Below are 55,305 nucleotides of genomic sequence, written 5' to 3' on the forward strand. Positions count from 1 at the left end.
CAGGAGACTGATGCCGCCGCCGAGGTTGGAATTGCCGATGCCAACGGAGGCCAGCAACTTGACCCGCGTCTGCGCGGTGCGCACCACGGCGCCTTTCTCGCCGATCGTCAGCCACGGCGAGAATTGCATGGGTTCGCCGATGGCGATGGCAAGGGTGGTGGAGGTAAGTCCGGGGATGGTGGCTCCGAGATTGACCTGAACCTGGTTCGAGCCGTTGGCCAGCGCCGCGGCGGCGCTCAGCATTCCCATGGCGCTTGCATCGACCGAAAGGCCGGCCGGCTTTTGCCCGAGACCCAACTGACCGACTGAGCCGAGATCAACGAGATGGTTGAGGGGGATCTTGACGGTGCTGGTGGCCTTCGACGCGATCGTCTGCAAGGCGAACTTGCTGGTGCCGCCAAGCCCCGGAACATTGGCCATGGCGGTGGCGATCTGGCCCACAGTCGCTTTCGACGCCAATACGTCGGAATAGCTGACACCTGTCAGGTTCAACTGCACCGCCAGGGCGTCGACAAACGACAGCACATTGACGTCGGCCGAGATCAGCGCGTTGTAGTCCATCACGCTGAGCGAAATGTTGCCGCCCAGGAGTCCACTGAGAAGTGCGTTCAGGATGCCGCCATTGACGCTGAGAAGCCGGGACCCGATCGAGAACATGGCCTGCGGCGTCAAGCTGGCAATGGCCTCGGTGCCGATGACCGGGGTCGGAATAAGCGAACTCGCGAAGTAGCGGGCTGGAACCTTGTTGAGAACGACGCGGACCGCGTTGTAGGGCGTCTTGCCGGCCTCGAAACGTTGTCCAACGCTGAGCGACGATGCCGCCGAATATCGGCCGGGGGTGACCGATACGATGGTCTTTCCGAGAGTAGGAACGACAGTCTGGCCCGCTTTCTTGACAATTATACCCGGCATGCCGTTGTCGCTGAGAGTGGTCACCACCGCAGCCTCGAGATTGTCCATGTTCGAGGCAGCCGTGATTGCCGCCAGGTCGGTCATTGCCTGGGCTTCGCGGCGCTCCACATAGATCGAGCCTTCGTCGACGGCGAAAGCCGCCAGCGCCAGCGCCACCGGCGCGCTTAGCGCCGTCATGACTGCGAAGTTCCCTCTGCGATCGCCGAGCATCGATCGCAGGGTCACGCCGATTCTTCGATGCAAGGACTTCGACATTCAGATGCCTCCGATCCTTATTGTCGACTTGCGTGAAATCGTGGTTCCCGGCATCGGCAGGGCAGGCAACAGGTTCCAGATCGGCAGGTTGCGCGCATCGTATTGGATGGACACGACGAACTGGTTTCCATCCGCGGTGCTGTCCTTGGCCTGGTAGGTCAGCTTGGCGGAATCGACGAACGGATATCCGCCGGCATTGTTGGCGACGAAACTGGCAACCAGCGTCTGACGCTCGGTTTCGTTAAGGCCGGCAATCGCGGTGCGGGCGGCGTCCGCCGCGATTTGCTGGACGGAGTGGCTTGCGCCGAAATAAATCCCATATGCAACCATTCCGAGCAAAAGCAGGATAAAAATTGGCGAAAGCAACGCAAATTCGACCGCCGTGGTCCCGGATCGTTCTCCAAGTTGAAGTAGTTTTTCACTAGATACCCGTATATTTAGCTTAATTTTGAATTTTTTTTTATTATAAATCTTATCCATTTCCTTCGCCCATAAGGATGTGAGAGAAGCGCGCAGACGCCTGTTAGAAATGTGACCCATGGTTGCTTAAAGACGCATTAAGGTTTTGGCGGACTGCAAACAAATAGGGGCCTTGCCCGAAGCGAGGGCTTCGCTGTGAGAAGAACAGGTGCGGGGCTCATGGTTTTCGGTCGGCGTTTGGCCGCCGCCCGCAGGCCTTACTTTGGGTGACCCCGAGAGTCTGTTGAAATAAAAAATCTCCGCGTTACTGTCTGGGCACCAAGCCTCCGGAAAGGGAACCGGCGGCGCGCTCAAAGAGGCCATCGATCGGTTTCAGGGCGACCACACTCAAGAGGCGTGACTGCGAGGCCGCCTCCACAGGGAGAACTCCATGCTGAAAAATATGCTGAAGGCGACGGTATTCGCCACAACCATGGCCTTGGCCGCCGGCACGTTCTACACGCCGGCTTTCGCCGAGACCGTCTATAACAGAGGCAGCGCCGCCGAAGCGGAGACGGTCGATCCGCACAAGACCTCGACCGTCTACGAAGCCGATATCATACGCGACCTGTTCCAGGGACTGGTCATGCACGATCAGAAGACGAACCTCATTCCGGGCGCCGCCGAAAGCTGGACCGTATCCGACGACGGCACCGTCTACACCTTCAAGCTGCGCAAGGACGGCTTGTGGTCGGATGGCAGCCCTGTGACTGCGGACGACTTCGTCTACTCCTTCCGTCGGCTGGAGGATCCGGCGACCGCCGCCGAATACGCTTCCATGCTCTATCCCGTGAAGAACGCGGAGGAAGTCAACACCAAGAAAGGCAAGCCCGAGGATATGGGCGTCAAGGCAATCGATGCCAACACGCTGGAAGTGACGCTGAAGGCGCCGACGCCATACTTCCTGGAGATGCTGACCCATCAGGCAACCTATCCGGTCAACAAGGCCTCGATCGAAAAGCTCGGCGCCGACTGGATCAAGGCGGGCAATCTCGTTTCGAACGGCGCCTATACGCTGGCCGAGTGGATTCCCAACGACCACATGAAGCTGGTCAAGAATCCGAAATTCTGGGACGCCGCGAGCGTCAAGATGGACGTCGTGAACTATATCCCGACCGAAGACCGCTCATCGGCGATGAAGCGCTTCGAGGCAGGCGAACTCGATAGCTACGGCGACTTGCCGACCGAACAGCTCGCGGACCTCAAGACCAAGTTCGGCGATCAGGTCCGCGTCGGACCGTATCTCGGCACCTACTACTATGCGATCAAGACCGACAAGGCGCCGTGGGATAATGTCGAGCTGCGCAACGCGATCTCGATGGCGATCGACCGCGACTTCCTGGCGGAGAAAGTCTGGCAGAACTCGATGCTGCCTGGCTATTCGATGGTGCCTCCGGGCATCGAGGGCTACACACCGGCAATGGCCAAGTACGCCGACATGCCGCAGATCGACCGCGAGGACGAAGCCAAGAAAATCCTCGAGAAACTCGGCTATACGCCCGAGCATCCGCTGAAGATGGAGATCCGCTACAACACCTCGGAGAACCACAAGAACACCGCGGTCGCCATCCAGGAGCAGTTGAAGCCGCTTGGCGTCGAGGTCACGCTGCTCAACACCGACACCAAGACCCACTATTCCTTCCTTGAGCAGAAGGGCAACTACGACGTGGCGCGTGCCGCCTGGATCGCCGACTACAAGGATCCCGAGACCTTCCTCGGCATCACTCGCAAGGCCAGCGGCAATAACTATTCGAACTATGTCAGCCCGGCATATGAAGCGGCCATGGACAAGGCCGCGGCTGCCGGTGGCAAGCCAGAAGAGCGCATGAAGGACCTCACTGCGGCCGAGCGCATCCTTGTCGATGACGTCGGCAACATTCCGCTTCTCTACTACAGCTTCCACGATATCGTTTCCTCGAAGCTGCATGGCTTCGATGACAATGTGATGGACATCCATCCGTCCCGCTTCGTCTCCAAGGACTAAAATCATCCTTGACTGGACCGCCGCGCCTTATCTGGGCGCGGCGGCTGGTCGGTCATCGCATCGGTCCGAAAGTCGTGCTCGATTTTCGGCAAGCCCGGTGCGAAGATTTGGCGCTGGAGCATGGCAATGCGTTCGTATGAACGCATGTCGCTCTGGCCGAAGCGGGGCGCCGATGCTGCGTTATATATTCCGGCGGCTTCTGACCGCCATTCCGACGCTATTCGTCATCGTGACCATGGCGTTCTTCCTGATACGAGTCGCACCGGGCGGCCCGTTTAATCAGGAGCGGGGCCTGAGCCCCGAAATCAAAGCAAATCTGGAAGCCCAGTTCGGCCTCAGCGATCCGCTCTGGCTGCAATATGTCCATTATCTCGGCAACCTTCTGCGCGGCAATTTCGGTCCGAGCTACAACATGCCGGATTTCACCGTCACTGAACTGTTTGCCAAGGGCCTGCCCATATCGGTTCAACTCGGCGCCTCGGCGCTGCTGCTCGCCTTGCTGGTCGGCAGCATGCTCGGCACTGTTGCCGCGCTCAACCAGAACAAGCTTGGCGACTATACGGTGATCGCGCTGGCGACCGCCGGCAGCACCATTCCAACTTTCGTCATCGCGCCCGTGATCCAGCTCCTGTTCGGGCTGACCTGGAAGCTGCTGCCGATCGGTGGCTGGGGCGACGGCGCCTTCATCAACAAGGTCGGCCCGGTACTGACGCTTGCCTTGCCGCAGATCGCCATCGTCGCCCGCCTGATGCGCGGCTCCATGATCGAATCGCTGCGGTCCCATCATATCCGCACGGCCCGCGCGCTCGGCCTCTCCGACTGGTCGGTGGTGATCAAGCACGCGTTGCGCGGCGCCATACTGCCGATCGTCTCTTTCACCGGCCCCGCAGCCGCGGCACTGTTGACCGGCTCGGTCATCGTCGAGACGATCTTCTCCATTCCGGGCGTCGGCCGCTATTTCGTCGATGCCGCGCTCAACCGCGACTACACGCTGGTCATGGGAACGGTGGTGGTGATCGCTCTCTTCACCATCGTCTTCAACCTGATCGTCGACGTTATGTATGCGGTCGTCGATCCAAGGGTGCGCTATGACTGATATCGCAGCGGTCGCTCCGGCCGTCGTCGGCCGCTCGCTCTGGGGCGACGCATGGGCGCGCCTCAAGGCCAATCGCGCCGCCATGTTCAGCCTCTACTATCTTGCGTTCATCGCGGCCATCAGCGTCTTCGGCCCCTGGTTCGTGCCGCATCAGTACACCACCATCTACGCCGACTATGTGCGCACGCCGCCGAGCTTCAGTGCCTATCCAAAGGCCGACATGATCGAGACGGCGCTCACGGACGCGATCAAGCGCATGCGCGTCGACATCAAGGAGTGGAAGCAGGACGGCAGCCGCGTCGTCGTCACCGTTATGTCGACCAAGCCGATCGACGACCGCAACATCCGCTATCTCGACCGCTCCGATGCCTTCGACGACACCAAGATCGAGAGCAAGTCGTCCAGCGGTCTCGAAGTGACGATGAGCGCTTCGATCAAACAGCAGTATTTCCTGTTCGGTACGGACAACACCGGCCGCGATCTGCTCTCGCGTACGCTGATGGCCGGGCGTATCTCGCTGGCCATCGGCTTGCTCGCCGGCGTCGTGGCGGTTGTCATAGGCGTCGTGTATGGCGCTGCGGCGGGCTTTGCGGGCGGCAGGGTCGACGAGGTGATGATGCGCATCGTCGACGTGCTCTATTCGCTGCCCTTCATCTTCTTCGTCATCATGCTGGTGGTGTTCTTTGGCAGGAACTTCGTGCTGATGTTTTTGGCCGTCGGTGCGGTGCTGTGGCTCGACATGGCTCGCATCGTGCGTGGCCAGGCGCTCTCGATCCGGCGCCAGGAATATGTCCAGGCGGCCGAAGCCCTGGGCGTCGGCCAGCGCGGCATCCTGATCCGCCACGTCATACCCAACCTGCTCGGGCCGGTAGTGATCTACATGACGCTGCTGGTGCCTCAGGTCATCATCCTGGAAAGCTTCCTGTCCTTCCTCGGGCTCGGCATTCAGGAGCCGATGACCAGCTGGGGTGTGCTGATCTCGGTCGGCGCCAAGAACATCGGCAGCGCCAACTGGTTGCTTCTATTCCCGGCCTTCTTCCTTGTCTCGACGCTGTTCGCGCTGAACTTCGTCGGCGACGGCCTGCGCGACGCGCTCGACCCAAAGGACCGCTGAGATGGCTGCTTCCGAAACGATCCTCAGCGTCAAGGACCTTCGCGTCCGCTTCCGCACGCTCGACGGCGCGGTCGAGGCTGTCAAGGGTATCAACATCCACGTCAAGTCAGGCGAAACCGTTGCCGTGGTCGGCGAATCCGGTTCAGGCAAGAGCCAGACGATGATGGCGGCGATGAGCCTGCTGGCCTCGAACGGCGAGGCTTCAGGCTCTGTCGACTATCGCGGCCGCAACCTTTTGACCCTGAGCAAAGCCGAATTGAACAAGGTCCGCGGCCGCAAGATCAGCATGATCTTCCAGGAGCCGATGACTTCGCTCGATCCGCTCTATTCGATCGGCAATCAGCTAATCGAGCCGATCCGCCGGCACCGCGGGCTGAATGCGGCCGAGGCGCGCGAAGAGGCGCTCAAGCTGTTGCGGCTGGTCCATATTCCCGATCCCGAGCGGCGGATGAAATCTTACCCGCACGAAATGTCGGGCGGCCAGCGCCAGCGCGTCATGATCGCCATGGCCTTGGCCAACGACCCGGATATCCTGATCGCTGACGAGCCGACGACGGCGCTGGATGTGACGATCCAGGCGCAGATTCTGATGCTTCTGGCCGAACTGCAGCGCAAGCTCGGCATGGCGATCGTCTTCATCACTCATGATCTCGGCATCGTCCGCCGTTTTGCCGACCGGGTCTATGTCATGCGTTACGGCGAGGTCGTCGAGGAGGGCGAGGCCGAAGCGATCTTCGCCAATCCTCAGCACGCCTATACCAAGATGCTGCTGGCCGCCGAGCCGACCGGCACCAAGGCGCCGCCGCCGCCAAACGCGCCTGTCCTGCTCGAAGGCAGGAATGTCGAAGTGACCTTCAAGATCGGCGGCGGATTCCTTGCCGGAGAGCCGCTGCTGCTGCGCGCGGTCGACCGCATTTCGATCCGGCTGAAGCGGAACCAGACCATCGGCATCGTCGGCGAATCCGGTTCGGGAAAATCGACGCTCGGCCGGGCCTTGCTGCGGCTCCTGCCGAGCGACGGCGTGATCCGCCTCGGAGACCGCGACATTTCCAGCGCCGACCGCCAGGCTATGCGGCCGCTGCGGCGCGAATTGCAGCTCGTCTTCCAGGATCCGTTCGGCTCATTGTCGCCGCGCATGACCGTGGGCCAGGTCATCACCGAAGGGCTTCTAGTGCACGAGCCGGCACTGTCGGGCAAGCAGCGCGATCAGCGTGCGGTCGAGGCCTTGCGCGAGGTCGGGCTCGATCCGAATGCGCGCAATCGCTATCCGCACGAATTCTCCGGCGGCCAGCGCCAGCGCATCGCCATCGCGCGTGCCATGATCCTCAAGCCCAAGGTGGTGGTGCTGGACGAGCCGACGTCGGCGCTCGACCGCTCGGTGCAGAAGCAGATCGTCGAGCTGCTGCGCAAGCTGCAGGCCGACCACGAATTGTCCTATCTCTTCATCAGCCACGATCTCGCCGTCGTGCGCGCCATGGCCGACTACATTATCGTCATGAAACAGGGCAAGATCGTCGAGGAAGGGCCAACCGAGGCGATCTTCAGCGATCCGCAGGCCGCCTACACGCAGACGCTGATGGCTGCGGCCATCGACGTCACGCGCTTTCGCCTGAGCGCGTAGCGCTGCCCTGAGCGCTGCGGCAAAGGATTGATTCATTTCGGGAACAAACACAGCCAAGCCGCTGTTTTTTCTGGTCGGAGTGGCAGGATTTGAACCTGCGACCCCCTCGTCCCGAACGAGGTGCGCTACCAGGCTGCGCTACACTCCGTGACCAGACCGCGGGCTTATAGCCGCCGCACTTCGTTCCTGCAAGCGCCAATGCCGACACCGCCGTCGCATTTCGTCGGCTTTTGCGGCAACGTCATACAGGTTTCAGTTTCCTGCTGGATAAACACGGCTTAAACGCTTGCCTTGTAGGCGATCCGCCCATACTGCCTCCGTGATTTCCAGCCACTTGGAGTTTTGCCGTCTTGCCCCTGAAGATTGTTAGTGAATCCCGTCCCAACACCTTCGAGTTCGAAACATCGGCGCTGATCAAGCCGTCCGGCTTTCGCGAGTACGATGCGCGCTGGTGGTTCGGCCATCCGGCCTCGGCGGAGCCGCCGGAGCTCAACCTGATCGGTGTCCAGGCGCTCGGCATGGGGCTCGGCACGCTGATCCGGCGCCTGGGCGCGGGACCCGATATCGTCACCGGGCATGATTTCCGCTCCTATTCGCTCGCCATCAAGCTGGCGCTGGTTTCCGGCCTGATGGCCGCCGGCGCCCGCGTCAAGGATATCGGTCTGGCGCTGTCGCCGATGGCCTATTTCGCCCAGTTCGCGCTCGACACGCCGTCCGTCGCCATGGTCACCGCCTCGCACAACGAGAATGGCTGGACCGGCGTCAAGATGGGCGCTGCGCGCCCCTTGACCTTCGGTCCGGAAGAGATGAGCGCATTGAAGGCGATCGTGCTTGCCGGCGACTTCGACCTTGTCGGCGGCGGCTCCTACGACTTCGTTCCCGATTTCCGCAAGACCTATCTCGACGATCTGACCCGGGACAAGCGCATCTCGCGGAAGCTCAAGGTCGTCGCCGCCTGCGGCAATGGCACCGCCGGCGCCTTTGCGCCCGAGGCGCTGGCGCGGATCGGCTGCGAGGTGATCCCGCTCGACGTTGAGCTCGATCACACGTTTCCACATTACAATCCCAACCCCGAAGACATGAAGATGCTGCACGCGATCCGCGACAAGGTCCTGGAGACGGGAGCCGATGTCGGGCTTGGCTTCGACGGCGATGGCGACCGTTGCGGCGTGGTCGACAATGAAGGCAACGAAATCTTCGCCGACAAGGTTGGCGTCATGCTCGCGCGTGACATTGCGCGGTTGCATCCGGGCTCGACCTTCGTCGTCGACGTCAAATCGACCGGCCTGTTCAACACCGACGCCGCCTTGCGCGCCGAGGGCGCCGTCACCGATTACTGGAAAACCGGCCACTCCTACATCAAGCGGCGCGTGGCCGAGCTCGGCGCCATCGCCGGCTTCGAGAAATCCGGCCATTTCTTCTTCAACCCGCCGATCGGGCGCGGTTATGACGATGGCCTCATCACCGCCATCGCCATATGCGAGATGCTCGACCGCAGCCCGACAAGCAGCATGGCCAACCTCTATCGCGATCTGCCGCTGACCTTCGGCACGCCGACCATGTCGCCGCATTGCGCCGACGCGGTGAAATATGGCGTCGTCGAGCGGGTCGTTTCCGACTTCCAGGCGATGAAACAGGATGGCCAAGCGTTTGCCGGGCAGAAGATCGCCGACCTGATCACCGTCAACGGCGTGCGCGTCGTTGCCGAGGATGGCACCTGGGGCCTGGTGCGAGCGTCGTCAAACAAGCCGGAGCTCGTCGTCGTGGTCGAGAGCCCGGTGTCGTCGGAGCGGCGACGGCAGATGTTCGAGGCCGTCGACGCCGTATTGCGCCGCAGCCCGGAGGTCGGCGCCTACAACCAGACCTTCTGAGCCGCCTGGCTTCAGTAAGGGCTCGCCACGTCGCCGGTCTCGACATAGACCGACTTCAACTGCGAATAGAGCGCCAGTGCCGCCAGCGAGTTCTCGCGCCCGATCCCGGACTGCTTGAAGCCGCCGAAGGGGATCTCGACTGGCGTCAGATTGTAGGCGTTGATCCAGCAGGTGCCGGCCTGCAGCTCGGCGATGATGCGGTGGGCGCGCTGCAGGTCGCGCGTGAAGACGCCAGCGGCGAGGCCGAACTCGGTGTCGTTGGCGCGCTCTATCACTTCGTCCTCGCCGTCGAATTTCAGCACGCTCATGACAGGCCCGAAAATCTCCTCGCGCGCGATGCGCATGATGTCGGTGACGCCGGTGAAGACCGTCGGCTCGACGAAGAAGCCCCCCTGGAAACCTTGCAGCGACGGCACGTTGCCGCCGCAGGCGAGCGTGGCTCCATCCTGCTTGCCCGCCGCGATATAGCCGACGACCTTCTCGTGCTGCGCCTTGTTGACCAGTGGCCCCATCTGCGTTTCCGGGTCGAGCGGATCGCCGATGCGGATCTTCTTCGTCCGCTCGATGAGCCGTTCGACGAAGCGGTCGTGGATGCCTTTTTGCACGAAGACCCGCGTGCCGTTGGAGCAGATCTGGCCGGTCGAATAGAAATTGCCGAGCATGGCGCCGCCAATAGCGTTTTCGAGATCGGCGTCGTCGAAGACGATCAGCGGCGACTTGCCGCCGAGTTCCATGGTGGCGTGCTTCATCTTCGAGCCGGCGAGCGACAGCACCTTGCGGCCGGTCGGCACCGAGCCGGTCACCGAGACCTTGGCAACGACATCGTGCTCGACCAGCCCGGCGCCGACATCGCCATAGCCTTGCACCACGTTGAACAGCCCATCGGGCAGACCGGCCTCGCTGTAGATTTCGGCTAGCGCTAGCACCGACAGCGGCGTGTTCTCCGACGGCTTGAACACCATGGCGTTGCCCATGGCGAGTGCGGGTGCGGATTTCCAGCCGGCGATCTGGATCGGGTAGTTCCAGGCGCCGATGCCGACGCAGACGCCAAGCGCCTCGCGTCTGGTATAAGCAAAGGGTCCGCCGAGATCGACGGCCTCGCCATTATAGGACGCGACGGCGCCGCCGAAATATTCGAGGCAATCGGCCGCCGAAGGCGCGTCCGCCACCAGCGTCTCCTGGATCGCCTTGCCGGTATCGAGCGTCTCGATACGGGCGAGATCGGCATTGCGCGCCCGCAAGATATCGGCTGCGCGCCGCAGGATGCGCCCGCGCTCGACCGGCTTCAGCCGCGCCCAGGCCGGTTGCGCGGCACGCGCGGCCTCGATGGCGAGCTCCAGCACGTTTGGCGTCGCCGAATGCAGCACCGCGATGGTCTCGCCCGTCGCCGGATAGATGACCGGCAGCCGCGCGCCGCCTTCGTCTTCGATGTAGCGGCCGTTGACATAGTGCGATGCCGTTGGCTGGGCGCGCATGGGAGTTCTCCAATCGTCTCGGGCGGGGCAGCCCGCCCGACAATGGCCTATCTGTCCGACGCCTGCCAGCGTGGATTGATCCATGGCTCCTGGTTGGACGGCGCCAGCGGCGTGCGGCCAAGGATGTGGTCGGCGGCCTTCTCGCCGGTCATGATCGACGGCGCGTTGAGATTGCCGTTGGTCACGCGCGGGAAGACCGAGGAGTCGGCGACCCGCAGCCCGTTGACGCCGATGACGCGGCATTCCGGATCGACGACGCTCATCGGATCATCCGTGCGACCCATCTTGCAGGTACCGCAGGGATGATAGGCGCTTTCGGCGTGATCCCTGATGAAGGCGTCGAGATCGTCGTCCGACTGGACATGCGACCCCGGCGAGATTTCCTTGCCGCGATAGGCATCGAACGCCGACTGGCCGAAGATCTCGCGCGTCAGCCGGACACAGTGGCGGAACTCCGTCCAGTCGTCCGGATGCGACATGTAGTTGAAGCGGATCACCGGCTTCGATCGGGGATCGGGCGAGCGCAGCGTCACCGAGCCGCGCGACTTCGACCGCATCGGCCCGACATGCGCCTGGAAACCATGCGCCTTGGCCGCCGCCTTGCCGTCATAGCGGACTGCGGCCGGGATAAAGTGGTACTGGATATCGGGGTAGTCGACGCCGGCCTGTGAGCGCACGAAGGCCGCTGCCTCGAAATGATTGGTCGCGCCAAGGCCGGATTTGAAGAACAGCCACTGCGCGCCGATCAGCGCCTTGGAAAACGGGTTCAGCACCGAATTCAGCGTGATTGGCTTGGTCGATTCCTGCTGGATGTAGAGCTCCATATGGTCCTGCAGATTGCGGCCGACGCCTGGCCGGTCGGCCACGACCTGGATGCCATTTTCCCTGAGATGCGCGGCCGGGCCGATGCCGGACAGCATCAGGATCTTGGGTGAATTGATCGAAGACGCGGCAATGATCACGTCGCGACGCGCCTTGATGATCTGGACCTGCCCTCGGGCTTCGATCTCTACCCCGGTGGCGCGTTGATTCTCGATAATCACGCGTCGCGCGAAACCCTTGACGAGGTTGACATTTTTGCGTCTGAGCGCGGGCTTCAAATAGGCACTCGCCGCCGACCAGCGGCGGCCGCCGTGGATGGTCTGCTCCATCGGCCCGAACCCTTCCTGCTTCGCGCCATTATAGTCGTCGGTCAGCTCGAAACCGGCCTGGCGGCCTGCCTCGACGAAAGCGCCATAAAGTGGATTGGTTCTCGAACCGCGCTGCACATACAACGGGCCGCTTTTGCCGCGCCAGCCGTCCTCGCCGCCATCCGCGTTTTCCATGCGCTTGAAATAGGGAAGCACGTCGGCGAAGCCCCAGCCCGTCGCGCCCTGTTCGGCCCAATGGTCGAAGTCGCGCGCATGTCCGCGCACATAGACCATGCCGTTGATCGAGGACGAGCCGCCGATGACCTTGCCGCGCGGCGTCGCCAGCACACGGCCGCCCAGATGCGGTTCCGGTTCGCTGGCAAAGCCCCAGTCGTAGAGGCTCATGTTGAGCGGGATCGACAGCGCCGACGGCATCTGGATCAGCGGCCCGATATCGCTGCCGCCGAATTCGATGACGATCACCGAATGCTTGCCGTCCTCCGACAGACGGTAGGCCATAGCCGAGCCGGCCGAGCCGGAGCCGATGATGACGAAATCCGCTTCAAGCATAGTTCATATGGGCCATAAAATCGGCGAGCGAGACATTGCCGCCGGTCGCCACCACGAGCACGGTCTTGCCGGCCACATCCACCTTGCCGCCGAGCAACGCGGCGAGCGATGCCGCGCCCGACGGTTCGAGCACCAGCTTCATCCGCTCGAAGGCGATCCGCATCGCGCTGCGCACCGATTGATCGTCGACGGTGATGCCGCGAACGCCGGCAGCCTTGACCGCCGCGAACGGCGCGTCGCCGGGCTTGCGCGCCATCAGCCCGTCGCAGATCGACTTCGGCCCGATCGGCATGGTTTCGATGGCGCCATGCGCCAGTGATGAACCCATGCCGTTGAAGCCTTCGGGTTCGACACCGACGATCTCGGTCGCCGGCGACAGATAGTGGAAGGCCAGCGAAACGCCACCGATCAGTCCGCCACCACCGACCGGGCAGAACAGCAGGTCGGCTTGCGCGCTCTTGGCCGCTAGCTGATCGAGCGCTTCCAGCCCGGCGCCGGCCTGGCCGGCGACGATTTCCGGATCGTCGAACGGATGCAGCAGCGCCAGACTCTCGGTCCCGGCGATCTCACGCGCCTTGGCGGCGGCAACCTCCTCACGCGCTCGCTCGCCATGGTCGGTCAGCACGATGCGCGCGCCGTAGCCGGCCGTTGCGTCGCGCTTGGCGGCCGGCGCGTCGATCGGCATGACGATAGTGACCGGAATGCCGAGCGCCTGGCCGGCGGCCGCCAGGCCTTGCGCGAAATTGCCGGAGGAGTAGGCGACGACGCCCTTCCTGGCTTCATCGGGCGACAGCCGCTTCAGCCGCCAATAGGCGCCGCGTACCTTGAACGATCCGGCCCATTGTAGCGATTCCGGCTTGACGAAGACACGGGCCGCGCCCGTTTCGCGGGCAAGGGCGGCCGATTCCAGCAATGGCGTGACCTGCGTCGCCTTGGCGGTGACCGCATAGGCCTGCCGGAGATGATCGAGGGAGGGGACGAGATTTGTCATCATTCGCCTCGCGGATACCTTTTGCTCTCTTCGAGATTGTCGAGGTTCATGTGGTTGCGCATGTAGCGCTCCGATGCCTTTTGCAGCGGCTGGAAATCCCAGGGGTAATAGGCGCCGTTGCGCAGCGCCGGATAGACGACCCAGCGGCGCGCCTGGCTCTCGCGCACGGCGGCGTCGAAACCGGCCAAGTCCCAGCGCGCCCTGACCTTGTCCATGAATGCCGCCACCAGGGTCGCATGGGCCGGGTCGTCGGCCAGATTGTTTCGCTCAAGCGGATCGGCTTCGAGATCGAACAACTGCGGCGGGTCGAGCTCGCAATGGACGAATTTGTATTTGCCGTCGCGGATCGCCACCAGTGGCGCATAGGAACCTTCGGCGGCATACTCGATCAACACAGGCGCGGTACGCTGTCCGCCCTTGGCAAGCGGCAGCAGCGACTGGCCATCGGTCCATGGCGCGATGGCGCTCATGTCGATGCCTGCAAGATCGCAAAGCGTCGGCGCCACGTCGAGATTGGAGACTGGCGCCTTGATCAGGCCGGCCGGCACGTCCTTGCCGGCGATCATCAGCGGCACCCGCACCGAGCCTTCGAAGAAGCTCATCTTGAACCACAGGCCGCGTTCGCCGAGCATGTCGCCATGGTCCGAGCAGAACAGGATGACGGTGTCTTCCAGCATGCGCGTGCGCTTCAGAACGTCCAGCAGCTCGCCGAGCTTGTCGTCGACATAGGAGATGTTGGCGAAATAGCCGCGCCGCGAACGTCGCACCTGCTCAGGCGTAATCTCGAACGAGGGATAGTCGCTGGCGTGGTACAGGCGCTGCGAATGCACGTCCTGTTCGTCATGGGCGATGAACCCGGTTTCCGGATCCAGCGCCTGGCAATGTTCGTAGAGATCCCAATATTGTTTGCGCGCGACATAGGGATCGTGCGGGTGCGACAGCGAAACGGTGAGGCACCAGGGCCGATGGTCCGCGTCGTCCTGCTCGCGCGAAAGCTGGTAGAGCTTCTGCGAGGCCAGGAACACGACCTCGTCGTCATACTCCATCTGGTTGGTGGTCTCGGCGACGCCGGCGCCGGTCACCGAGCCCAGATTGTGGTACCACCAATCGATACGCTCGCCTGGCTTGCGGTAATCGGGCGTCCAGCCGAAATCGGCGGGATAGATATCGGTGGTCAGCCGCTCTTCGAAACCGTGCAGCTGGTCCGGTCCGACGAAATGCATCTTGCCCGACAGGCAGGTGTAGTAGCCGGCGGCGCGCAGATGATGGGCGAAGGTCGGGATCGACGAGACGAATTCAGCGGCATTGTCGTAGACCCCGGTGCGCGACGGCAACTGCCCGCTCATGAACGAGGCTCGGCCCGGCGCACAAAGCGGCGAGGCGGTGTAGTTGTTGGCAAAGCGCGCCGAGCGGGCGGCCAGCGCCTTGAGATGCGGCACATGCAGGAACTCCGCCGGCCCGTCCGGGAACAGCGTGCCATTGAGCTGATCGACCATGACGATCAGGAAATTGGGTTTCTTGCGTGTCACTGCGTCTGCCGTCCGCTGAGTTTCGTTTCGAGATAGTCCTCGACCAGCGCGATCGCCGTCGCGGCGTCAGGCACGCCGTCCTTCAGCGCGCGCCTGATATAGAGCCCGTCGATCAGCGCCGCCGTGGCCTCGGCGACGCGATCGGCCTCGCTTCTGGGAAGGATGCCGGTCAGCCCGCTCATCAGGTTCGAGTGCAAGCGCCGCGCATAGACCTTGAGCAGCCGGCGCAGCGCCGCCGATTTCTGCGCCTCGACATAGAAGGCGAGCCACGCGGCGATGATTTCCGGCTGGAACTGGGCGTCGGAGAAATTGACGGCGACCACTGCCGAAACACGTTCACGAGGAAGGCTGGCGGAGTGAAGGGCGCGCCGCGTATCGGTGGTCAGTTCGGCCAATATGTGCCGCATCGTCGCCAGCAACAGCTCGTCCTTGGCGCCGAAATAATGATGGGCAAGGGCCGAGGAGACGCCGGCGCGGCCGGCGATTTCCGACATGGTCACGTCAAGCGAACCGCGCTCGCCGATCGCCGAGATCGTCGCGTCGATAAGCGCCTTGCGGCGCAATGGTTCCATTCCGACTTTCGGCATCGTTGTTCCGGCCTCTTGGCCAAAGTTATTTTTTATTGACGGATCAATCAATAAAAATCCGCAGGAATTTTCATGTCTGAGGCTGTGCCAACGACAATCACCCGATTGTGCGTTTCTGCCCCTTCACGAGGTCTGTAAAACGGTTCATAGTTGAACAATATGAGAAGTTCACACCGCGTTATGAAGTGCTAGGTTCGCGGAGAACGGAGACCGCCATGACAGCATGCATCGTCGGCTGGGCGCATTCGCGCTTCGGCAAGCTCGAAGGCGAGACGCTGGAGGGCCTGATCGTCAAAGCGGCAACCGACGCGCTCGACCATGCCGGCATCGGCCCGGACGACGTCGACGAGATCGTGCTCGGCCACTTCAACGCCGGCTTTTCCGCCCAGGATTTCACCGCCAGCCTGGTTCTCCAGGCAGACGACCGGCTGCGCTTCAAGCCGGCGACGCGGGTCGAGAACGCTTGCGCCACCGGTTCGGCGGCGGTTAGGCAAGGCATTCGCGCCATCGACGCCAATGCCGCCCGTATCGTCCTGGTGGTCGGCGCCGAGCAGATGACGACAACGCCTGGTCCCGAAATCGGCAAGAACCTGCTCAAGGCTTCCTATCTGCCAGAGGATGGAGAAACGCCAGCGGGCTTCGCCGGCGTCTTCGGCAAGATCGCTCAAGCCTATTTCCAGCGCTACGGCGACCAGTCGGATGCGCTCGCCATGATCGCCGCCAAGAACCACAAGAACGGCGTCGACAATCCCTATGCGCAGATGCGCAAGGATTTCGGCTATGAGTTCTGCCGCCAGGAGAGCGAGAAGAACCCCTTCGTCGCCGGTCCCCTGAAGCGCACCGACTGCTCGCTGGTTTCGGACGGCGCCGCCGCCCTGGTCCTTGCCGACACCGCGACGGCGCTGAAGATGCGCCGCGCTGTCGCCTTCCGCGCCAACCAGCATGTGCAGGATTTCCTGCCGATGTCGAAGCGCGACATCCTCGCCTTCGAGGGCTGCGAGCACGCCTGGAACCAGGCGCTGAAGCAGGCTGGCGTGACGCTGGACGATCTCTCCTTCGTCGAGACGCATGACTGCTTCACCATTGCCGAACTGATCGAGTATGAGGCGATGGGGCTGGCGAAGCCGGGTGAGGGGGGCAAGCTGGCGATGAGCGGCGAGACGGCGAAGGACGGCCGCCTTCCGGTCAATCCGTCCGGCGGGCTGAAGGCCAAGGGGCACCCGATCGGCGCCACCGGCGTGTCGATGCATGTGCTGAGCGCCATGCAACTGGTCGGCGAGGCTGGCGGCATCCAGGTGCCTGGCGCAAAACTCGGCGGCATCTTCAACATGGGTGGCGCCGCGGTCGCCAACTACGTTTCCATTCTCGACCGGATCAGATAAACCGCCCGCATTACAGCGCCGCGCGCCATTTCGGGGCGCAAAGGACGCTGTAACACTTTGATTTTGCGAATGGCCTTGAAAATCGACTTCGATTTTCAAGCCATGCGCTGGCGGGGGATCCATGACAAATCCGGTTCTGGTCGAGGTTCTGCGCGGCGCGATCGTCGAGAGTGCCCATCGTGGCGCCATTGCGGTGTTCGATGCCGACGGCAAGCCGTTCCTGGAGATCGGCGACACCTCGCGTCCGGTGTTTCCGCGCTCGGCGGTCAAGGCGATCCAGGCGCTGCCGCTGGTCGAAAGCGGCGCTGCCGATGCCTATGGCTTCGGCAACCGCGAACTGGCGCTTGCCTGTGCCTCCCATTCAGGCGAGCCTGCGCATGTCGAACTGGCGCGGTCCATGCTGGCCAGAGCAGCGTTGGACAAAACGGCGCTGGAATGCGGCACGCATTGGCCATCGAACCATCAGGCGGAAATTGCGCTCTCCCGCGCCGGCGATTTGCCGAACGCGTTGCACAACAATTGCTCCGGCAAGCATTCCGGCTTCCTCTGCACCTGCGTCCATTCCGGCATTGCGCATGGCGGCTATGTCAGGGCGGATCACGCCTTGCAGGAGATGGTGCGCGACGCGATGCAGGCGGTAACGGGCGCTGCCCACGGCGCTGACGAGCGGGCGACCGATGGCTGCTCGATCCCGACCTACGCGGTGCCGCTCAGGAGCTTTGCCCTCGGTTTCGCCCGCATGGCTGCGGGGATCGGTTTTACGTCACTGCGCGCTCGGGCTGCGAAGCGCCTGCTTTCCGCCTGCATGGCCGAGCCGTTCTTTGTCGCCGGCACCGGCCGGGCTGACCTGGTGCTGATGGAAGCTGCACCCGGGCGGATTTTTGCGAAAGGCGGCGCCGAAGGCGTTCACTGTGCGGCAATTCCGGAACTTGGGCTCGGCATCGCGCTCAAATGCGATGATGGCGCTGGCCGGGCGGCCGAAGCCATGGTTGCCGCCATCCTTGCCAAACTACTGCACGCGGACGAGGTCCTGGCGGCGAAGCTGATCGAACTGGCAAACGCGCCCATCGAAAGCCGGATTGGCGCCAAGGTGGGTTCGCTCCGGCCCACGGCTGCATTCAACTGACGTGATTGCGCTCGACCGTCAGATGCACATAGCCGGCATTGCCTGACGAGGCGAGATCGCCGGTCACCGGCTCGGCCCAGCGCTGCCCGACGATCGCGCCGTTCTGCGCACCATCGATGACGTTGTCGGAGATGATGGCCGTACCGGCGCCCTCGACCACGCTGACGACGATGCCGGTTCCGGCCTTGCGAATGATGTTTCCCGTCGCGACCACATTGCGCATATATGGTCCCCAGCCGATCTGCATGCCGTAGAGCGGCGCGTTTTCGACGACATTGCCCGACACCGTGGTGTCGGCTTCGACACTGATGCCGACGCCGAAGCCGGGCGCGTCCGCCGGGTAGGGGCCAGATGTCGAGAGGTTGCGCACGATGTTGCCCTGGCAGACCCCCATGCGGCCGCCTTCGTTGAAATTGACGATCGAGATGCCGTTGGCGGCGCCGTCGACGATGTTGTTGCCGATGATCGCGCCTTCGAAGGAGAATTCTGAATAGAGCGCCGTTTCGCCCGACCGCGAGCAGGTGTTGCCGGTCATCTGCAGATTGCTGGCGCTGTTGGCGCGGATCGCCGAAAACGCGCAGTCCGAGACGATGTTGCCCGAGATGACGACGTTGCCTGCACGGAAGGCATTGATGCCGTTGCCGTTCTGGCCGGTTCCGCCGCCGCGCGCCTGGATGCGTTCGACGCGATTGCCGCTGACGATGGTGCCGTCCTCGGCCGCTTGCCAGCGGTGCACGAGGATGCCGCCATTGCCGCAGTCGGACACGGTATTGCCTAAGATTTCCAGACCGCCGGCCTCGACCGAATAGATGCCGGCGTCGGCCGCGCCCGATATGTCCGAGCGCTCGACGCGGCCGCGAACGTGTTCGAGCGACAGGCCGTGCTTGCCGCTGCCCGATATCTGGCAATTGTCGACGACGAGATGGCTAACGCGGCGAAGATCGAGCAAGCCTTGCGCATAGTCGCCCATCCAGCGGTTGCTGCCGTCGAACACCAGCCCGCTGAATTCGATATGCTCGGCCTGCTCGGCCATGATGAAATGGCCGTTGCCACCATAGACGATCCGCGATGCGCCAGGCACGCCGGACAGCCTGACGCGGCCGGGCAGCGAAAGGTTTGAGACGACATAGGTGCCGGGCGGCAGGAACACCGGCATGTCGCGATCGTTCGCGTCGCGCAGCAGCTTGGCGAAGGCCTTGCTCTGGTCGTCAAGCGCGCCGGGCTGCACGCCAAGGTCGGCAGCGTTGATCGAACCGCGCATCGAGGCATTCTCGATGCCGGGCAGGGCCGTCGCGGCCGCCTTGCCGAGCGATAGACCCAGAACGGCAAAGCCGGCGGTTCCCGTGAGAAGCTTTCGTCTGTTCAACATCGGCACAGATTCCTGGAGTTCTGTCCCTGTGTCGCAGAATTCGTGCCAGGCCCGGCGGCGTGCTGGCAATGGCTTGTGGAGTCGCAGTTACGCGCCTAAGTTCGCTGGATGAGCAGGGCCTTCACGCGCGAGGAAGACAGCGAAAATGCCATCGCCGGCATCGGCGAGCGGCCGATCAGCACGCACCGCAATCTGGTGACGGAGCGCGGCCTGGCGCAGATCGAGGAAAATCTGGCCGAACTGCGCGATATACTGGCGAAAGCCGAGAGGCGGGCCGACCGCGAGCGCATAGCGGTCGTGTCGCGAGACCTGCGCTACTGGACCGCGCGGCGTGAAAGCGCCGAGCTTTCCATGCCGGAACCGGGCAGCGACCTCGTCCGTTTCGGCATGGGCGTCACGCTGGAAGGCGATGACGGCAGGAAGGTCCACTGGAAGATCGTTGGGGAGGACGAGGCCGACCCGGCCAAGGGCAGCATCTCCCATGTCTCGCCGATGGCCATGGCCTTGTTCGGCAAGAAGGTTGGTGACGTGGCTGTTGTCAACGGCAAGGAGTGGGAAATCGTCAAGCTCTCGGAAGGCTGAATGCAGCTGGCTATTTTGCGAGCTTTTGCAGTCCGATTTCGTATTTGTCCATTACATCGCGAGCGGCAGTCATCTGCCGTTCGAAGGTGTTCCGTACAGGCCTCAGGATGATGCCGTCATCAGTCTCGATGATTCGGAACTGATCGCCCACTTGCAGATTCAACCCGTCGAGCAGCTCCCGTGGCAAGATTAGGGCCTCTGATCCATCGTCGAGTTTGTGAACAATCGTTTTCACGACCACTGCGCCTTGGTTGTATACTTCACTTAGTACAACCTTTTTAGCGATGCAGCAACCTTACTGCGCGGCCATCAGCCGGTCCATCAGCCGGTCCGCCGCTTCGGGAATGACGGTGCCCGGCGGAAAGATTTCCGCCGCCCCCGCTTGCAGCACCGCGTCGTAATCCTGTGGCGGGATGACGCCGCCGGCGACGATCAGCATGTCGTCGCGGCCAAGCTTCATCAGTGCGGCCTTGAGCTCGGGAATGAGCGTCAGATGTCCCGCCGCCAGCGACGAGGCGCCGATAATGTGCACGTCATGCTCGACAGCGAGTTTCGCGATCTCTTCCGGCGTCTGGAACATCGCTCCGACAGTGACGTCGAAGCCGAGATCGGCAAAGGCCGTGGCAATGACCTTCTGGCCGCGATCATGGCCGTCCTGTCCCATCTTGGCGACGAGAATGCGCGGTTTGCCGCCGGACTTCTCCTCGAACGCCACGATCTTGTCCTGCAGCCGGTCGACCACCGGATTGTCGCCAAGCGCCTTGCGATAGACGCCGGAGATCGTCTGCACCGAAGCGACATGGCGGCCGAACACTTTTTCCAGCGCCAGTGAAATCTCACCGACCGTGGCGTTGGCGCGGGCGGCGCGGATGGCGAATTCGAGCAGGTTTTCGCCGCTCTTGGCGGCACGGCTCAGCGCGTCCAGCGCACTCTCGACCGCGCCGACGTCGCGCGTGCCTTTCAGCCTTTGCAGCTTCGATAATTGCCGGGCTTTGACCTCGGCATTGTCGATCTTCAGCACGTCGACCTCGATGTCCGTCTCTGGCCGATGCGCGTTGACGCCGACCAGGATCTGCTCGCCCGAATCGATGCGCGCCTGGGTGCGGGCGGCCGCCTCTTCGATGCGCAGCTTCGGGATGCCCTTTTCGGTTGCCGCGGCCATGCCGCCAAGGCTTTCGACCTCCTCGATGTGGGCAAGTGCGCGTGCCGCCAGATCGTGCGTCAATCGCTCGACATAAGCCGAACCGCCCCACGGGTCGATGATGCGGGTCGTGCCGGATTCCTTCTGCAGGATGAGCTGCGTGTTGCGGGCGATGCGGGCCGAATGGTCGGTCGGCAGCGCCATCGCCTCGTCGAAGGAGTTGGTGTGCAGCGATTGCGTATGGCCTTGGGTCGCGGCCATCGCCTCGATCATGGTGCGGGTTATGTTGTTATAGGGATCCTGCGCCGTCAGCGACCAGCCCGACGTTTGGCAATGGGTGCGCAGCGACAGCGAGCGCTCGTCCTTCGGCAGGAAGTTCTTCAGCATCAGGCTCGACCACAAGAGCCGCGCCGCCCTGAGCTTGGCCACTTCCATGAAGAAGTTCATGCCGATCGCCCAGAAGAAGGAAAGCCGCGGTGCGAAACGGTCGATATCGAGACCGGCCGCGACGCCGGCGCGGGCATATTCGATGCCGTCGGCGATCGTGTAGGCGAGCTCGAGGTCGGCCGTCGCTCCCGCCTCCTGCATGTGGTAGCCGGAGATCGAGATCGAATTGAATTTCGGCATGTGCCGGGACGTGTAGGAAAAAATGTCCGACACGATGCGCATCGAAGGCTTGGGCGGATAGATGTAGGTGTTGCGCACCATGAACTCTTTCAGAATGTCGTTCTGAATGGTGCCTGCGAGATCCTTCTGCGCAACGCCCTGCTCCTCGGCAGCCACGATATAGAGCGCCATGATCGGCAGCACCGCGCCGTTCATCGTCATCGAAACCGTCATCTCGTCGAGCGGGATGCCGTCGAAGAGTTGGCGCATGTCTAGGATGGAATCGATGGCGACGCCGGCCATGCCGACATCGCCGGCGACGCGCGGATGGTCGCTGTCGTAGCCGCGATGCGTGGCCAGATCGAAGGCGATCGACAGCCCCTTCTGGCCGGCGGCAAGGTTGCGCCGGTAGAAGGCGTTCGATTCTTCCGCTGTCGAGAAGCCGGCATACTGCCGGATCGTCCAGGGCTGCTGGACATACATGGTCGGGTAGGGGCCGCGCACGAAAGGCGGCAGGCCCGGATAGGTGTCGAGGTTAGGCAGTCCCTTGAGATCGCCCTGACTGTACAGGTGCTTGACATCAAGGCCTTCCGGCGTCAGCCGCTGGCCTTTGATCTCGATCGGCGCGCGGCGCGGCGCCGACCAGCCGACCTTGCTGAAGTCCGGTATCATGACGCTGCTCCGATCGCCTGGTCGATCTGGATCGGAAACAGCGGCTCGCAGACCGCCACGCTTTCGCTCAACGCTTGCCGCCTCTCGGCCGCCAGCGTTTCGACCGGACGTTCGCTGTTGGACGGGTAAAGCGTCGTGCCGATGATGGCGCGTTCGCCCGCCTGATAGGCAGCGTTGCGGCGCGCCGAGGCAGCTTGGACGCGCCGCTGGATGTGCCCTTGCTGGAGGCTGGACAGCACGCCGCCTTCCGCCTCGATCCGCTGGAATTCTTCCCAGGCCGCTTCACAGAGGTCCGTGGTGAGCGCCTCGACGGCGCCCGAACCGCAGGCAGGATCGGCGACATGATCGATATGGCTTTCATTGGCCATGATCAGTTGCGCGTTGCGGGCGACGCGGCGGGCAAAGCCCGCCGGCAAGCCATGCGTGATCGTGTGCGGCAGGATGGAGATCGAATCCGCGCCGCCGGCCGCTGCCGCAAAACCGGCAATCGCAGTGCGCAGGATGTTCGTCTCCGGGTCTACGGTCGTCATCATGCGGAAGGACGTTTCGGCATGGATACTGGCCGTGGAGCCGGGGATCGAGCAGACTTCCTGAACACGCGCCCACAGCCTGCGCAGCGCCCTGATCTTTGCCATCGACACGAACTGGTCCTGGTCGACGCTCAGCGCAAAGCCGATATGGGGCGCTGCATAGATGAGCGGCTGGCGGGCCTCCTCGAACATTCTGAGATAGGAGACCGCCGAGGCCATCATCGTGCCCAGTTCCTGTGCCTCGGTGGCGCCGGCGTTGTGGAAGACGCGTCCATCCGCTTCCAGCAGGACACCTGGCACGCCCATCGAGAAGAAATGCGCCAGCGATTGCGGCATCGACGCCTTCAAGGCCTCGATCGACATACGCAGTCGTCCGGTTCCGGCAAAGATCGCCGCCGGATCGATGCCGAAGGACAGATTGAGCTTGGCCGGGTCGGAACGGCGCTTGCTCAGGAACGCCACCAGCCAGTCGGCCACGGCGCGGCTCCAGGGATGGGCGTCGATGCGGACCTGGACGCGGTTGAGCGGCACGCCGTCGAGCACGGCCTCCAGCGCCTCGGCCGTCCTCGGCAGGCCGTAGCCGAATGCATTCGGCGCGCCTTCGAAAACCAGCGACAATCCGGTCGCACCCTGCGCGACGTCCTCCAGGGCCTGGCTTCTGGCGCGATCGATATCCGGATCGTCGACACGCTGGCTGACGATCCATGGCGATCTGGGGTTTGCCCGCACGAGAGGCTCCGCCGCCGCGGCGCGATCGTAGAGTGGCTCGATGCGGATGGCATCGTCTGTATGGGAGACGAGCTTTTCCTCGAGGGATCCGCCGGCGAGCGCCTTTTCGACCAGCGCCAGCCATCGCTGCCGCTCGGCGTTCGGAAGTTCGGCATCGTGGATCAAGGCACCGGCGCCCATCCGCTCTCCTCGTCTTGTCGGCCTCGTCTTTTCGGCCGTGTGTGTCGGCCTGACAGGTCAGTCTACGGTTCTCGGTCCCATATCACAATGCGACATGCTCCCTGTGACGGTGAACCGTCAACCGATTGCCAAACATGCGCAAAATCCGCAAGCTTCAAAAATCCAATTTCGACCGGTGGGCATTGTCGCTGCGCGATGGCGTCATTATACCTGCGGCAGGGCCTGTTACTTTATCATATCAGGGCTTTGAACATTTTTGAGCTTTGCGGAGACCGGACACATGGCTGACGACACAAGCATCTTCATCGGGGCCAGCCGCAAGCCCGACGACAGCTACCAGCGCGCCGAACGCCTGCTGCTGCAATATGGCAATCGCCACGGCATGGTCACCGGCGCCACCGGCACCGGCAAGACCGTCACCTTGCAGATACTGGCGGAAAGTTTCTCCAATGCCGGCGTGCCGGTCTTCTGCGCCGACATCAAGGGCGACTTGTCTGGCATCGCCATGATGGGCACGGCGCAGGATTTTCTGGTCAAGCGCGCCAGGCAGGTCAAGCTCGATCCTTATGATTTCCAGGAATTTCCGGTCATCTTCTGGGATCTGTTCGGTGAGCAGGGCCATCCGATCCGCGCCACCATTTCGGAAATGGGGCCGCTGCTTCTGTCACGCCTGATGAACCTCTCCGAGGCGCAGGAAGGCATCATGAACATCGCCTTCCGCATTGCCGACGAGGAAGGCCTGTTGCTGCTGGACCTGAAGGACCTGCAAGCGCTTCTTTCCAACATTGCCGATCGCGCCCAGGAAATCGGGGTCCGCTACGGCAATGTCACCAAACCCTCGGTCGGCGCGATCCAGCGCACCTTGCTGGTCCTGGAACAGCAGGGCGCGGCGAACTTCTTCGGCGAGCCGGCGTTGCGGATCGCCGACATCATGCGCACCACCCGCGACGGCCGCGGCGCCATAAGCGTGCTGGCCGCCGACAAGCTGATGATGAATCCCCAGCTCTATGCGACATTCCTTTTGTGGCTGATGTCGGAACTGTTCGAGGAGCTTCCCGAAGTCGGCGATCCCGACAAGCCGAAGCTGGTCTTCTTCTTCGACGAGGCGCACCTTCTGTTCGACGATGCGCCCAAGGTGTTGATCGACCGGGTCGAGCAGGTGGTCCGCCTGATCCGCTCGAAGGGCGTGGGCGTCTATTTCGTCACCCAAAATCCACTCGATATTCCCGAAACCGTTCTGGCCCAGCTCGGCAACCGGGTGCAGCACGCGCTGCGGGCCTATACGCCGCGGGAACAGAAGGCGGTGAAAACGGCCGCCGATACGTTCAGGCCCAATCCCGACTTCAACTCCGCGACCGTGATCTCCCAACTCGGCACCGGCGAGGCGCTGGTCTCGACGCTTGAAGCCAAGGGTGCGCCGTCCATGGTCCAGCGGACACTGATTCGCCCGCCATCGTCGCGCCTTGGCCCGATCACGCCAGACGAGCGCCGCAAGCTGATTGCCGAGAGCCCGGTTGCGGGACAGTACGATCAGGTCGTCGATCGTGAATCCGCCTTCGAGATGCTGCAGAAAAAAGCCCAGAAAGCTCAGGAGGCCGAGGCGCAGCAGCAGGAGGAAGGCCGCTCACGCTGGACCATTCCGGGCTTCGGCAACGACAGCCCCGCGCCCCAGACCACAGGTGGCAGGCGCACATCGGCGCCAAGACCCTCCAATCGCCAGACAGTGGCGGAAGCGGCGATCAAATCGGTGGTCCGCTCGGTCGGCTCATCCGTGGGCCGCGCGATCGTGCGGGGTATTCTGGGCAGCCTGTCCAGGGGGCGGTGAGCGCATCGTGCGAATGTCGTGTTGCGAGAAGCGGACGCTGCCGGCGGCCCGTTTCCCAGCCAAATTCAGGCCGCGTAGTTGGAACTAATGACGGGCGAGACTGTTCAGCTATGATTTTGATCCGACGCTGACGTGCCCGGCTGGCTGGGGAAGCGCCAACCTTGAGGAGTTCTCATCATGAAGATTTCGTCCAGATTTCGTTCACTCGCGGTTGGCGTCATCGCTGTCGCGGGAGTTGGCTTTGCCAGCGCCGCGCATGCCGACAGCGGTACGATCCGCTTCGACGTCTACAAGGCGGCCTTCTTCATCGGCGGCTCCGGTGGCGAGGGCACGCTGACCTTCCATGGCCGCCGATATCCCATCTCGGTCGGCGGTATCTCGGGCGGTCTCGCCTTCGGGGCCTCCAAGACCTATTTCCGAGGCACTGTGCGCCACATCCGTCGCGCCCGGGATGTGACAGGGGTATACGGTGCAGCGGGCGGTGGCGGCGCGCTTGGCAAAGGGGCCCAGGTCATCGTCATGACCAATGACAAGGGCGCCCAACTCGAACTCACAGGCAGACAGGTAGGCCTGCAAGTCAACGCGGATCTTAGCGGTATGAGCATCTCGCTGAAGTAAGAGCCGAAATGGCGGCTCCGTTGACGCGCTTATGACCCAGCGGAGGGCAATCAAGAAACGGCATGCCTCGATATATCTAGAAAATCGAGCCCGAGATCGCCTTGACCGGGCCAAGTAAAATCGAGCCTTCCGGCACGCCGGAGTCGATCGGAATGGCCTTCCGGTTTGGCGTCGCCACCATCTGCTGGCCGACACCGGCGCTAACGATGACTGGCGTCTTCGAGGGCGTGCGATCGTAGAGATCGATGATGTCCTGGTTTATCAGGCGAACGCAGCCCGAAGACACCGATTTGCCGATCGAGTTCCACTCCGGCGAGCCGTGCAGGCGGTAGAGCGTGTCCTGGTTGCCCTGGAACAGATAGAGCGCCCGCGCCCCAAGCGGGTTCTTCAGCCCGCCAGGCATGCCGCCATTGTCGGCGCTGTATTCTGCCAGTTCCGGTTGCCTGGCGATCATTTCTTCCGGCGGGGTCCATTTCGGCCATTTCTGCTTCCACTGGACGACGGCGTCGCCGGACCATTCGAAACCGGCGCGGCCGAGCCCAACGCCGTAGCGGATGGCCTGCCCACCCGGACGCACGAGATAGAGGTGGTGGCCGACCGTATCGACGACGATGGTGCCAGGCTGCTGGCCGGTCGGATCGGGAACGATCTGGCGCAGGAACTGCTCGTCGATTTTCTCGTACGGTATGCCCGGCAGGTCGAATCCACCATCGCTGACCGGAGCATACATTGTTGCGTAGTCGAGCAACGGTGGCTCGACATGAGCCGGCGGCGGAGGCTCTACCGGCTGCCGCTGCCCCACGGTGGCGCAGGCGGAAACCGCAATCGAGGCGGCGCCAAGCGCTGCGGCGTTCAGAAAGCCGCGGCGGCTCAGGCGATAGGATTCGATGTCGGGTGTGAACATGGTTGCCTTTATTAAGTCTCAAATCGAAACGAAGCGTGAATACGCGTTGATTGGCATGGCGTCAGCTCCACCAATGCCCGGCGCGATAGGCGGTTCCGAATCTGGCCTGACGGTGGACAAACAAAGGCAAAGCTGTGACCGCGCCGTCCCTGTTGCACTGCGGCCACATGTCGAGCATCAGCCGCCCGTCAGCAGGCCTTCGAGCGAGGGCAGGATCAGCGCCGGCGGAAAGTCCCGGTATTCCTCGGGCTGGTTGGCACGGTTGATCCACACGGTCCTGAAACCGAATTTGGTGGCGCCGGCGACGTCCCAGCGGTTGGACGACTGGAACGACACAGCACCGGGATAGAGGCGCCAGTTCGTCGTCACCATGTCGTAGACCGACGGGTCGGTCTTGAAGCGCTTGACGACATCGACGGAATAGATGTCGTCAAGGACCTGGTCGAGCGCGGCGGACTTGACCGCCGCTTCCAGCATTTCGGGCGAGCCGTTGGACAGGATCGCCAGTCTTGCACCCGACGCCTTGAGCGCCTTCAGCACGGCCGGCACTTCCGGATAGCAGTCCAGTCGCCAATAGGCTTCCAGCAGTTTCGTCTTCAACCCGTTGTCCGCAGATGGAACCTTGCGCAAGGCGAAATCGAGCGCCTGTTCGGTGAGCTGCCAGAAATCGGCATAGGCGCCCATCAGCGTTCGCACCCAGGAATATTCCAACTGCTTGGCGCGCCAGATGTCCGACAGAAGCTGGCCATCGGGTCCGATCTGGTCGGCATGACGACGCACGGCCGCATGCACGTCGAACAACGTGCCATAGGCGTCGAAAACGTAAGCCGCATAATGCATGGCGACAGTTTTGCGGCGCGGCGGCACAAGGTGCAAGCACTGATTGCAGTCAATACGAATGACGTCAGCGGATCGCAGCCTGGCTGGACGCCGAGGTCGATTGGTCCGGGGACCGCTGGCCCCAACAAATCTCGCTTATGCCGGTTGACGACAGCCGTCAAAGCCTCTTCCATGGCCGGCCACAAGCACCGGAACGGAACAACCAATGACACTGGCGACTGCGGCGCAATCCGCGACATGGACGTATGTCGAGGGCGACTGGTATGAGGGCAACGTCGCCATTCTAGGCCCGCGCAGCCATGCCATGTGGCTCGGCACCAGCGTGTTCGACGGCGCTCGCTGGTTCGAAGGTGTCGCCCCCGACCTCGACCGCCACGCCGCAAGGGTAAATGCATCGGCGATCGCGCTCGGTCTCAAGCCGTCCATGAGTGTCGACAAGATCGTCGGGCTGACCTGGGACGGGCTGAAGAAATTCGACGGCAAGACGGCGGTCTATATCAGGCCGATGTACTGGGCCGAGCATGGCGGCTACATGGGCGTACCAGCCGATCCGGCTTCGACCCGCTTCTGCCTTTGCCTCTACGAATCGCCGATGATCTCGCCGACGGGTTTTTCGCTCACCGTCTCGCCGTTCCGGCGGCCGACCATCGAAACCATGCCGACCAATGCCAAGGCGGGCTGTCTTTACCCCAACAATGGCCGGGCCATCCTCGAGGCCAAGATGCGCGGTTTCGACAATGCGCTGGTGCTCGACATGCTGGGCAATGTCGCCGAGACCGGGACCTCGAATATTTTCCTGGTCAAGGACGGCCATGTGCTGACGCCGGCGCCGAACGGCACCTTCCTGTCCGGCATCACCCGCTCGCGCACGATGACGCTGCTCGGCGAATACGGATTCAAGACCACTGAAAAGATGCTGTCGGTGCGCGATTTCCTCGAGGCCGACGAGATTTTCTCGACCGGCAACCATTCGAAAGTCGTGCCGGTCATCCGCATCGAGGATCGCAATCTCCAGCCCGGTCCGGTAGCCAAGAAGGCGCGCGAACTCTATTGGGATTGGGCGCATTCGACGTCCGCCGGCTGACCCGCTATCGTTTTGCGCGCCTGCCCGTTGTTTTGACGAGGCTCCTTGCGCAAAACCGTGTGACACTTTTCCGGAACCCGCCTAGAAAGGGAACCGGCGCTTCATTCCGGAGTTGTCCCAGCTCAATCCAGACCTATCTTAATCCGGTATCGACATCGGGTTCTTTCCACGAGGGAGTATCGTCCATGGCTTTTGAATTGCCCGCTCTGCCCTACGACTACGAGGCCTTGCAGCCCTACATGTCGAAGGAGACGCTGGAGTATCATCACGACAAGCACCACAAGGCCTATGTCGACAACGGCAACAAGCTGGCCGCGGAAGCCGGCATGGGTGACCTGTCGGTCGAGGAAGTCGTCAAACAGTCCTTCGGCAAGAATGCCGGGCTCTTCAACAATGCCGCCCAGCACTATAACCACATCCATTTCTGGAAATGGATGAAGAAGGGCGGCGGCGGCAACAAGCTGCCGGGCGCCCTGCAGAAGGCCGTCGATAGCGACTTGGGCGGCTACGACAAGTTCAAGGCGGACTTCATCGCCGCCGGCACCACCCAGTTCGGTTCGGGCTGGGCCTGGGTTTCGGTCAAGGACGGCAAGCTGGCGATCTCGAAGACGCCGAATGGCGAGAACCCGCTCGTCCATGGCGCGACGCCAATCCTTGGTGTCGATGTCTGGGAACATTCCTACTACATCGACTATCGCAACGCCCGGCCGAAATATCTCGAAGCCTTCGTCGACAGTCTCATCAACTGGGACCACGTCCTCGAGCTTTACGAAAAGGCCTGATCGATTTGCAGACAAGCCCCGGCACGACCGGGGCTTTTCTTTTGCGCTCAATACATGTCGCGAAAGTGTGCAGCGATTTGCGATAACGATATGCATAAAGCGACACTAAAACGTGTCGCCGGCCAACCGCGGCGCGCTTCAGGATCGACCGATTCACACAAGCGTGAGGCGAAGTTTCGGAATTATTGAGCCATCCTTGCCGTTAGCGTTTTGTCCTAAGTGCCTCAACATGGAGCCAAGTGAATGAGAAAGCTTGTTATCGCCATCTCAATGCTCGCCTTTGCCGGCTCGGCGGCCTTTGCCGACCCGATACTGGATCGGCAGGCTCTGATGAAGGAACGCGGCAAGATCGTAGGCGGATTGTCGAAAGTGGCCAAGGGCGAGGAACCTTTCGACGCAGCGGCGGTGCTGACGCAGTTGCAGGCGCTTCAGGCCAACGCCGAGAAATTCCATACCGGCGTCGAAACGCTTTTCCCGGCGGGCAGTGACACCGGCGATACGACGGCTGCTCCCAAGATCTGGGAAGACATGGCCGGCTTCAAGGCGGCCGAACAAAAGTATCTCGCCGACGTCAAGGCTGCTGCCGCTGCTGCTCCCGCCGACGTCGATGCCTTGAAGGCACAGTTCAACACCATCGGCGACGATTGCGGCACTTGCCATCAGAGCTATCGGATTAAAAAGGGCTGATCGCGGGCAATGCGCCTGCTGAAAAAACTCATCGGCGCCGCTCTCGTTCTGGGCGCCGTCGGCGCCGTTGCCGGTTGGTTCCTGTCGGCCCCGGCCAGGCTCGATGCTGAAACGCTGGCGAAACTCGGTTCCGGCGACGCTGCCAGGGGCAAGCGCATCTTTTATGCCGGCGGCTGCACGTCATGCCATTCCAAGCCGGGCTCGCAGGGCGATGCCCGCCTTCAGCTGGTTGGCGGTCTCGAGCTCAAGACGCCGTTCGGCACCTTCGTGCCGCCGAATATTTCGCAGGATGCCAAGGACGGCATTGGCGCATGGTCGGTCGAAGACCTCGCCAACGCCATGCTGAAGGGTGTCTCGCCGAGTGGCGAGCATTTCTATCCGGCGTTTCCCTACGCATCCTATGCCCGCATGAAACCGGCCGACATTGCCGATCTCTACGCCTTTCTGAAGACGCTTCCGGCGGTGGCCGGCAAGGCGCCCGCCAATTCGCTGGACTTCCCGTTCAACATCCGTCGCGGCATCGGGCTGTGGAAACGGCTCTATCTGAGCGACCAGCCGGTGATTGCTTTCCCCGACGGCACGCCGGAGCCGGTGTTGGCCGGCCGCTATCTCGTCGAAGGACCGGGCCATTGCGGCGAATGCCACACGCCGCGGGACTTTACCGGCGGCACCACGAAGAGCGAATGGCTGGCCGGAGCCACCGCCGCCGAAGGCAAGGGCATCGTACCGAACATCACCCCGGGCGAAGGCGGCATCGGCGAGTGGTCGCAGGCCGAGATTGCCAACTATCTCGAAACCGGCTTCACGCCGGATTTCGATTCCGTCGGCGGCGCCATGGTCGACGTACAAAGAAACATGGCCGAGCTGACGCCGGATGACCGCTCGGCGATTGCAGCCTATCTGAAGGCCGTCCCGCCGCACCCCAACGGCTATCCCGCGCGCAAGCCGGCGAATTAGCACCCGTCAGCCCGTTGGCGCTGGCCTTTTCTCAGGTCGGCCGGCCTTCATCAGGTCGAGGATTTTTTCGAGCCGGTCGACGACATCGCTGGTTTCCAGAAGCTGCTGTTTCTGTTCGATACTGATCGACAGCAGCGGCGCGAGCGTATCGGCCAGGACGCCGGGATCGCCGATGGAGGGCAGGCCGCGCCGCGCCTTGGGCTTTCGTTGGATCGAGGAAAAATCGATGTTGGCGTAACTCTGATATGTTTCGAGAACGGCGCTCGAACGTGCTTCCGCCTCCGCCGATCGGCCACGCTGCTCTTCGACGGGCGCGACCTCCGCCGTCAGAAAGTCGGCGTTGACCAGGCGAAGGATCGCTGCTCGCTGGAGGCCGGAGACGGAGACTTTGAGAACCCCATCCACCTGCGTCTGGCAGTTTATCACGCTTGCCGTGACACCCACCGGATAGAGAGAATCAAGGTTGCCGGGATCATCGTCCGTCGCCCGCCTCTGGGCGACCACAAGAACGCGGCGGTCGCCTGCCACCGCGTGCTCCACCGCGCGCCGCGTTTTGTCGCGGCCCACAAAGACCGGAACCGTCATTTGCGGAAAGAGCACGAAATCCCGCATTGGAAAAATCGGCAGATCCGCGCCGGAGGAGGGGGGCGGGCTGGCCTCGGGCGCCGGAGTTCTGGGCTCGGCCCCGACTGGTTGGCTCGCCTGAATCCTCGCAGCCAACACGTTCCAGTCGCGGAGGCCGAGAATCCTGGCAATGAGCTCGAGGCTTTCGCTGTGGGACAGGGAAACGGATTTGGCGCTCAGCGCTTCGGACAGCGTTTGCGCCATGGCTTTTGCATCGCGGAAGTCGCGCATGGAATTATCCTTTGCTTCGAAGAACGGAAGACGTCAGGGCTTGCGTTACTGACCCGTTCGTTCGGGCAAAGGGAGCCTGAAGTGGCTCGATACATTCACCTTACCCCAAAGGGTGCAAGCGGCAGGTCGTATCCACCTGTCTGGAAGGTGCGCTGAAGGTCCGGTGTTGTCAATCCTGCCCGCACTGCGTTCCACGTTCCCGGTTTATGGGTGACGATCGCCCAGAAAATCGAAACCGGTTTCGAAGAAATGATTGTAGTCGCAGGTCAATTCCTCGCCGGCCGCGATGTCGCGCAACGCATATGTCTCCTCCGGCGAGGAGACATCGCAATTCGGATCATCGTGGTGGTTCATGTAGCGTGCATCGTCGGCTTCGAAAACGATGTAGTTCGGATCGCGGCGATCGGGATAGGAGTACCGGTCGAGATAGGCTTTGACCGGTCCGGTTTCGCGCTCGTAGGTCTCGACCTCGATGCGGCGGTCGTATCTGGGATCGAGCTTCCACACCAGCGTGCCGCGGGGAATGTGGTTCTTGGCGAAAACGCCGATACCCTGGATGGGCGATTTGTCGAGATAGACGTCGACGAGCAGCATGGCGGAACCTTGGCGTGACCGGGTGGTTTGCGGCTGGAAAAAAGCCGCGCACTGGGTAGCGCGCGGCCGTTGCAATTGCGAGCGGAAAATCAGCTCAAAACTTCGTTTGCGGCAAGGTCGGCCTTGCCTGCAACCTTCAGCGCAAAGGCATATGTATAGGCGATCTCCTCCAGCCGCGAAAACCGGCCGGATGCGCCGGCATGGCCGGAATCCATGTTGATCTTGAATAGCACCGGATTGTCGCCGCTCTTGCGTTCGCGCAGCCGCGCCACCCATTTGGCCGGCTCCCAATAGGTGACGCGCGGATCGGTGAGTCCGGCCAGCGCCAGGATCGGCGGATAGTCGAGCGCGCCGACATTGTCATAGGGCGAGTAGGCGGCGATCGTGTGGTAATCCTCCTGCGAAGCGATCGGATTGCCCCATTCGGGCCATTCCGGCGGCGTCAGCGGCAAGGTCGCGTCGAGCATGGTGGTGAGCACGTCGACGAACGGCACCTCGGCGACGATGCCGCCGAAGCATTCCGGCGCCATATTGGCGATCGCCCCCATCAGCATGCCGCCGGCCGAGCCACCTTGCGCAACGATGCGGTCGTGCGCCGTGTAGCGCTCGGTGACGAGATGATGCGCGACGGCGATGAAATCCGTGAACGTGTTCATCTTGTGCGTCCGCTTGCCGTCGTCGTACCAGCCATAGCCCTTGTCCTTGCCGCCGCGGACATGGGCGATCGCGTAGACAAAACCGCGGTCGACCAGCGAAAGGCAGTTCGTATTGAACGAGGCCGGCACCGTGATGCCATAGGAGCCATAGCCGTAGAGCAGGCAAGGTGCCGATCCGTCGAGCGGCGTGTCGCGGTGGTGGATGAGCGAGATCGGCACCAGCTCGCCGTCGCTGGCAGGCGCCATCAGCCGCCGGGTGACATAATGGTCCGGGTCGTGTCCGGACGGGACTTCCTGGGTCTTCAGCAGCACGCGCTCTCGGGTGCGCATGTTGTAGTCGAAGACCTGCGCCGGCGTCGTCATCGACGAATAGGAAAAGCGCATGATCTCGGTGTCGTATTCATAAGATCCCGACAGGCCGAGCGAGAAGGCTTCCTCGTCGAGCGAGATGAGGTGTTCCTCGCCGCTCTTGCGGTCGCGAATGACGATGCGCGGCAGCCCCTCCTTGCGCTCGAGCCTGACCATATGATCCCTGAAGCCGATCACCGAGAGGATAAGCCGGCCCGCTTCGTGCGGCACCAGTTCTTGCCAGTTGGCGCGCACCGGATCGCTGGCCGGCGCCGTCATGATCTTGAAGTCCTTGGCGCCGTCGGCATTGGTCAGGATGAAGAAGATGTCGCCGCCTTCCTCGAGGTCGTATTGCAGGCCGGTCTCGCGCGGGCAAACCAGCTTCGGTTCGGCCAGCGGCTCGTCGGCGCGCATGATGCGGTATTCCGAGGTTTCATGATCGTTGATGCCGATCATGATCCATTCATTGGAGCGGGTGCCGCCGACATTCATGAAGAAGCCGGGGTCGGTTTCCTCATAGATCAGCCGGTCGTTTTCAGGCTTGTCACCGAGAGAGTGGAACAGCACCTTGGAGGGGCGGTGGTTGGAATCGAGGCGGGTGTAGAAAAATCCGTCATCGCCGGCATCCCACACCCCGCCGCCGCCCGTATCCGCGATCTGGTCGGTCAGCTCGTTGCCGCTGGCGAGGTCGCGCACGCGAAGCGTGAAGAATTCGGAGCCCTTGTCATCGAACGCCCACAAGAGCTTTTGATGATCGGCCGAATGGTCGACGCCGCCGAGGCGGAAATAGGCTTTGCCTTCGGCTTCCGCGTCGCCGTCGAGCAGGATCTGCTCGTCGCCGCCATCGCGCGGCATGCGGAAATAGCGCGGCTGTTCGCCGCCGAGCTTGAAGGACGACCCATAGGCATAAGGCCCGTCCTTCATCGGCACGGACGAATCGTCTTCCTTGATGCGCCCCTTCATTTCCCCGAAAAGCTGCTTCTGCAGCCGGGCAGTGTCGGCCATCAGCGCCGCCTGATAGGCGTTTTCGGCTTCGAGTTGAGCGCGGATATGGCTGTCGAGCAGGGACGGATCTCTGAACATCTCCTGCCAATTATCGGCTCTCAGCCAGGCATAATCGTCTGTCCGGGTCACTCCATGATGGACGTCGAACACCGGCCGCTTCTCTGGCTGTGGCGGGCTGGCCGTCGGAAATGCTGAGGTTTTGGTCATTGAGTCTCGCTGTGGAAGTTACTTGAATGGCGAATGAACACGCCGATCAGCGCGGGTTCAAGGGTCGTGATGCATTGTGATGTCGGGCTCGAGAAGATGAGCCGAGGAGAGGACGATGATGAAATTCTATGTTCGCACCGCTGCGGCTCTCGCCGTCGCTTTGATTGTTCTGGCCCATGCCGGCCAATCTCATGCAACCGTGTTCGCAGCTTGGCAAGTGACCAACGTGCCGTCTGGCGACACGCTCAATGTGCGCAAATATCCCTCGGGGTCATCGCAGAAGCAGGCCGCCTATCCCAACGGCGCCGTTCTGCAGATGACCGGCAAATGCACCGGCGGTGTCAACCTGCTCGATATCGCTAATCAACCGGCCGCGCAGCAGGTGGAAAAGGTGCGCTATCGCTGGTGCGAAGTCTGGCACGATCCGGCTCAAAGCGGCAATTTCGTCACCGGCTGGGTTTATGGAAAGTACATCGCTCCCCATTGACGGATTCGCGCCGGCGGCAGCGCCGATTTCTGGATTGCTACTGTGCAGCAAGCACATCGCAACCTGTGGTTTTGTTGATTTGGGAAGCAACCAGATAGCCATGTGTCAGGATCAAGCATAGCCAAGCATTGGGCCTTCTTTGACGCACATTACGGATGTAAAGACGGCCTTACGTCGCGTCAGCGGCCGCTGGTCTGACCAGAGAAATACCAAAAGCTACACTCAGCACGAAAGATTGAAGCTGATCGCGGACTATTTGATCAACAACAACGAATATAGCGCCACAAGCGAATTGACTTACTTGGTCTACGGGCCCATTAAGATGCCGCGACGCGAATCGTAGAGGCTCTTTCCTGCAAAAAAGTTCGCGCGATGCCCGACCTTTCAAAAAAGGGCGTAGACAGAAACAACACTCGTTGGGGCCATGAAGACCATGGATATTGTCGAAACACCTTCCAGAAACAGTGATGCGCTGATCGAATTGACCGCCGATGTGGTGGCCGCCTATGTCAGCAACAATCCGGTGCCGGTCGGCGAACTGCCGAACCTTATCGCTGATGTCCACGCCGCTCTCGGGCGCGTGGGCGGTGCCAGCGAACAGCCTCCTGCCGACAAGCAGAAGCCGGCTGTAAATCCGAAACGCTCCGTCCATGACGACTACATCGTCTGCCTCGAGGACGGCAAGAAGTTCAAATCGCTGAAGCGTCATTTGATGACCCATTACGGTCTGACGCCGGACGAGTATCGCGAAAAGTGGAATTTGGACGCAAGCTATCCGATGGTTGCTCCGAACTACGCCGCCGCCCGCTCCCAACTCGCCAAGAAGATGGGTCTCGGCCGCAAGCGCAAGGGGCGCTGAAGCCGGCTCTCTCCCTACAGCCTGGATACGACAGTCGACGGCGCCCTTCGGGCGCCGTTTGCTTTTTGGAGTGATCAGGCTGTCTGCTTCAAGGCTGCCTCGGCATCGCGCTTGATGCGCTTGACCATCGAACGAAGACCATTGGCGCGCTGCGGCGACAGGTGTTCGTCAAGGCCGAGCGCCTTCAAAGTGGCTTCGGCATCCGTGTTCCGGATCTCGCTGGCGGGTCGCCCCGAAAACAGTGCCAGCATGATGGCAACAAGGCCGCGCACGATATGGGCGTCCGAATCGCCCTGGAAGGTGATAACCGGGTCGGCGCCCGGTCCTTGTTCGGTGGTCAACCACACCTGGCTGACGCAGCCGGGAACCTTGTTGGCTTGGTTGCGGTCGGCGTCGGGGAACGGCGGCAGCGCTTCACCCAGTTCGATCACATAGCGATAGCGGTCTTCCCACTCATCGAGCAGGGAGAAGTCGTCGCGTATCGTCTGGATCGTCGTCGTCATCACCCCAGGATATAGTCACCCGGCGCCGCCGCGTCACGAAAAAAGAGGAAAAACACCGCAGGCGTCTAGAGGTCGGACGCGCCTGCGGTGTCGCCAAGGAGGTGGCTAACTGTCTTAGTTTGTCGTCTGCATTCTGACCGGTATGTCGACTGTCGCCGGCAGGACGATAGTCTCCGCCACGCTGCCGGTCGCGACAGTAGTGTCGAGCCCTGTCGTTGGCTTGCCGCCGGTCTGCCCGTCGGTCTGTCCCTCGGTCTGCTTGTCGTTCAGCATGGCGGCCGCGATCTTGGCGGTCTCCTTGGCGCGGGCGGTGATCGTCTGCATCGCCGACTTGCCGGTCTCGCAGACGTCGGGCTTGCGTTCGCATATGCCGGCGATATCGCCGACCGCTTCGCGGGCCGCAAATAGAGCCTGGAGAGGGCCGACAGCCTGGTGACCAGCGTCGTCGGTTCCGACACTCAACGGCAACGCCAGAAGCACCAGCGAAAACCAGAAAGCCATTCTTATCAGAAAGCTCATAGGGACTGCCCTCATCCGTGACCCGGATCATGCCTTCGTGCGGCATGACCTCTTTTATGGGCATGATCGTGGCACATGCGCACAAAGGACGGCTTGCCCGGTCAGTGAAAATTTTCCTCAAATTTTAGGCAAATTCGAAACGAAGCGTTTTGTAATGGATTTGCTTCAAATCCCTGTTTATCTTCTTAAGTAAAAAGGAACCATCTAGCTATTTGTTTTTAAATAACTTTTGTTGGGAAGGCTGCGCGCTGACGCCGATTGTCCGGTGCGCAACCGCAGCCTTCTCGGATAACCCTCCGTTTACTATGGCTGCAATCGCCCTGGGTTTCCGCCGCCGGCCTCCCAATATTTGTCGCATGCCGGGCATTGGTCGGCACCGCCTTATCCATTCCTTAAACGCTGGATGCGAGTTTCAGATCAATAAAAGCGACCTGCGAAGCAGGACAGTTCACGACCGGGTGCAAGTGCGTTGAGTTCGATCGGGGCCAGATACGTTGAATTGCCCGGCGCGATGGCGGCCGGTTGCGAGCGTATGGTTCATCCATCCATCCTTGAGCAGAACGATCGCCTGCGCCAGCGCCGCTTCATCGGCGCCATGCTGGCCGCTCCGTTTTTTGCCGCCGGCGCCGCGGTCACGCTGGTCACCTCCGGCATGGGTGCTGCCGTCACCATGGCTGCGATCTTCGCCAGTTTCGGCCTTTGCTGGTTTGCCGCTTTGCTGGTGGCGGCGACGGGCAAGATGGCGCTTGCCGGCCGGGCAGCCTTGGCAATGGGCGGTCTCGCCGCAGCCGGTGTCATTGCCGCCGCGGGAGGCCTGGCCTCGCCGGTCGCCTTGCTTGCCCTGGCCCTGCCGTTCGAGGCCTGGTGGATCGTGGGCTCGCGGCGCGCGGCGCTATGGGGGGGCATAGCCGCGCTCGCAGCCGTCTTTCTGCAATATTTTGCCGGCTCTGTCTTGCCGCTCAATCCGACGCAGATTGCCGCCTGGCACTGGCTGCTGCCGTTGGCCTGGGCGTTCACGCTTGCGCCTCGCCTCGCGGCACTTGGCAATCCGGCCGGCGCGCGGCTTGACCCGGCGGCCGACGATCGGCTCGAGGCCGTCATCGACGCCGTCGTCTTGAGGGTCGGCAGGCATGGCGAGGTTCAGGATGCGTCGGCCAAGGCGCGCACGCTCCTGAAGCTGCAACCGGAACTGCTGTTCGGCACCGGCCTGTTCGACCGGATTCATCTCTCCGATCGTGTGGCATACCTCAGCGCGCTGGCCGACATGCGCGATGGCGCGTTGGCGCGCCGGCTCGATCTTCGCGTCAGGCTGCCGCAGGACGGCGGTGGCGCGACGGCGGACAATTACCGGCCGTTTTCCCTTGAACTGGCACGGCTGGAAAAGCAGCAGGACGTCTTCACGCTCGTCCTGCGCGAGAATGGCGAAGTAGCCGCATTGCGCGAAGACCTTGCCGCCGCGAATGAGGCGGCGGCTTCCGCCGAAGTGGCGAAGGGGCGGTTCCTGGCGGTCGTCAGCCACGAGCTTCGCACGCCGCTCAATGCCATCATCGGTTTTTCCGACATGCTGCTGCATGAAATGTTCGGCGGCTTCAAGGATCCCCGCCAGAAGGAATATGTCGGCCTGGTCAGGGAGTCCGGCCAGCATTTGCTTGCCGTCGTCACCTCGATACTAGACGTTTCAAGGATCGAGTCAGGCGCCTATGCGACCGAGCCGGAACCGTTCCGTTTCGTCGAAGCGGTCGAAATGTGCCAGTCGATGATGCGCTTGCAGGCCGAGGCGAAGAACATCGATCTGCAAACGCAGATCGCGCCGGATGCGGGCGAGATAAATGCCGATCGTCGCGCCGTGCAGCAGATCCTCATCAACCTCGTCTCCAACGCGATCAAGTTCACGCCCGATGGCGGGGAGGTCGTCGTCGGCGCCAAGCGGATCGGCTCGCGGCTGCATTTCTGGGTCAGGGATACCGGCATTGGCATTGCCGAGGAAGATTTCGAAAATCTCGGCAAGCCGTTCATGCAGATCCAGAACGATTACACCCGCCGCTTCGAGGGAACCGGCCTCGGCCTGTCGCTGGTCAAGGGCCTGGTGGCGCTGCACGACGGCACCATGTCGATCGAGAGCATGCCGGGCGAGGGCACCACTGTCACGATCAGCCTGCCGGTGAAGGGACCAAAGGGACGTTCTACCGACAAGTCCGGCGTGCTGCCGATGCCCGCGGCCAGGACGAAGGGGGAAGGGGACAGGAATGGCTCGCTCCGCAAAACGGCCTAAGGCGGTCAGGCGCCGCGGCAACGCCCTTCAGGGCGGCGCGGTCGCGGTTGGCAGCATGATCTCGCGCAATCCGGTTCTGGTCGGCGGCTCGACCGCCTTCCTGGTGACGCTGTTCTATGTCTCGGCGAATGCCCTGTGGTATCAGCCCTTTCCGCATGCCGGCGCGTTTTTCGCCACCAGGAGCATCGAGGCCTTTCCTCGCGCCGACACCGACGAGCCCGAAACCACCATCAACATCGTGCGGCCGGGCCCGGCCCCGGCGCCGGTCAAGAGCGATCCGGTCGTCGAACAGGTCCAGGGCATATTGAAGGACCTCGACTTCTATTCCGGTACGGTTGACGGCATTACCGGCCCCAACACGCGCAAGGCCATTCAGGCCTATCAGCAGAAGGTCGGGCTCAACGCCTCCGGCGAGATCGACAGCGTCCTGCTCGATCAACTGGGCGCCACGCCAACCGCCTCGACGGCGCTGCCGCATCCGGCCCCCCGCCCGGACCAGACGGCCGCTATCCCCATTCCGGCATCGGCGCCGGCAGGTGAGGCAGCGCCGGCGCCCGATGCCCGCATCATCAAGATCCAGGCCGGGCTGAAAGCATTCGGCAATGACGACATGCAGCTCGATGGCGTGGTCGGCGCCCGCACAAAGGCCGCAATCAAGGAATTCCAGTCGCTGTTTGGACTGCCGGAAACCGGCGAACCCGACGAGGTCGTCTACGTCAAGATGCGCCAGATTGGCCTGACCAACTAACCCCAAGGTGTGCCGATATTCAGGTGAGGCCGGCCTGCAAATGGCGGCCTCCTGCGCTTCCGGCCTTCGCCGGCCGAAGCCCTCATATGCGCCTCCGTCCTATGAAGGTTACGGCCGGCGTAGGCCGGTTCTCGGAGCCCCCCTGGTTTGGTCGCTTCGCGCCCGTCTTCGACTCCAACCCGGCCTGACCTGAATCTCAACACACCTTGGCGAGCACAGACCAATTTCGGTTTCTGGACCGATGCTATAAGGAGCATCGCATGTTGTCCGGAACCCTGCCATGCGCGTAACCACCGATCTGTGGGTGTCGGCCCTTCTGCGCCGGGTTTTCGGCGCCGGCGGCTTTGCCGCCGTGGTCAAGCGTGGCGCGACCGAGGCGGGCGCTGTCTTTGTGCTGGCGCGGGGCAGGCTGGGCGAGCTTGCCCTGTTCGGGCCGGCGCCGCAGACGAGCTACGATTCGGCCAAGCCCGACGACCGTTTCTTCAGCCCGCTCGGCGCCGGCGACGATGCCGCCGCACTCGACGCAAGGCTGGAGAGGGAGAAAAAATTCGATCCTGATATCTGGGTGGTGGAGATCGAGGCCGGCGCCGTTCCGGTCAAGGAGCTTATTGCCGTCAAGATGCCTTGAGGCTGGCGACGGCGGGACCATTGCCGCTGTCTTGCGCGATGCGCGTATCGACGTTCGCGGCGGCGCGCACGATGCCGCGAACCACCTTCGACAAGGTTTCGGCTTTCCAGTTGCGCACCTTGTCGAGTGCTGCGTCGCGATGCAGCAACCGGTAACGATCGAGGAAGATGCGGATCGCCTGCGGATGCGGAAACGCGGTGGGATAGATCGCGGCCGCGATCAGGAACGCCTTGTCCTCGCTGAGGTCAAGCGCGCGCAAGGCGGCCAGCAGCGACGTATAGTTCTGGTTTGCGGTAAGCGACCGCGCCGTTGAAAAATCGATGTCGAGCGCGTCGGCCAACGCGGTCTGGAAGAATGCCGCGTTGCCGGTCAGCGCCGTCTCGCGCAGTTTGACATAGGTCTGCGCGCCGACGAACGGATTGACGGCCACACCGCCGCTCTGCGCATCGGCGCGCATCATCGACCGCAACCGGCGTCGCGCATTTTCCGCGCCGGCGCCAGGCAACGGCTTTCTATCAGGGACGGCAGCAGCGATTTCGGCACTCTCCGTCGCATCGGTGACCGCGTCGGGCTGCTGCACGCGCACCAGCGTCGGCTTTTCGAGCACCCTGATCAGCTGGGCGATGGTCGGGTTCAGATTCTTGCGGCGCGCGATGGCGCGCGCATGCGGCAGCCCGTGACGCCCGATGAGCGCGATGAGGTCGACGTCGCTGACGGCGCGCGAGCGAATAAGCAGCGGCGCGGCGATATCGACCGGTTCCTCGCAGAGCCGCCTGATCAGTGCGGCAGGCGCATATTCGCATTCGGAAAGCGCTGCGGCGACGTAGCGGCGTGACTCGACCGACACATTGTTGAAAAGCGGCATCGTCAGGTCTTCGAGTTGCGCGATCTCCCGGCGCGAAGGACGGGTGAGCGAACAGAATGCCGACACCGCCGCGCGGAACAGCCTTTCGGCCTTTCCCGATTCAGTCCGTATAACGATTTGCCTGAAATCCGAAGATGACACGGAGGATACGCCCGACACTCGACACGATCTGGCCATGCTCAACCGGGACTGTGTCGGTTTCGCCTTTGACAAGAACAAAGATCAAGTTAGCGACGATCCGTTAGCGTTCCGTTAACCTAAGCGCTTGAGCTAACACGCTTTCGTTTTAAGAAAAAAAGCAACGGGAAACCTTTACTTAAAACGGCGTGCTCATTCCCACGGTCTCACTAGGCATCGTAGGACAACCCGCTGAATTGAAGACATTCATGCCCCTCATCTTGGGCACCGGCTTGTCCTTATTTCTCAGGTTTTGGGTCAATCGGGAATTGAGCCGTCTCAAAGAATAAGTCAGTCAGCAGGAATGGTTTTCACATCAGGCACAAGGTCGATCCTGATAGGCAGTCTGTCAGTTCGAGACGCGGCCAAGGCCTGACCGGCGAAGTCATCGGGTGCCGGCCAAAACGCGGCAAATATGTCTTGGATCGTACTGGTTGGTGTGAACGAAGTTGATTTCAGAAACGTCTCGCCGTTGGCTGCAATGAAGTGACCAACGGCAATAAATGACGTGGCTTGAATTGCGTTCTTTTTCATCGCGAATCTCCTGTTGACCTTCCAGCCTAGGCCGAACAGAATCCGCCGACGAGGATTATCACGGCAATCCCCGTTATCCCCACTTGGCCGACTGGTACTCGTCGGAGAAATTCAGTTGCAATGACTCAATGTCGTGGGCTGAGGACGATTCGGCACGAAGCTCGTACTCTAATCCCGCCGCTTTCAAAGCCTCCTCAAGTACTCGACCGTCCGCCTTATCAGGGCTCCTATTGATCACGACAATCCCGCTAGGTGGCGCGAGTTTTACACCGATGCTGCGACGAGCAGTTACCTTCCAACCTTCCTGTTGAAAGGACCGTTCGAATTAATGCAGCTTGGCCTCAGTGAGGCGATTGACGCTGTCCACGTCCCAAGTGAGGGCAATGGTCCCGGCAAAATTCCGTATTGTGCGAGACATCCTTGCCAATTGATCGTCAGAGAAGGGTTGTAGATCGGCAGTCAGTTTGGTGACCGCAGTTTCCAATTCTGTGATCTTGGCAGCAGCCTCGTTCGGAGACGCTCCCTTGAGCTTTTCCTTGTAATCGTCGATCTGCTCCTTCAGCAGCTTGATAGTGCTTTCCGAGTTGTCATGGCGGACCGAATGCGCAGCCTTAAGAATAAACCAGCTCACTCCGGTCAACAGCACCCAGCCGGTGATGAAGGTAAACAATGCCTGTGACAGCACGGCATACTGTTTGGAGAAAAACTCGATGATTGAGGTCAGATCCATACTGGATCAATAGCAGCGAGTCGGGTGACTCGTCACTGGCGCGAGCGCAGCTTCCGACTTATCTCTATCAGGGGGGGATCAAGATGAGTCAGCTTTCCAGCCTTTTGCATACTCTGTATTCCGGCGAGAATCTTGTCCCTGCGGTAGTTGGTGTCGCAGCTTCATTCGCTGGTGCATGGGGAGCACAGGTCGCGATTCTAAGGCGTGACCGGAGGCGGGAACTGCTAACCAACTTACGCGCAGTGAACGAAGCGCTGGCGCTATCGTTCGCCATTGGCAACAATTGTATGTCAATGAAAAATCAACACACGATGGGACTGCTCGAACGGTTTCGTGAAACCGAACAAAGGGTAAAAGATCATATCCAAAAGGTAGATGCAGCTCCCCCAGGCACTCGATTCGAACCAATCGAATGTGCAATGGAGCTAAGAACGTTACCAATTCCCAAGGTGCCGATAGATCGGTTGGAAACTGTTGTGTTTGAAAAACTCAGCGTCGACACCAAGACGCTGAATCTAACAATCGAGATAAACAAATCGATCGATATGCTGAATTCATCTATATCGGTCCGGAACGATCTCATACAAAAATGGAAGAATGAAGGTAATGAAGGTAGCGAAGATAAAACATTCCGCTACCTCGGACTAGAGACCAAGCATGGGGCTGATGAAACTTATAAAACGACCCTCTTTGCCATCGAAGCATATTTGGATGATTGTATCTATTTCACCATGCAACTCGAAAAAGCGCTTAATGATCACGGCAACAAAATTCGAAGATTTCGGTTCCGACTTTTCAGGTCGTTGCCGAAGATTGCAAAGGCTGACTACTCATCTGAACGCGCCAAGCGACTGTTGCCAGACCCCAAGGATTATCAAGACTGGGAAAGTGGGTTTGTGCCCCAACCAACGTTTTGGGACAAATTGAAAGCGCGTTTCAGCCGCAAAAAGAAGATGCTCACTCCTCCCGGAAATCCTGAAGCGTAGCATGGCGCAATTTGTCTTCGCCGCGAAGGTGTTTGACTTCACGTCTAATGCTCGGCTTCACCCATAGGGTTGCCGGTCGCTTCCCGCCCTCGAGGCGTTTTAGGATTCCGTTTTAAGCGTTTAGGTCGTTTCAGCAAATTTTAATTCGAAATCAACCTAGTAGGTAAACGCTCCGTTAACCTACTGCCATCCTTAATCAGTATTGGAGGCGTTGCGTTGTGCTCCGGGGCAACCGAGAGGAATGCACGAACCATGGGCATGGTACTGTCTTTCGTGCCGCGAACGGCGGCAACCAATCGAGCAGTTCGAAACACCGGCACACCGGCGGCGGTGATCATCTTTCCCGGGGTCCGCTATGAACAGCGGCCGCTGACGGGCGAGGCGAGGCCGGGCGTCGATCCAGACAAGCCAGGCTCGTCGGCGACGATGCCAGGCTCGTCGGGGACGCTGCCTGTTCCTCACCACTGAGTTTCGGGATCAGCTTCAAAAGTCCTGCAGCTCGCAGGAACCCTGCTCGAGAAACCGCGACACGGTTGGCTTCCAGCTGTCGTCGGGCACAAAGGCGCGGATGACGAATATGCCTTCGTCGATGGGCGCTTCGACGAAGATCGCTCCTTGCAATTCCTCGGGAAGATCCTTGCGCACCTCGATCATCTGCGCGGGCGTCAGCACCACGCTGTCGAGCAGCCCCGCCGTCGCGCTGTGATCGTTGAAGGAATAGACATTGTGGCCGTTGCGGTCATAGACGGATACGGACCAGAACGGCACGTTCCCTGGCGCCTTGACCCGCACCATGCCGTCGCTCAGGTCGAACCGGCAGGCGGCCGCGTAAAACAGAGGATCCACCGATTTCACCACAGGGGCGCCGCCGGCCTCCGCGTCCAGTCTGGTCATCTTGTAGAGGTCCGAGGCCATGGCCAGCCGCGACCAGGCACCGCGTTCGGAAAACTCCGGTACAAGCAGCAGCACGATGATGTGCACGATGCCGGCGCCAAGCAGGCCGAGCAGGATTGCGTGCAGCAGCTTACGCATTGCAGCCGACCCTGAGGATTTTCGGCAGCGTGACGTCAGAGAGGCCCGTGCTGCTGGCGATCGGCGTGTCGTAGAATGTCAGCACGAAATACATCCGCCCAGTGCCCTCGGTCAGCAGCCAATTGCCCGGCGCGGGGCGGTTGCCGACGGAAATGATCACCGAATTGTCGGGCTGGCGCAGCACCTGGTAGGACTGAAGTGCTGCAAGCCTCGGCCTGCCGGTCTGGACAACGCCGAGCGACTGATCGGTGGCGTAGAGGGTCCAGAACCGCGCCGTGGGAAATCCGCCTTCGATCGTGTAGGCGCACTGGCGCATGAGCTGTCCGCCGCTGGAATCGCGCTCGGCGATGAAGGAGAGCCCCTCAGCCCGCCCGAGCGCCAGCACGCCTTCGCGCGCCACGCGGGCCTTCGAATAAGGGTCCGCCGCCGGCGTGCCGATGTCGGGGAACGCCGTCCATTGGCCGATCCTGATCGCCCCGACGCCATCCTGCGTCTTCAGGGCATACCAGACGCTGCCGCCGCCGCCGCCGATGGCTATGGCAAGCGAAAGCAGCGTGAGCAAGGCGTTCTTGAGCATGAAGAGCCGCGGGTGAGAAAGCAGAAGCGCCGCTCGGGATATCGCGGGGCAGGGGGCATGGCAAGCATGGCCGCCGGATTGCCGCTCCGCGGGCCTCGGTGCGAAGTGCTGCAGGTCAAAGCGCCGACAGGGTTTCCGGCGCCGCGGGAGGTTGGAGGACAGGCGCCGACTGGAACAGCCTGGTCATGTCCCGCAGCGCCTGCGTGGTCTGGCTGGAGAGCACTGGCGGGCGCTCGGCGGCGGCATCAGCCGCTGCCTTCTCGGCATTCTTCTTCTCCGCCTCCACGGCCTTGGCCGCGACCTCTTCGTCGACGAACGGCTTGTCGAGACCGGGAATCGGCTTGAGGTCGATATTCTGGTGCGCGTAGGTCATCAGGCGTTGCCACACCATGGCCGGCAGCGAGCCGCCGGTCATGTTCCTGGTCGGGGAGAAGTCGTCATTGCCCATCCACACAGCAGCGGTGTAGTTGCCGGTGAAGCCGACATACCAGGCATCGCGGTAGGCCTGGGTGGTGCCGGTCTTGCCCGCGGAAACGATGTTGGGAAGGGCCGCGCGCCGCGCCGTGCCCATCACCGGCACCGCCGCCAGCATGGTGTTCATGTATTTGAGCGCCTGTTCCGAAAGCACCCGGTGCGGCGGCGGCGCGTCCTTGGCGAAGTCGTAGACCACCTCGCCGGTACGGGTGACGAGCTGTGAGATGCCGTGGCGGGAGCCGACAAAGCCGTTCTGCGCGAACACGCTGTAGCCTGTCGCCTGGTCCATCACGGTCATGCCCGACGTGCCGAGCACCATGGTCTTGTGCGATTCGAGCGGCGATTCGACGCCCATCGCTTCGGCCAACGCCTTGATCGGCTTGATGCCGAGATAGTCCTTGGCCAGCCGCACCGGCACGGTGTTGATCGATTTGGCGATCGCGGTGATCAGCGTGACATTGCCGGCCGACCCGCCATTGTAGTTGTGAGGCGACCAGCCGCCCCAGGAGATCGGGCCGCCGGAAACGACGGAGTTCGGTGTGAAGCCGTCTTCCATGGCCATCGCGTAGACATATGGCTTGAACGATGAGCCGGTCTGGCGCAGCGCTTTGGTGGCGCGGTTGAACTGGCTGGCGCCGTAGTCGCGGCCGCCAACGATCGCCCTGACCGCGCCATTGGTCTCGATGACGACCATGGCGCCTTCGGTGACGTTATACTCCTTGCCGAATTGACGGAGGTGGAACTCCATCGCTTCTTCCGCCGCCTTCTGGATATTGGCGTCGAAAGTGGTGTGCGCGACCAGCGAATGCTGGCCCGGCCTGGCGATCTTCTTGACCTCGTCGAAGGCCCAGTCGAGATAATAGTCCGGGCTCTTCTGCTCGCCACGGTCGACGATTTCAGCCGGATGCAGCCGCGCCTGCAGCACCTGGCCTTCGCTCATGAAGCCGGCATCGACCAAGTTGGACAACACCACATTGGCCCGCGCGCGGGCCGCCGGCAGGTTGATATGCGGCGCGTATTTGGTCGGCGCCTTGAACAACCCGGCCAGCATCGCCGCCTCGGCCAGGTTCAAATCCTTGACGCTCTTGCCGAAATAGAAATCGGCGGCCGCCTCGATGCCGAAGGTGCCGCCGCCCATATAGGCGCGGTCGAGATAGAGCTGGAGGATTTCCTTCTTCGACAGATTGGCCTCGAGCCACAGCGCCAGGAACGCTTCCTTGATCTTGCGCTCCAGCGTCCGTTCATTGGTCAGGAACAGGTTCTTGGCGAGCTGCTGTGTGATGCTCGATCCGCCCTGGACGACGGAATTGGCCCGCACATTCTCGAAAATGGCGCGGGAAAGGCCGAGCACGTCGATGCCGTGGTGATCGAAGAAGCGCCGGTCCTCGGTGGCCAGCACAGCCTTGATGACCTGGTCCGGCATCTCGTCGACCGGCACCGAATCGCGCTGGATGATGCCGCGCTGGCCGATCTCGTTGCCGTAGCGGTCGAGGAAGGTGACGGCGAAGTCGCCCTGGGCACGCCAGTCGCCTGCCGTTTCCTGGAAAGCCGGCAAGGCGAGCGCCAGCATGACGACGATGCCGCCGGCGCCGAGCGTGAAGCCTTCGCTCAAGAATTCGATGGTGCCGCGCCGCCAGCCGGTGACGCGAAAACGCCGGAAAAAAATGGTGGCCGCTTCCCAGAACTGCCGCGCCTTGAAGCCGATCTCATAGAGCGAGGAATCGAGCCACGCATCGACCGCGAGCAGCCTGGCGGCGATCGGGCCTCTTCTCTTGCGTGGCTCCAAAGGATTGGTCATTCCGGAAATCCGCCCCCCAGCGCGACCTTGAGAACCGCAAGCGGGCAATTTCAGGGCGGCGCACTGCCAAGACTATGCGTCCATTTTGATCCTGCTCACAAGGGTAAGGCAGGCTCATGCGGGGTCTGTTGATCGAAAAGGGTGCGCTTGTTGCAGGCGCGCACGCTTCCGGCGTCACCGCGCCGCCATGAAGCGCATGAAATGCGCCACGTCGGCCTCTTCAGGCTCCTGGCCGGTGAAACTGCGCAGGTAAGCGGCCAGATGACTTACCCGTGCCTCGACAGGTTCCCTTAGGTCGAGCATGTAGTAGCCGATCTGCATGTAGTAGAGCACCCGGGCACGGATGAAAGCATCCTCCGCGTCATAGCCATGCCGGCGATACATGTCGCGGATGGCGCCCAGCCGATCGTCGTCGGCCTTGTCGATCGCCCGGCGCACATCGTCGGAACGCCGCGCCCATTCGCGGATGGCGAAGTCGAGCCTGGGGTCGAACAGTCGCTCGTCGGCCCAGCATTCGAACACGTTCAAGACGCCCATGATGATGCTTTTGGCCGGCCTTTTCGCGCGTTCGACGATCGCCTGGGTGTTGGTTTCGTGCCAATGGGCGAGCAACTGGTCCAGCAGATCCTGGCGGCTCTGGAAATACCAGTAGAAGCTCGAGCGCGACACGCCGAGCTTCTGGCCGAGCGGCAGCACACGCACGCTTTCGACACCATCGGAAATCAGCGTCTGCAGCGCAAGATTGATCCAGTCCCAGCGCGTCACCTTGATGTTGCCGGGCGCCGGCTCGTCCTGTGGAGCGATCATGATCATGCACCCACACTTGGCATGACGGGTAACGACGCGCAAGCCGACTGGACAGCTATGTCTACACTCTAGACACATATGTACAGTCCATATATGGTGCCGGGATCGAGCAGTCCGGAGGAAGCCGTGAAGTCGCACTATCGTGCAGTCGTCATCGGGGGTGGTGTGGTTGGCGCCTCGGTGCTCTACCACCTGGCGCGGTTCGGCTGGACCGACGTGGCGCTGATCGAGCGTGCCGAACTGACGGCCGGCTCCACCTGGCACGCGGCGGCCGGATTCCATGCGCTCAATGCCGATCCCAATGTCGCGGCGCTGCAGGACTATACGATCAAGCTCTATCGCGAGATCGAGGCCGAATCCGGCCAGAATGCCGGCCTGCACATGACCGGCGGCGTCAACATGGCCAGCGACCCCGCCCGCTGGGAATGGCTGAAATCGGCCTGGGCCGTGTTCCAGTCGGTGGGCATCGAGACCGCCCGGCTGGTGACGCCCGAGGAGATCAAGGCGATCTGCCCGATCGTCGATGTCAGCGATGTGCTGGGCGGCCTCTACGATTCCAACGAAGGCCATCTCGACCCTTACGGTACGACGCACGCCTATGCCGGAGCGGCGAAAAAGCGCGGCGCCGATGTCATCCTGCGCAACCGCGTCCTCGACCTGAAGCCGCGCGCCGGCGGCGGCTGGGATGTCATCACCGAGCAAGGCACGATCGTTGCCGAGCATGTCGTCAATGCCGGCGGCCTCTGGGCAAAGCAGCTCGGCCGCATGGTCGGCGTCGACCTGCCGGTGACGCCGATGGAGCACCACTATTTCGTCACCGAGGACATCCCGGAGGTCGCGGCGCTCGACAGGGAGCTTGGCCTCGCCGTCGATCTCGACGGCTTTGCCTATCTGCGCCAGGAGCGCAAGGGCGTTCTGCTCGGCCTCTATGAGCAGAACCCGAAGCACTGGAACATGGATGGAGCGCCGTGGGACTATGGCATCGAGCTGATCCCGGAAGACATCGAGCGCATCAGCCCGGAACTTTCCAGGGCCTATGAGCGCTTTCCCTGCCTTGCCACCGCCGGCATCCGCAAATGGGTCAACGGCGCCTTCACCTTCACACCGGACGGCAACCCGATCGTCGGGCCGGTGCGTGGCGTCAGGAACTACTGGGTCGCCTGCGGCGTCATGGCCGGTTTCAGCCAGGGCGGCGGCGTCGGCAAATCGCTGGCCGAATGGATGATCCATGGCGAACCGCAGGCCGACATTTTCGGCATGGACATTGCCCGCTACGGCGCCTTTGCCGCCAACCGCTGTTATCTCAAGCAAACGACGCGCCAGTTCTACGCACGCCGCTTCGTCATGACCTTTCCCAATGAGCGGCTGCCCGCCGGGCGGCCGCTGAAACGCCCCGGCGCTTATGACGGCATGACGGCGGCGGGGTGCGAATGGACAGCGTCGTGGGGGTTGGAAATCCCCGCCTATTTCGCGCCGATGGGCTTTCGCGAAAACACCACGCTGAAGCGCTCCAACGCCTTCGACATCGTCGGCGACGAGGTGCTGCAGGTCCGGCGCGCCGCCGGCCTCGTCGATACATCGGCCTTTTCGCGCTATGCCGTCTCGGGTCCGGGCGCCGAGGCTTGGCTCGACCGGCTGCTGGCCTGCAGGCTGCCGAAGCCGGGGCAGGCGAAGCTCGCGCCGATGCTCGGCCATGATGGCCGGCTGAAGGGCGATCTGACCGTCTTCAACTGGGGTGGCGGCGACTACTGGATCATGGGCTCCTACTATCTCAGGGAATTCCACATGCGCTGGTTCGAGGCGCATGCGGCCGACGGCGTGACCGTCACCGACATCTCCGACGCAATGTCCGGCTTCCTCGTCACTGGACCGAATGCGCGGGCGGTTCTTGCACGCACCACGCATCAGGATATTTCGGCTGACGCCTTGCCGTTCATGGCCTGCGGCGAATTCGACATCGGCATGGCGCGTGCGCGTGTGGCGAGGCTGTCGATTGCCGGCGAGCTCGGCTTCGAGATCAACTGCCCGGCCAGCATGCATGCCACCTTGCGCGAAACGCTGCTTGCCGCCGGCGAGGATATCGGCCTTGCCGAGATCGGCTTCTATGCGTTGAACGCGCTCAGGCTGGAAAAGAGCTTCGGCATCTGGTCGCGTGAATTCACCCAGGGTTATACGCCAGGTCAGACCGGCCTCGATCGCTTCATCGCCTTCAGCAAGGACGGCTTCATCGGCCGCGAGGCTTCATTGAAGGAGCGCGAGGGCGTCACCACACGGTGCGTCGTGACGCTTGAGGTCGAAGCCGTCGATGCCGATGCCAGCGGCTTCGAGCCGGTCTGGCACAAGGGCCGGCGCATTGGCTTCGTCACCTCGGGCGGCTATGGCTATTCGGTCGGCAAGAGCCTCGCGCTGGCGCTGGTCGACCGCGATTTCGCCGGGGAGGGCACTGCCTTGTCTGTGCACATCGTCGGCGTCGAGCGGCCGGCACGGATCATTGCGGCCTCTCCCTACGATCCGCTGGGCAAGGCGATGCGGCAATGAGGAGGTTCTGCGATGGTCGATGAAGCCGCACGTGATATCAGGCGCGAGCGCCGGCGCGGACGCACTGGCGAGGCCGGCAGCGAATCCAGCCGGCGGCCCGACTATCGCTCGCTGAAGAATCCCTTCCTGCCGCAGCCGGTCTTTTCCGAAGATCAGGTCGCAGCCATCCACGACACGGCGCTGCGGGTGCTCGAAGAGCTCGGCATCAAGGTGTTGCTGCCGCAGGCGCGTGCAGCCTATGCCAGTGCCGGCGCGCTGGTCGACGAGGACAGCCAGATGGTGCGCATCGGCCGCGATATCGTCGCGGCCGCACTGACCTCGGCGCCGAAGTCGATCACGACACGCGCCGGCGACCGCTCGCGCGATATCGCACTCGAGCTTGGTACGATGACGTTCCTGGCCGGCTGCGGCGCGCCCAACGTCACCGATCTCGAACACGGCCGGCGGCCGGGAACGCTTGCCGCATTCGAGGACTTCATCCGGCTGGTGCAGCACTTCGACGTTCTGCACATGCTGGGGCCTTGCATCGAGCCGCAGGATGTCGACAACCGCTTCCGCCACTACGCCGTCAACCGGGCGCAACTGACGCTGTCGGACAAGGTCCCCTTCGTCTTCGCCCGCGGCACGCCGCAGGTCGAGGACGGTTTTGCCATGATCAGGCTGGCGCGCGGCCTGTCCGAGGACGAATTCTTGAGCGGCGCCCATTGCTACACCGTCATCAACACCAACTCGCCGCGTCAACTCGATATTCCGATGGCTCAAGGCATCATCGATTTCGCCAGGGCAGGCCAGGTGTCTATCATCACGCCCTTCTGCCTGGCCGGCGCCATGGCGCCGATCACCGTCGCCGGCGCGTTGACATTGCAGCACGCCGAGGCGCTGGCCGGACTGGCGCTCGCCCAGATCGTGCGGCCGGGTGCGCCGGTCGTCTACGGCTCCTTCTCCTCCAATGTCGACATGAAGTCGGGTGCGCCGGCCTTCGGCACGCCGGAGCATGTCAAGGCAACGCTCGGCGCCGGCCAGCTTGCCCGCTTCACCGGCCTTCCCTGGCGGTCCGGCGGCGGCAGCGCCGCCAACATCTCGGACGCGCAGGCGGCCCACGAAACGCAGTTCGCTTTGTGGGGTTCGGTGCTTGCCGGCGCCACCGTCTGCATCCATGCCGCCGGCTGGCTCGAAGGCGGCCTGAGCGTATCCTTCGAGAAGTTGATCACGGATATCGAGGCGTTGCAGACCATCGCCGAACTCTGCGTGGCGACGCCCGGCGACGAGGCCGCGATCGGCTTCGAGGCGATCGCCGAAGTGCAGCCCGGCGGGCATTTCTTCTCGGCCGGACACACTATGGCACGCTACCGCACCGCCTTCTACGAGCCGCTGGTCGCCGACTGGTCGAATTTCGGCAACTGGACGCAGGCCGGGTCAAAGACGGCGACCGAGCGCGCCACCGGCGTCTGGAAGCGCACGCTGGCCGACTTCCGGCCGCCGGCTTCGGCCGCCGCCACAGCAGGCACTCTCGACAACTTCATCGCCCGGCGCACCGAAGAGGGCGGCGCAGCGCCGGTCTCGTGATGTAGTTAAGCAAGCGCGTCACATGGGGCGCTTGTCGCCGATCTTTTGCGGATCACGGCCTACCGTGCCGGCGTCAGTTTTCCTGTGCTTGTCGGCGGCAAGCCTGCGAATGCGATCGAAGCGGCTTTCCTTAGTCGATTTGGTTGCCGGCACTGCATCTGGCTTCGGTACGAACGTGATCATCTGTCGATCTCCCTGTCGTAGCTGACGGATGGAAGTCTTCCTGACTGGCGGAAATCCCTGGCGCGCCGGGAAATGCCCCGGCGGCCATTGTTCTGGCTCGGCCCGCTCGGCCTTGTCCGAATGGGCGTTTTCAGGCGACGGTCAGTAGCCGCCCATGCCGCCAGCGGCCGAAGCCGCGGCGTCCTTGGCCGGGATGTCGGTGATCATCGCTTCCGCAGTGATCAGCAATGCCGCGATCGAACCAGCATCCTGCAGTGCTGTCCGCACCACCTTTGCCGGGTCGACGATGCCGGCCTTGATCATGTCGACATAGGTTTCGTTCTGGGCGTCGAAGCCCTGGTTGTGATCCTTGCTGTCGGTAAGCCTTCCGACGACGATCGAACCCTCAACGCCGGAGTTCTCGGCGATTTGGCGGATCGGCGCTTCGAGTGCTCTCGACACGATCGAAATGCCTGCCGTCACATCGGCATTGGCTCCGGTCAGCCCTTTCAGCACCGCCTTGGCGCGCAGCAAGGCGACGCCGCCGCCCGGAACGATGCCCTCTTCGACTGCGGCGCGCGTGGCATTCAGCGCGTCGTCGATGCGGTCCTTCTTTTCCTTGACTTCAGACTCGGTGGCGCCGCCGACGCGAATGACCGCGACGCCGCCGGCGAGCTTCGCCAGCCGCTCCTGCAACTTCTCCTTGTCGTAGTCGGAGGTGGTCTCCTCGATCTGCCCCTTGATCTGTGTGACGCGCGCCTGGACGGTTGCCTTCTCGCCGGCGCCGTCGATGATCGTGGTCGTGTCTTTTTCGATCAGCACGCGCTTGGCGCGGCCGAGCATGTCGAGGGTGATGTTTTCCAGCTTGATGCCGAGGTCCTCGGAAATCATCTGGCCGGCGGTAAGCACGGCGATGTCTTCCAGCATGGCCTTGCGGCGGTCACCGAAGCCCGGCGCCTTGACGGCCGCGACCTTGAGGCCGCCGCGCAATTTATTGACGACCAGCGTCGCCAGCGCTTCGCCTTCGACGTCCTCGGAGATGATCACCAGCGGCTTGCCGCTTTGCACCACGGCTTCGAGGATCGGCAGCATCGCCTGCAGATTGCCGAGCTTCTTTTCATGGATGAGGACATAAGGGTCCTCCAGCTCGACGCGCATCTTCTCGGCATTGGTGACGAAATAGGGCGAGAGATAACCGCGGTCGAACTGCATGCCCTTGACGACGTCGAGTTCGGTGTCAGCGGTCTTGGCTTCCTCGACGGTGATGACGCCGTCATTGCCGACCTTGTCCATCGCCTTGGCGATCATGGCGCCGACGGTGACGTCGCCATTGGCGGCAATGGTGCCAACCTGCGCGATTTCATCGGAGGATTTGACCTTCTTCGCGCGCGCCTGGATCTCCTTGACAACCGCGGCGACGGCAAGGTCGATGCCGCGCTTGAGGTCCATCGGGTTCATGCCGGCGGCAACGAATTTGGCGCCCTCGCGCAGGATCGAAGCGGCCAGCACTGTGGCGGTGGTGGTGCCGTCGCCTGCAAGGTCGTTGGTCTTCGAGGCCACTTCGCGCACCATCTGGGCGCCCATGTTCTCGAACTTGTCCGAAAGCTCGATTTCCTTGGCCACGGTCACCCCGTCCTTGGTGATGCGCGGCGCGCCATAGGCCTTGTCGATGATGACATTGCGGCCCTTGGGGCCGAGCGTCACCTTGACGGCGTTGTTGAGGATCTCGACGCCGCGCAGCATGCGGTCACGCGCGTCGGTGGAAAATTT

Annotated in this window: 51 protein-coding genes and 1 tRNA gene (2 of these 52 cut by a window edge); 23 read left to right on the forward strand and 29 right to left on the reverse strand. The window is 62.3% G+C overall.

What is annotated here, in order from left to right; translation table 11 throughout:
* Both AC0L2H_RS15075 and AC0L2H_RS15080 read right to left on the reverse strand, forming a co-directional pair.
* Positions 1-1,122 carry the 5' portion of a pilus assembly protein TadG-related protein gene (locus AC0L2H_RS15075; protein WP_473591062.1) on the reverse strand. 618 nt of this gene lie to the left of the window's left edge, so only the first 1,122 of its 1,740 coding nucleotides appear in the window; it begins with the start codon at positions 1,120-1,122; its stop codon lies off the left edge, out of view.
* Positions 1,123-1,167: 45 nt separating this feature from the next.
* Complete coding sequence (locus AC0L2H_RS15080; protein WP_473590956.1) at positions 1,168-1,647, reverse strand: TadE family protein; 480 nt, start codon at positions 1,645-1,647, stop codon at positions 1,168-1,170.
* A gap of 370 nt (positions 1,648-2,017) precedes the next feature.
* On the opposite strand from AC0L2H_RS15080, the gene AC0L2H_RS15085 reads away from it, so the two are divergent.
* The 4 genes from AC0L2H_RS15085 to AC0L2H_RS15100 all read left to right on the forward strand — a co-directional run bounded on the left by AC0L2H_RS15085 (position 2,018) and on the right by AC0L2H_RS15100 (position 7,441).
* Positions 2,018-3,610 carry a peptide ABC transporter substrate-binding protein gene (locus AC0L2H_RS15085; RefSeq protein WP_473590957.1) on the forward strand — a complete coding sequence of 531 codons (1,593 nt, stop codon included), beginning with the start codon at positions 2,018-2,020 and terminating at the stop codon, positions 3,608-3,610.
* A 172-nt stretch (positions 3,611-3,782) separates the two neighbouring features.
* Positions 3,783-4,706: an ABC transporter permease subunit gene (locus AC0L2H_RS15090; RefSeq protein ID WP_473590958.1), complete on the forward strand. Its 924-nt coding sequence runs from the start codon at positions 3,783-3,785 to the stop codon at positions 4,704-4,706.
* The gene (locus tag AC0L2H_RS15095) at positions 4,699-5,820 is read left to right on the forward strand and encodes an ABC transporter permease (RefSeq protein ID WP_473590959.1); all 1,122 of its coding nucleotides are present in this window, start codon (positions 4,699-4,701) and stop codon (positions 5,818-5,820) included. Before AC0L2H_RS15090 ends, AC0L2H_RS15095 begins: the two co-directional genes overlap by 8 nt.
* 1 nt (position 5,821) lies before the next feature.
* Entirely contained in the window at positions 5,822-7,441 is a 1,620-nt protein-coding gene (locus AC0L2H_RS15100) for an ABC transporter ATP-binding protein (RefSeq protein ID WP_473590960.1), read from the forward strand.
* 71 nt (positions 7,442-7,512) lie between these two features.
* Here the strand turns inward: AC0L2H_RS15100 and AC0L2H_RS15105 are convergent.
* A tRNA-Pro gene (locus AC0L2H_RS15105) sits at positions 7,513-7,589 on the reverse strand.
* A 202-nt stretch (positions 7,590-7,791) separates the two neighbouring features.
* Here AC0L2H_RS15105 and AC0L2H_RS15110 point away from each other — a divergent pair.
* Positions 7,792-9,312: a phosphomannomutase/phosphoglucomutase gene (locus AC0L2H_RS15110; RefSeq protein ID WP_473590961.1), complete on the forward strand. Its 1,521-nt coding sequence runs from the start codon at positions 7,792-7,794 to the stop codon at positions 9,310-9,312.
* Between the two features lie 11 nt (positions 9,313-9,323).
* On the opposite strand, the gene betB is transcribed toward AC0L2H_RS15110, so the two are convergent.
* Genes betB through betI form a run of 5 tightly spaced genes read right to left on the reverse strand, consistent with a single transcriptional unit; the run spans position 9,324 to position 15,594 of the window.
* Positions 9,324-10,787 (reverse strand): betaine-aldehyde dehydrogenase, encoded by a 1,464-nt coding sequence (gene betB / locus AC0L2H_RS15115; protein ID WP_473590962.1) that lies wholly within the window; start codon positions 10,785-10,787, stop codon positions 9,324-9,326.
* Positions 10,788-10,834: 47 nt separating this feature from the next.
* Positions 10,835-12,487 (reverse strand): choline dehydrogenase, encoded by a 1,653-nt coding sequence (betA, locus tag AC0L2H_RS15120; protein ID WP_473590963.1) that lies wholly within the window; start codon positions 12,485-12,487, stop codon positions 10,835-10,837.
* Complete coding sequence (locus tag AC0L2H_RS15125) at positions 12,480-13,481, reverse strand: threonine/serine dehydratase (RefSeq protein ID WP_473590964.1); 1,002 nt, start codon at positions 13,479-13,481, stop codon at positions 12,480-12,482. The genes betA and AC0L2H_RS15125 overlap by 8 nt, the downstream gene beginning before the upstream one ends.
* The gene (gene betC / locus AC0L2H_RS15130) at positions 13,478-15,007 is read right to left on the reverse strand and encodes a choline-sulfatase (RefSeq protein WP_473590965.1); all 1,530 of its coding nucleotides are present in this window, start codon (positions 15,005-15,007) and stop codon (positions 13,478-13,480) included. Before betC ends, AC0L2H_RS15125 begins: the two co-directional genes overlap by 4 nt.
* The gene (gene betI, locus AC0L2H_RS15135; protein WP_473590966.1) at positions 15,004-15,594 is read right to left on the reverse strand and encodes a choline-binding transcriptional repressor BetI; all 591 of its coding nucleotides are present in this window, start codon (positions 15,592-15,594) and stop codon (positions 15,004-15,006) included. The genes betC and betI overlap by 4 nt, the downstream gene beginning before the upstream one ends.
* Positions 15,595-15,809: 215 nt before the next feature.
* Between betI and AC0L2H_RS15140 the strand changes: the two genes are divergently transcribed.
* Both AC0L2H_RS15140 and AC0L2H_RS15145 read left to right on the forward strand, forming a co-directional pair.
* A complete protein-coding gene (locus tag AC0L2H_RS15140; RefSeq protein ID WP_473590967.1) occupies positions 15,810-16,976 on the forward strand; it encodes an acetyl-CoA acetyltransferase in 1,167 nt (388 codons plus the stop codon).
* 121 nt (positions 16,977-17,097) lie between these two features.
* A complete protein-coding gene (locus AC0L2H_RS15145) occupies positions 17,098-18,102 on the forward strand; it encodes an asparaginase (protein WP_473590968.1) in 1,005 nt (334 codons plus the stop codon).
* Here AC0L2H_RS15145 and AC0L2H_RS15150 read toward each other — a convergent pair.
* Entirely contained in the window at positions 18,095-19,471 is a 1,377-nt protein-coding gene (locus AC0L2H_RS15150; RefSeq protein WP_473590969.1) for a TIGR03808 family TAT-translocated repetitive protein, read from the reverse strand. The two genes, AC0L2H_RS15145 and AC0L2H_RS15150, sit on opposite strands and share 8 nt — an antisense overlap.
* 108 nt (positions 19,472-19,579) lie before the next feature.
* Here AC0L2H_RS15150 and greA point away from each other — a divergent pair, with 108 nt between their 5' ends.
* Complete coding sequence (gene greA / locus AC0L2H_RS15155; RefSeq protein WP_473590970.1) at positions 19,580-20,053, forward strand: transcription elongation factor GreA; 474 nt, start codon at positions 19,580-19,582, stop codon at positions 20,051-20,053.
* Positions 20,054-20,063: 10 nt separating this feature from the next.
* On the opposite strand, the gene AC0L2H_RS15160 is transcribed toward greA, so the two are convergent.
* The 3 genes from AC0L2H_RS15160 to AC0L2H_RS15170 are packed head-to-tail and all read right to left on the reverse strand — an operon-like array spanning position 20,064 to position 23,911.
* A complete protein-coding gene (locus AC0L2H_RS15160; protein WP_473590971.1) occupies positions 20,064-20,288 on the reverse strand; it encodes an AbrB/MazE/SpoVT family DNA-binding domain-containing protein in 225 nt (74 codons plus the stop codon).
* A gap of 60 nt (positions 20,289-20,348) precedes the next feature.
* Complete coding sequence (scpA, locus tag AC0L2H_RS15165; RefSeq protein ID WP_473590972.1) at positions 20,349-22,472, reverse strand: methylmalonyl-CoA mutase; 2,124 nt, start codon at positions 22,470-22,472, stop codon at positions 20,349-20,351.
* Positions 22,469-23,911: a methylmalonyl-CoA mutase subunit beta gene (locus AC0L2H_RS15170; RefSeq protein ID WP_473590973.1), complete on the reverse strand. Its 1,443-nt coding sequence runs from the start codon at positions 23,909-23,911 to the stop codon at positions 22,469-22,471. The genes scpA and AC0L2H_RS15170 overlap by 4 nt, the downstream gene beginning before the upstream one ends.
* Positions 23,912-24,191: 280 nt before the next feature.
* Between AC0L2H_RS15170 and AC0L2H_RS15175 the strand changes: the two genes are divergently transcribed.
* Positions 24,192-25,736: a helicase HerA-like C-terminal domain-containing protein gene (locus AC0L2H_RS15175; RefSeq protein ID WP_473590974.1), complete on the forward strand. Its 1,545-nt coding sequence runs from the start codon at positions 24,192-24,194 to the stop codon at positions 25,734-25,736.
* Between the two features lie 177 nt (positions 25,737-25,913).
* Positions 25,914-26,354, forward strand: coding sequence for a hypothetical protein (locus AC0L2H_RS15180; RefSeq protein WP_473590975.1), 441 nt, complete (start codon positions 25,914-25,916; stop codon positions 26,352-26,354).
* A gap of 76 nt (positions 26,355-26,430) precedes the next feature.
* Here AC0L2H_RS15180 and AC0L2H_RS15185 read toward each other — a convergent pair whose 3' ends face one another.
* Together AC0L2H_RS15185 and AC0L2H_RS15190 are read right to left on the reverse strand one after the other, a co-directional pair.
* Positions 26,431-27,258 carry a L,D-transpeptidase gene (locus tag AC0L2H_RS15185; RefSeq protein ID WP_473590976.1) on the reverse strand — a complete coding sequence of 276 codons (828 nt, stop codon included), beginning with the start codon at positions 27,256-27,258 and terminating at the stop codon, positions 26,431-26,433.
* A gap of 177 nt (positions 27,259-27,435) precedes the next feature.
* Complete coding sequence (locus AC0L2H_RS15190) at positions 27,436-28,098, reverse strand: haloacid dehalogenase type II (protein ID WP_473590977.1); 663 nt, start codon at positions 28,096-28,098, stop codon at positions 27,436-27,438.
* Between the two features lie 205 nt (positions 28,099-28,303).
* On the opposite strand from AC0L2H_RS15190, the gene AC0L2H_RS15195 reads away from it, so the two are divergent.
* From AC0L2H_RS15195 to AC0L2H_RS15210, 4 genes are all read left to right on the forward strand, one after another.
* The gene (locus AC0L2H_RS15195) at positions 28,304-29,182 is read left to right on the forward strand and encodes a branched-chain amino acid aminotransferase (RefSeq protein WP_473590978.1); all 879 of its coding nucleotides are present in this window, start codon (positions 28,304-28,306) and stop codon (positions 29,180-29,182) included.
* A gap of 185 nt (positions 29,183-29,367) precedes the next feature.
* Positions 29,368-29,964, forward strand: coding sequence for a superoxide dismutase (locus AC0L2H_RS15200; protein ID WP_006330956.1), 597 nt, complete (start codon positions 29,368-29,370; stop codon positions 29,962-29,964).
* 243 nt (positions 29,965-30,207) lie between these two features.
* Positions 30,208-30,651 carry a c-type cytochrome gene (locus AC0L2H_RS15205; RefSeq protein WP_473590979.1) on the forward strand — a complete coding sequence of 148 codons (444 nt, stop codon included), beginning with the start codon at positions 30,208-30,210 and terminating at the stop codon, positions 30,649-30,651.
* Positions 30,652-30,660: 9 nt separating this feature from the next.
* The gene (locus AC0L2H_RS15210; protein ID WP_473590980.1) at positions 30,661-31,608 is read left to right on the forward strand and encodes a cytochrome c; all 948 of its coding nucleotides are present in this window, start codon (positions 30,661-30,663) and stop codon (positions 31,606-31,608) included.
* 6 nt (positions 31,609-31,614) lie between these two features.
* On the opposite strand, the gene AC0L2H_RS15215 is transcribed toward AC0L2H_RS15210, so the two are convergent.
* The 3 genes from AC0L2H_RS15215 to AC0L2H_RS15225 form a co-directional block, all read right to left on the reverse strand.
* Positions 31,615-32,463 carry an LON peptidase substrate-binding domain-containing protein gene (locus AC0L2H_RS15215; RefSeq protein ID WP_473590981.1) on the reverse strand — a complete coding sequence of 283 codons (849 nt, stop codon included), beginning with the start codon at positions 32,461-32,463 and terminating at the stop codon, positions 31,615-31,617.
* Positions 32,464-32,667: 204 nt separating this feature from the next.
* Entirely contained in the window at positions 32,668-33,057 is a 390-nt protein-coding gene (locus AC0L2H_RS15220; protein ID WP_473590982.1) for an SET domain-containing protein, read from the reverse strand.
* Positions 33,058-33,146: 89 nt separating this feature from the next.
* Positions 33,147-35,273, reverse strand: coding sequence for a S9 family peptidase (locus AC0L2H_RS15225; protein ID WP_473590983.1), 2,127 nt, complete (start codon positions 35,271-35,273; stop codon positions 33,147-33,149).
* Positions 35,274-35,388: 115 nt separating this feature from the next.
* Between AC0L2H_RS15225 and AC0L2H_RS15230 the strand changes: the two genes are divergently transcribed.
* A complete protein-coding gene (locus AC0L2H_RS15230; RefSeq protein WP_473590984.1) occupies positions 35,389-35,760 on the forward strand; it encodes an SH3 domain-containing protein in 372 nt (123 codons plus the stop codon).
* 433 nt (positions 35,761-36,193) lie between these two features.
* Positions 36,194-36,619, forward strand: a complete 426-nt coding sequence (locus AC0L2H_RS15235; protein WP_023673680.1) for a Ros/MucR family transcriptional regulator — start codon at positions 36,194-36,196, stop codon at positions 36,617-36,619.
* Positions 36,620-36,693: 74 nt separating this feature from the next.
* Here AC0L2H_RS15235 and AC0L2H_RS15240 read toward each other — a convergent pair whose 3' ends face one another.
* Positions 36,694-37,122 (reverse strand): SufE family protein, encoded by a 429-nt coding sequence (locus AC0L2H_RS15240; protein ID WP_473590985.1) that lies wholly within the window; start codon positions 37,120-37,122, stop codon positions 36,694-36,696.
* Positions 37,123-37,236: 114 nt separating this feature from the next.
* Positions 37,237-37,641, reverse strand: a complete 405-nt coding sequence (locus AC0L2H_RS15245; protein ID WP_473590986.1) for a DUF5330 domain-containing protein — start codon at positions 37,639-37,641, stop codon at positions 37,237-37,239.
* A 532-nt stretch (positions 37,642-38,173) separates the two neighbouring features.
* On the opposite strand from AC0L2H_RS15245, the gene AC0L2H_RS15250 reads away from it, so the two are divergent.
* From AC0L2H_RS15250 to AC0L2H_RS15260, 3 genes are all read left to right on the forward strand, one after another.
* Positions 38,174-39,913: a sensor histidine kinase gene (locus AC0L2H_RS15250; RefSeq protein ID WP_473590987.1), complete on the forward strand. Its 1,740-nt coding sequence runs from the start codon at positions 38,174-38,176 to the stop codon at positions 39,911-39,913.
* Positions 39,888-40,661 (forward strand): peptidoglycan-binding domain-containing protein, encoded by a 774-nt coding sequence (locus AC0L2H_RS15255; protein WP_473590988.1) that lies wholly within the window; start codon positions 39,888-39,890, stop codon positions 40,659-40,661. Before AC0L2H_RS15250 ends, AC0L2H_RS15255 begins: the two co-directional genes overlap by 26 nt.
* Positions 40,662-40,941: 280 nt before the next feature.
* Positions 40,942-41,289: a DUF1491 family protein gene (locus AC0L2H_RS15260; RefSeq protein WP_473590989.1), complete on the forward strand. Its 348-nt coding sequence runs from the start codon at positions 40,942-40,944 to the stop codon at positions 41,287-41,289.
* Here AC0L2H_RS15260 and AC0L2H_RS15265 read toward each other — a convergent pair.
* From AC0L2H_RS15265 to AC0L2H_RS15275, 3 genes are all read right to left on the reverse strand, one after another.
* Positions 41,276-42,295 (reverse strand): hypothetical protein, encoded by a 1,020-nt coding sequence (locus AC0L2H_RS15265; RefSeq protein WP_473590990.1) that lies wholly within the window; start codon positions 42,293-42,295, stop codon positions 41,276-41,278. The genes AC0L2H_RS15260 and AC0L2H_RS15265 overlap by 14 nt on opposite strands.
* A 327-nt stretch (positions 42,296-42,622) precedes the next feature.
* The gene (locus tag AC0L2H_RS15270; RefSeq protein WP_473590991.1) at positions 42,623-42,865 is read right to left on the reverse strand and encodes a hypothetical protein; all 243 of its coding nucleotides are present in this window, start codon (positions 42,863-42,865) and stop codon (positions 42,623-42,625) included.
* 325 nt (positions 42,866-43,190) lie between these two features.
* A complete protein-coding gene (locus AC0L2H_RS15275; protein WP_473590992.1) occupies positions 43,191-43,595 on the reverse strand; it encodes a hypothetical protein in 405 nt (134 codons plus the stop codon).
* 83 nt (positions 43,596-43,678) lie between these two features.
* Between AC0L2H_RS15275 and AC0L2H_RS15280 the strand changes: the two genes are divergently transcribed.
* Complete coding sequence (locus AC0L2H_RS15280) at positions 43,679-44,581, forward strand: hypothetical protein (protein ID WP_473590993.1); 903 nt, start codon at positions 43,679-43,681, stop codon at positions 44,579-44,581.
* Between the two features lie 252 nt (positions 44,582-44,833).
* Positions 44,834-45,049, forward strand: coding sequence for a hypothetical protein (locus AC0L2H_RS15285; RefSeq protein ID WP_473590994.1), 216 nt, complete (start codon positions 44,834-44,836; stop codon positions 45,047-45,049).
* Positions 45,050-45,064: 15 nt separating this feature from the next.
* Here AC0L2H_RS15285 and AC0L2H_RS15290 read toward each other — a convergent pair whose 3' ends face one another.
* The 5 genes from AC0L2H_RS15290 to AC0L2H_RS15310 form a co-directional block, all read right to left on the reverse strand.
* Positions 45,065-45,613 (reverse strand): DUF1254 domain-containing protein, encoded by a 549-nt coding sequence (locus AC0L2H_RS15290; protein ID WP_473590995.1) that lies wholly within the window; start codon positions 45,611-45,613, stop codon positions 45,065-45,067.
* Positions 45,606-46,085, reverse strand: a complete 480-nt coding sequence (locus AC0L2H_RS15295) for a DUF1214 domain-containing protein (RefSeq protein WP_473591063.1) — start codon at positions 46,083-46,085, stop codon at positions 45,606-45,608. The genes AC0L2H_RS15290 and AC0L2H_RS15295 overlap by 8 nt, the downstream gene beginning before the upstream one ends.
* A complete protein-coding gene (locus AC0L2H_RS15300) occupies positions 45,976-46,254 on the reverse strand; it encodes a hypothetical protein (RefSeq protein WP_473590996.1) in 279 nt (92 codons plus the stop codon). Before AC0L2H_RS15300 ends, AC0L2H_RS15295 begins: the two co-directional genes overlap by 110 nt.
* 51 nt (positions 46,255-46,305) lie before the next feature.
* Entirely contained in the window at positions 46,306-48,462 is a 2,157-nt protein-coding gene (locus AC0L2H_RS15305; protein ID WP_473590997.1) for a transglycosylase domain-containing protein, read from the reverse strand.
* 174 nt (positions 48,463-48,636) lie between these two features.
* Entirely contained in the window at positions 48,637-49,275 is a 639-nt protein-coding gene (locus AC0L2H_RS15310; RefSeq protein WP_473590998.1) for a TetR/AcrR family transcriptional regulator, read from the reverse strand.
* Positions 49,276-49,395: 120 nt separating this feature from the next.
* Between AC0L2H_RS15310 and AC0L2H_RS15315 the strand changes: the two genes are divergently transcribed.
* The gene (locus AC0L2H_RS15315; RefSeq protein WP_473590999.1) at positions 49,396-51,807 is read left to right on the forward strand and encodes a GcvT family protein; all 2,412 of its coding nucleotides are present in this window, start codon (positions 49,396-49,398) and stop codon (positions 51,805-51,807) included.
* Between the two features lie 12 nt (positions 51,808-51,819).
* Positions 51,820-53,373 (forward strand): trimethylamine methyltransferase family protein, encoded by a 1,554-nt coding sequence (locus AC0L2H_RS15320; RefSeq protein WP_473591000.1) that lies wholly within the window; start codon positions 51,820-51,822, stop codon positions 53,371-53,373.
* Between the two features lie 18 nt (positions 53,374-53,391).
* On the opposite strand, the gene AC0L2H_RS15325 is transcribed toward AC0L2H_RS15320, so the two are convergent.
* Positions 53,392-53,556, reverse strand: a complete 165-nt coding sequence (locus tag AC0L2H_RS15325) for a hypothetical protein (RefSeq protein ID WP_473591001.1) — start codon at positions 53,554-53,556, stop codon at positions 53,392-53,394.
* Positions 53,557-53,697: 141 nt separating this feature from the next.
* Positions 53,698-55,305, reverse strand: partial view of a chaperonin GroEL gene (groL, locus tag AC0L2H_RS15330; RefSeq protein ID WP_473591002.1) — the 3' portion only. It continues 18 nt past the right edge of the window; 1,608 of the gene's 1,626 nt are visible here — the last part of the coding sequence; the start codon falls outside the window, past its right edge — the gene reads right to left on this strand; it ends in the stop codon at positions 53,698-53,700.

The organism is Mesorhizobium sp. WSM4871 (assembly GCF_055811295.1).

Coding starts and splice junctions, on each gene's coding strand:
- AC0L2H_RS15310 (WP_473590998.1), bottom strand. CDS start 49,275: ATGATCATGATCGCTCCACAGGACGAGCCGGCGCCCGGCAACATCAAG.
- AC0L2H_RS15200 (WP_006330956.1), top strand. CDS start 29,368: ATGGCTTTTGAATTGCCCGCTCTGCCCTACGACTACGAGGCCTTGCAG.
- betB (WP_473590962.1), bottom strand. CDS start 10,787: ATGCGCGCCCAGCCAACGGCATCGCACTATGTCAACGGCCGCTACATC.
- AC0L2H_RS15190 (WP_473590977.1), bottom strand. CDS start 28,098: ATGCATTATGCGGCTTACGTTTTCGACGCCTATGGCACGTTGTTCGAC.
- AC0L2H_RS15290 (WP_473590995.1), bottom strand. CDS start 45,613: ATGCGTAAGCTGCTGCACGCAATCCTGCTCGGCCTGCTTGGCGCCGGC.
- AC0L2H_RS15175 (WP_473590974.1), top strand. CDS start 24,192: ATGGCTGACGACACAAGCATCTTCATCGGGGCCAGCCGCAAGCCCGAC.
- AC0L2H_RS15285 (WP_473590994.1), top strand. CDS start 44,834: ATGGGCATGGTACTGTCTTTCGTGCCGCGAACGGCGGCAACCAATCGA.
- AC0L2H_RS15195 (WP_473590978.1), top strand. CDS start 28,304: ATGACACTGGCGACTGCGGCGCAATCCGCGACATGGACGTATGTCGAG.
- AC0L2H_RS15225 (WP_473590983.1), bottom strand. CDS start 35,273: ATGACCAAAACCTCAGCATTTCCGACGGCCAGCCCGCCACAGCCAGAG.
- AC0L2H_RS15205 (WP_473590979.1), top strand. CDS start 30,208: ATGAGAAAGCTTGTTATCGCCATCTCAATGCTCGCCTTTGCCGGCTCG.
- AC0L2H_RS15255 (WP_473590988.1), top strand. CDS start 39,888: ATGGCTCGCTCCGCAAAACGGCCTAAGGCGGTCAGGCGCCGCGGCAAC.
- AC0L2H_RS15245 (WP_473590986.1), bottom strand. CDS start 37,641: ATGAGCTTTCTGATAAGAATGGCTTTCTGGTTTTCGCTGGTGCTTCTG.
- AC0L2H_RS15260 (WP_473590989.1), top strand. CDS start 40,942: ATGCGCGTAACCACCGATCTGTGGGTGTCGGCCCTTCTGCGCCGGGTT.
- AC0L2H_RS15235 (WP_023673680.1), top strand. CDS start 36,194: ATGGATATTGTCGAAACACCTTCCAGAAACAGTGATGCGCTGATCGAA.
- AC0L2H_RS15095 (WP_473590959.1), top strand. CDS start 4,699: ATGACTGATATCGCAGCGGTCGCTCCGGCCGTCGTCGGCCGCTCGCTC.
- AC0L2H_RS15280 (WP_473590993.1), top strand. CDS start 43,679: ATGAGTCAGCTTTCCAGCCTTTTGCATACTCTGTATTCCGGCGAGAAT.
- AC0L2H_RS15275 (WP_473590992.1), bottom strand. CDS start 43,595: ATGGATCTGACCTCAATCATCGAGTTTTTCTCCAAACAGTATGCCGTG.
- AC0L2H_RS15230 (WP_473590984.1), top strand. CDS start 35,389: ATGATGAAATTCTATGTTCGCACCGCTGCGGCTCTCGCCGTCGCTTTG.
- AC0L2H_RS15185 (WP_473590976.1), bottom strand. CDS start 27,258: ATGTTCACACCCGACATCGAATCCTATCGCCTGAGCCGCCGCGGCTTT.
- AC0L2H_RS15090 (WP_473590958.1), top strand. CDS start 3,783: ATGCTGCGTTATATATTCCGGCGGCTTCTGACCGCCATTCCGACGCTA.
- AC0L2H_RS15240 (WP_473590985.1), bottom strand. CDS start 37,122: ATGACGACGACGATCCAGACGATACGCGACGACTTCTCCCTGCTCGAT.
- AC0L2H_RS15100 (WP_473590960.1), top strand. CDS start 5,822: ATGGCTGCTTCCGAAACGATCCTCAGCGTCAAGGACCTTCGCGTCCGC.
- AC0L2H_RS15085 (WP_473590957.1), top strand. CDS start 2,018: ATGCTGAAAAATATGCTGAAGGCGACGGTATTCGCCACAACCATGGCC.
- AC0L2H_RS15305 (WP_473590997.1), bottom strand. CDS start 48,462: ATGACCAATCCTTTGGAGCCACGCAAGAGAAGAGGCCCGATCGCCGCC.
- AC0L2H_RS15250 (WP_473590987.1), top strand. CDS start 38,174: ATGGTTCATCCATCCATCCTTGAGCAGAACGATCGCCTGCGCCAGCGC.
- AC0L2H_RS15210 (WP_473590980.1), top strand. CDS start 30,661: ATGCGCCTGCTGAAAAAACTCATCGGCGCCGCTCTCGTTCTGGGCGCC.
- AC0L2H_RS15180 (WP_473590975.1), top strand. CDS start 25,914: ATGAAGATTTCGTCCAGATTTCGTTCACTCGCGGTTGGCGTCATCGCT.
- AC0L2H_RS15270 (WP_473590991.1), bottom strand. CDS start 42,865: ATGAAAAAGAACGCAATTCAAGCCACGTCATTTATTGCCGTTGGTCAC.
- betA (WP_473590963.1), bottom strand. CDS start 12,487: ATGCTTGAAGCGGATTTCGTCATCATCGGCTCCGGCTCGGCCGGCTCG.
- AC0L2H_RS15320 (WP_473591000.1), top strand. CDS start 51,820: ATGGTCGATGAAGCCGCACGTGATATCAGGCGCGAGCGCCGGCGCGGA.
- AC0L2H_RS15150 (WP_473590969.1), bottom strand. CDS start 19,471: ATGTTGAACAGACGAAAGCTTCTCACGGGAACCGCCGGCTTTGCCGTT.
- betI (WP_473590966.1), bottom strand. CDS start 15,594: ATGCCGAAAGTCGGAATGGAACCATTGCGCCGCAAGGCGCTTATCGAC.
- AC0L2H_RS15140 (WP_473590967.1), top strand. CDS start 15,810: ATGACAGCATGCATCGTCGGCTGGGCGCATTCGCGCTTCGGCAAGCTC.
- scpA (WP_473590972.1), bottom strand. CDS start 22,472: ATGATACCGGACTTCAGCAAGGTCGGCTGGTCGGCGCCGCGCCGCGCG.
- AC0L2H_RS15215 (WP_473590981.1), bottom strand. CDS start 32,463: ATGCGCGACTTCCGCGATGCAAAAGCCATGGCGCAAACGCTGTCCGAA.
- AC0L2H_RS15080 (WP_473590956.1), bottom strand. CDS start 1,647: ATGGATAAGATTTATAATAAAAAAAAATTCAAAATTAAGCTAAATATA.
- AC0L2H_RS15325 (WP_473591001.1), bottom strand. CDS start 53,556: ATGATCACGTTCGTACCGAAGCCAGATGCAGTGCCGGCAACCAAATCG.
- greA (WP_473590970.1), top strand. CDS start 19,580: ATGAGCAGGGCCTTCACGCGCGAGGAAGACAGCGAAAATGCCATCGCC.
- AC0L2H_RS15220 (WP_473590982.1), bottom strand. CDS start 33,057: ATGCTGCTCGTCGACGTCTATCTCGACAAATCGCCCATCCAGGGTATC.
- AC0L2H_RS15145 (WP_473590968.1), top strand. CDS start 17,098: ATGACAAATCCGGTTCTGGTCGAGGTTCTGCGCGGCGCGATCGTCGAG.
- AC0L2H_RS15125 (WP_473590964.1), bottom strand. CDS start 13,481: ATGATGACAAATCTCGTCCCCTCCCTCGATCATCTCCGGCAGGCCTAT.
- AC0L2H_RS15170 (WP_473590973.1), bottom strand. CDS start 23,911: ATGGGCGCCGGTGCCTTGATCCACGATGCCGAACTTCCGAACGCCGAG.